We start from the raw sequence: 43,477 nt of genomic DNA on the forward strand, positions 1-43,477 counted from the left end.
GGCACCCGGCGTGGCCGGGTTCACCGGGCTTGCCGGATCGCGGGCCTCCGGCGCACCCGGCTGGGGTGCGGGACGCGGCGGCGCCGAGGCGGGGCGGCCGGGCTCTGGCGCCACGGAGCGCTCGGGCGTTGTCGGCCGATCGGGTGTCCGCTCACGTGCGGCCGGCGGTGCGACGGGCCGCTCGGCGGGCGTCTCCGCACCGGGTGCACGGCGGGCGGGACCCTGATCGCGATCGGGACGCTCCTGACGATCCGGGCGCTCTTGGCGATCCGGACGCTCCTGGCGCGGTTCGGGGCGCTCCGGCCGCGGGGCCTGACGCTCGGCCGGGGCCCGCTCGGGACGCTCCTGACGGGGCTCCGGACGTTCCTGTCTCGGCTCTGGACGCTCGGGTCGCGGGGCTGGGCGCTCCTGACGTGGCTCCGGGCGCTCCTGACGGGGCTCGGGACGTTCCTGGCGGGGCTCCGGACGCTCGGGCCGCGGCGCCGGGCGCTCCTGACGCGGCTCGGGTCGCTCCTGGCGGGGTTCCGGGCGCTCCTGCCGAGGCTCGGTGCGCTCTTGGCGCGGCTCGGGACGCTCGCGTCCGCCCGGGGGGCCGCCTCGACCTTCGCCGCCACCGCGTGGGCCGTCGCCGCGCGGGCCTTCTCCCGGCCCGCCCTGCGCCAACAGGATCGTACCGGCCACCCCGGATCCCTCGCGCGCCGGCGCGGGTCCCGACAGGATGAGGCCCGGCAGGATCGTACCGGTCAGGAGGAGAAGGCGGATGCTCCGCATCGAAGGTCACTCACGTGGTTGATGAGGCCTTCGGAACAGAATGCGGGCGAGATGGTTCCCGTTTTCCCGTCTTGCGTGTCGAAGCGTCCCGTCAGGGATTGCCCGGACGCGCCGCCGTCGAGAACAGGTTCGGGGCGATGATCCGCACCGGCTGGCGCTCGTCCCCGGTTGCCGGCAGGGCGGCAGCGACCGGCTCCGCGGTGGCGTCGGAGACCACCGCGCCACTGCGCGAGGCGGCGTCGGCGGCGAGGACGGCGGCGGTCTTGTCCGCCCGGCCCACCAGGGTGAGGCGCACCTTGGGCGGGCGCGACAGGGCCTCGGCCTGCATCGGCGTCACGAAGATGTCGCCCTTGTGCCGGACCAGCATGCTCTCGGCCTTGACCAGCGACTGCGCCCAGGTCTGGCCCTCGCGCTTGCAGGAGCAGTTCGGGGTAAAGCTCGTGCGGAACTTGAAGGCGTTGGGCAGGGCGGAATAGGCGCGGCTGCCCTTCAGGGTGGCGGCCTGCTTCAGGGCCTCGTCGCCGTGCGGCATCGAATAGGCGACGGCCTCGGCGCCGGGGCACAGGGCCTGGCAGAGCTCGTCGGCACCCTCGCGTCCATCGGGCAGGTTGGTCATCGGGAAGTAGGCGCCGTCGCAACTGCGCACGCAGATCACCTGCGACCCGCCGCGCGCCCGCGCCTCGCCGGGCGTTCCGTCGGCGGCCCTCAGGACGCTGCGGCTGGCCGGATCGGTGCAGGTGCTCGCGATGGCCTCCGTCAGCTGCCGGCGCCGGGCGGCGGTGACCGCGCCGTTCTCGGCCCCGTAGCCGGCGTTGAGCGCGCGGATGCGCTGCTCGACCGCACCGCATTGCGGAGGCCGCGAATCGAAGAACAGGAACCGGCCGCCCTCGCAATCCAAGGTGCGGTAGTAGGCGTTGAGACGCCCGATCTCGTTCTGCAGCGCCCGGGCCGTGCTGGCCCCGTCGCTGAGATTGGCCAGTTCGGAGCGGTAGCGCAGGCAGGCGGAGGTCTGCGCCTGGGCGCCGCCCACCAGGGCGGTGGCGGCCAGGACACCGGCGGCGAGCACGCCGGCCAGCACCCGGACGAGCATGCGGATCTGGACAGGGATCAACGACATGGCCTGATTGCAGCGGAGGGTGGGGCGCCGCGCGACGCGGAAGCCGACGGACTACACTTAAGTTTACTAACGACCCTCGCGCGACGGCGACACCCTTCCCACATGCGCCCCGACCAAACTGAGGGGAATGATACGATGATGTGGCTTCGGGGTCTCACAGGCGGCGCGCTGGCCGGTTGCGTGCTGGCATTCGGGCTGGGGCTCGCCGCACAGCCGGCGCGGGCGGACGATGCGGACCGCATCTTCGACAAGTCGACGGTCTGGCGCCCGCTCACACCCAACGACAAGCTGGTGGTCTATGGGATCGACGATCCGTCGGTGGCCGGCGTCGCCTGCTGGTACACCCAGCCGGAAAAGGGCGGCATCAAGGGCACCCTCGGCCTCGCGGAGGATGTCTCGGACATCTCGCTGGCCTGCCGCCAGGTCGGCCCGGTCCAGTTCAAGGAGAAGTTCAAGCAGGGTGCGGTGGTCTTCAGTGAGCGCCGTTCGCTGATCTTCAAGTCGATGCAGATCGTGCGCGGCTGTGACGCCCGGCGCAACACGCTGATCTACATGGTCTATTCGGACAAGGTCATCCAGGGTTCCCCAAAGAACTCCACCTCCGCCGTGCCGCTGATGCCCTGGGGCACCGAGCCGCCGCCGAAATGCGATGCGTTCATGGAGAAATAAGACGCAGCGCCGGGCCTGTTCGCCGGGCCTTTTCGCAGAGCGAGGAGGCTCGGCTCCGTCGATCCCGGCGATCGATCAATCCGGGCAGGTGATGCGGATCGGGCGCTCGGCGGCCTTGGCCACCGGAGCGGCCGGAATGGCGCCCGTGTACTCGTCCTGGGCGGCGACACCGAAGGAGCCCGCGGCGGCGAAGCCCTGCGCTTCGCACCAGGCATTGGCGACCACCTGTCCGCAGGCGCTCTCGCCGCTGGTGAGGCAGTCGCCGACGCCGTAACCCTCGCTCGATGGGATCAGGAACGTCTTCTCGACGGTGGCGGGCGCCTTGACCGGGGTCTCGCCGTCGTTGGCGGCCAGGGCGGTGTTGGCGGTCAGGGCGAGGGCGAGGAAAGCGCCGATTTCGGCAGCCGCGCGGCGCATGGGCAGAACCTTGCTGGTGGGGTGTGCGTATGGGGCGAAAATCTCGGGGCGTCGGGTTAACAAACCCTTTCCCCGAACGGTGGTTTTCGAGGAAAGCCGGTCCGGCGCCGGTCTCGAATTGCTCATGGTTTTGGGGTAGCCCAGGACGCGCCTCCGGGCCGTCGCCTTCGCGCAACAGGTGGCGGCGCGCAAGACGGCGAAGGCGTGGCGGGCGGTTCGGTGCGCTGCGGCAAAAGCCGCGGGAAACCAAGGCCGTGCGATGGTTCTGGGTGGGCGGGCGCGGTCGGGCGCCCGGATGGCAAGGGACGGTTTCATGGCCTCGATGTTGCGGCTCTACAACACGCTGACCCGCGAGAAGGCCATCTTCACGCCCATCGATCCCACCCATGTGCGGATGTATGCCTGTGGCCCGACGGTCTACGACGCCGCCCATATCGGCAACGCCCGGCCGATCATCGTCTTCGACCTGCTGTTCCGGCTGCTGCGCCACCTCTACGGCGCCGCGCACGTCACCTATGCCCGCAACGTCACGGACGTGGACGACAAGATCAACGCCCGCGCGGCCGAGCGCGGCATCACCATCCGTGAACTCACCGACGGCACTCTGAGGACCTTCCACGCCGACATCCGCGAACTCGGCGTGCTGATGCCGGAGGACGTGAACGTGGCGGGCGAGCGCCCGCGCTTCGTCGAGCCGCGCGCCACCGACCACATCGACGAGATGCACACCATCATCACGGGGCTGGTCCGGGCCGGCCACGCCTACGTGGCCGAGGGGCACGTGCTGTTCGATGTGCCGTCCATGCCCGAATACGGCGCGCTCTCGAAGCGGCCGCTCGACGAGATGGAGGCCGGCGCCCGCGTCGAGGTGGCGCCCTACAAGCGCTCGCCCCTCGATTTCGTGCTCTGGAAGCCCTCCAAGCCCGGCGAACCCTCCTGGCCCTCCCCCTGCGGCATCGCGGAGCCGGGGCGGCCGGGCTGGCACATCGAGTGCTCGGCGATGTCCTGGAAGCATCTCGGCGAGCGCTTCGACATCCATGCGGGCGGCATCGACCTGATCTTCCCCCACCACGAGAACGAGGTGGCGCAGTCGCGCTGCTGCTTCGGCACCGACGTGATGGCCGACGTCTGGCTGCACAACGGCTTCCTCCAGGTGGAGGGGGAGAAAATGTCGAAGTCGCTCGGCAACTTCATCACCATCCGGGACGTGCTGAAAGACTGGCCGGGCGAGGTCGCGCGCCTGGCGATGCTCAAGACCCATTACCGCCAGCCCATCGACTGGACCCTGCGCGGCCTGGAGGACGCGGCCCGGATGACCGAGCGCTGGTACGGTCTCGTCGGCGACGCGGCGACCGCGCCCACGATTCCCGAGACCGTGCTGGAGCCGCTCCTCGACGACCTCAACACCGCCGCGGCGCTCGCCGAACTGCACCGCCTCGACGATCCGGCGGCGCTGAAAGCCGGCGCGAGCCTCCTCGGACTGCTCACGCAGACCAAGTCGGCCCGCGACCAGGGCACGATTTCGGCGGCCGGCATCGACGTCGCCCGGGTCGAGGCGCTGATCGCGGCCCGCCGCGCGGCGCGGGCGGCCAAGGACTGGGCCGCCTCCGACCGGGTCCGCGACGAGTTGCTCGCCCTGGGCGTCACCGTGAAGGACGGCAAGGACGGCACGACCTGGAGCGTGGCGTCCTGATCGGTTTTCGTCGGGGCGGCCCCTGACACCCGGTCCCGGCCGGTCGAACCGAACCTTCGAAGCGCCGGATTGGAACCCACCTCCGCTCTCATCATCGTTGCCCACGCGCCCGCCATCGCGTCTTCCCGAGATGAAATCCCGCCCGCCAGGGATCAATCGGCGGTCTCGCTCGTCTGCACAGCGTAGCTGTTTCGCGACGAGGCGGATTTGTGAGCATCGGACTGATTGCCCTGCTGGACGATGTCGCGGCGCTCGCGAAGACCGCCGCGGCGTCCCTCGACGACGTCGCCGGGCAGGCCGCCAAGGCCGGCGCGAAGGCCGCGGGCGTGGTCATCGACGATGCCGCGGTCACACCGCGCTATGTCGTGGGCTTCGCGGCCGAGCGTGAATTGCCGATCGTCGGCCGGATCGCCCTCGGGTCGCTGCGCAACAAGCTCCTGTTCCTGCTGCCGGGGGCGCTCGCGCTCAGCGCCCTCGCCCCCTGGGCGATCACGCCGCTCCTCATGCTGGGTGGTGCCTACCTCTGTTACGAGGGCACCGAGAAGGTCTACGAGGCCCTTTTCCCGCACGAGGCGCACGCGCACGAGGACCAGGTCGGCGCGGCGGCGGGCACCGACCGGACGGTGGAGGACCGCCGCGTGGCGAGTGCCATCAAGACGGACTTCATCCTCTCCGCCGAGATCATGGCGATCACCCTCGCGGCCATTCCGGAGGGGAATTTCTGGACGCGCGCAGCCATCCTGGCCGTCGTCGCCCTGGGCATCACCGTGGCCGTCTACGGCGCCGTCGCCCTGATCGTGAAGGCAGACGATGCCGGCGTCGCCCTCGCCAACAACACGGCGGCCCCGCCGTTGGGAAGCCTCGGCCGAGGGGTGGGACGCGCCCTGGTGAGGGGCATGCCGGGTCTGCTCAAGCTTCTCGGGATCATCGGCACCGCGGCGATGATCTGGGTCGGCGGCGGCATCCTGATCCACGGGCTGGAGAGTTACGGCCTCTCGGCGCCGGCGCACGCGATCCACGATCTCGCGGGACGCATCGGCGCGATGCTTCCGGCCGCCCGGGGATTCATCGAATGGCTCGTCACGGCCACGGCTTCGGGCCTCGTCGGCCTCGTCGTGGGCGGAGCCCTGATCCCGCTGACGAGCTTCGTCCTGGCGCCGGCCTGGCAGAGCGTTTCGCGACTCCGGCCCGGGGCAGCCTGACAGGTCGCGCGTCTCCGGGTGCCGGCACGCCGTCCATGGACGTCTTTTTTGAGCCCGCTCGGCCTTCGGCCCCTCAGAGAACGGCCTTCAGCTTGTCCGCCATGGCCTGCTCCTTGTCGCGCCGTGACGAGAACGCCATCGTGAAGAAGACGCGCTGCACGCCGATCTCGGCGAGTTTCGCCTCGCAGGCCTCGATCAGCGCGCAGATCTCGCCGAGCTCGCCCTCGATGTTGGTGCCGTTGGCGTGCATCTCGGCGTTCAAGTGGCTCGCGTCGATGAGCGCCTTGATTTCCTTGACGTAGGGCGAGACCGACGGGCCGACGCCCATCGGGACGATGCAGAGATCCGCGACGACCTTCATCTTGCTGCTCCTCGTGTCAATGGGCCCGCCAGGGACGGCGCGCGCGACGGGGTGTCAACCGAACCGGCCATGATGACCGCCCGCAGGGCCGGGCCTCATCGCGTGTTTGCGCCTGTCCGAAGCGCGTCGTCGAGGACGCGTGCGACGTGGCGGGCCTCGATCCCGAGGCCGTCGTGGATCTGGTGGCGGCAGCTGGTGCCGTCGGCGACCACGAGGTCGTCGGGCCCGGCCTTACGCAGGGCCGGAAACAGCGACAGCTCGGCCATGGCGAGCGACACGTCGATGGTCTCGGCGCCGTAGCCGAAGGCGCCGGCCATGCCGCAGCAGCTCGACTCGATCACCCGCACGTCCAGCCCCGGCACCGCGCGCAGCACCGTCTCGACCGCCCCCATCGCCGCGAAGGCCTTCTGGTGGCAATGGCCGTGCAGGTGCGCCACCCGTCCGCGCTGGTCGGCGAGCGGCAGGGCGATCCGCCCGGCCGCGAGGTCGGCCGCCAGCAGTTCCTCGAACAGGAGGCTGGCTTTCCCGAGTTCGGCCGCCTCGGGGCCGGGCAGCAGGGAGGCGAACTCGTCCCGGAAGGTGAGAAGGCAGGAGGGTTCGAGGCCGACCACCCGGGCCCCCGCTCGCACATAGGGCAGGAGGGCCGCCAGCGTGCGGCGCGCCTCCGCGCGGGCCCGGTCGGTCTGGCCGGAGGCGAGGTAGGTCCGCCCGCAACAGAGCGGGCGCCGTCCGCGATGCGGGAAGACGCGGTGCAGGCGGTAGCCGGCGGCGACCAGCACCCGCTCGGCCGCTTCCAGGTTCTCGCGCTCGAAGGCGCGGTTGAAGGTATCGCCGAACAGGACGATGTCGCGAAAATCGCCGGTCACGTCCTGCGGGTGCGCCGGCTCGCCGGACTCGCGCCAGGGCCGGCGCCATCGCGGCAGGGTCCGGCGCGCCGACAGGCCGACGAGGCGCTCCGACAGCCTGGCCAGCACCGGCAGGCGATCGCGCAGGTTGAGGAGAGGCGCGAGCCGGGCGGCCGTACTCGCGTAGAGCGGCAGGGCCGCCACCAGCCGTTCCTTCAGGGGCAGGCCGTGGCGGGCATGGTAATGGTGCAGGAACTCGACCTTCATCTTGGCCATGTCGACGCCGGTCGGGCATTCCCGGCGGCAGGCCTTGCAGGAGACGCAGAGGTCCAGCGTGCGCTTCATCTCGGGGCTGGTGAAGGCGTCCGGCCCGAGTTGCCCCGAGATCGCCAGGCGCAGCGAGTTCGCCCGGCCCCGGGTAAGGTGCTGCTCCTCGCCGGTGACGCGGTAGGACGGGCACATGGCGCCGCCCGCGAGCTTCCGGCAGGTGCCGTTGTTGTTGCACATCTCCACCGCAGGCCCGAACCCGCCCCAATCCGACCAGTCGAGGGCGGTCACGCCGGGCTCCGTGACGGCATAGCCCGGCGGGAAGCGCAGGAGCGCGCGGTCGTCCATCCGCAGGGGCCGCACGATCTTGCCGGGATTCAATCGGTTGTCCGGGTCGAAGGCGTCCTTGACCGCCTCGAAGGCGCGGGTCAGGCGCGCGCCGAACATCGGTTCGATGTATTCCGAGCGCGAGATGCCGTCGCCGTGCTCGCCGGAATACGAGCCCTTGAAGCGGCGGACGGCGGCGCTCGCTTCCTCCGCGATGGCCCGCATCTTGGCGACGTCGCCACCCTGCTTCATGTCCAGGATCGGGCGGACATGCAGGCAGCCGACGGAGGCGTGGGCGTACCAGGTGCCCCGGGTGCCGTGCCGGGCGAACACCTCGGTGACTTCGTCGGTGTAGTCGGCCAGATGCTCGAGCGGCACCGCGCAATCCTCGATGAAGGAGACGGGCTTGGCGTCTCCCTTCATCGACATCATGATGTTGAGGCAGGCCTCGCGCACCTCCCAGACGGATTTCTGCCGGACCGGCTCCGGTACCTCGACGACGGCGTTGGCAAAGCCGCGGTCGCCCATGCAGGCGTCGAGGCGCTTCAAATCGCTCAGAAGCGCGGCGTGGTCGTCGCCCGCGAATTCCACCAGGAGGAGGCAGTTCGGCCGGCCCCGCGTGATGTCGGCGAGGGTGGTGCGGAACAGCGGGATGTCGGCGCCGAGCACCAGGACGTTGTTGTCCACGAGTTCGACCGCCACCGGCCCGAGGTCGACCAGCGCCTTCGTGGTCTCCATGGCGGAGCGGAAGGACGGGAAGTGGCAGACCCCCATGACCCGATGGGCCGGCAGGCGCGAGAGCTGCAACGTCACGCTGGTGGTGGCGGCCAGCGTCCCCTCCGAGCCGACGAGGAGGTGGGCGAGGTTCGGGCGCGGCGCGATCAGGGCGTCGAGGTTGTAGCCGCCGACCCGGCGCTGCACCTGCGGGAAGCGCGCCAGGATCTCGTCGCGCTCGGATTCCGCCAGCGCCCGCATGGCGGCGGCCAGCGCCCCGGCTCGGGCGCCGCCCGTCGCGCCCGTGCCGTCGTTGCCCCCGAGCCCGAAGCCGAAGGCGGAGCCGTCGTGGAGCAGCGCCTCCATGGCGAGGACGTTGTCGCTCATCTTGCCGAAGCGCAGCGAGCGAGCGCCGCAGGAATTGTTGCCCGCCATGCCGCCGATGGTGCAGCGGGTCGCGGTGGAGGGCTCCACCGGGAAGAACCAGCCGTCGGCCTTCACCCGGGTGTTGAGGCGTTCCAGCACCATGCCGGGCTCCACCGTGATGGTGCCCTCTTCGGAATCGTAAGCCAGGACGGCGTTGAAATGGCGCGAACAATCGACCACGAGGCCGCGCCCGATCGGCTGGCCGTTCTGCGAGGTGCCGCCGCCGCGCAGGATGACGGGCACCTCGTGCTCGGCCGCGATCTTCAGCGTCGCCGCGATATCGGCGGCACTGCGCGGCAGCACGATTCCGGCCGGCATGATCTGGTAGATCGAGGCATCGGTGGCGTAGCGGCCCCGGGTGAAGGCGTCGAAGCGGACCTCGCCCTGCAGGGCCTCCGCGAGGCGCCGTGCGAGGCCGGCGCTCTGTCGGTTCGCCGCGCGGGGTGTCGCGTTCGCCTCGCGGGGGGTTGCGTTCGCCTCGCGGGGCGGGGTCGATGGCTCAGCCGTGGCGGTCATGATGCATCGTCCTCGCGTGGGGCCGGGGGTGGCGCTCACGCCTGAAAGCGGGATGGCGGGGCAGGAACGGGATGGCGGCCGGGGCCTTCGGAGCTAAGATAACCGCTGAATTTTGTATACAAATAGGATGGCCCGATGATCGACCTGTTCAGCGACACCCAGACGCGGCCGACGCCGGGCATGCGCGCGGCCATGGCGGAGGCCGTGGTGGGGGACGAGCAGTCGGATTCGGACCCGACGACGCTGGCCCTGTGCGCGCGGGTGGCCGACCTTCTTGGAATGGAGGCGGGCGTGTTCATGCCGTCCGGCACGATGTGCAACCTCGTCTCGATCCTGGTGCAGACGCGGCCCGGGGACGAGATCGTCGTCGACGACCAGTCCCACATCTACAACACGGAGGCCGCAGGATCCGCCGCCATCGCGGGCGTGTCGGTGGCCGCCCTGAAGACGCCCGCGGGGGTCTACACCCCGGAGGCGTTCGAGGCCGCGATCCGGCCTCTCGCCCGCACGGCGCCCCGCTCGGCCCTGGTCTCCATCGAGCAGACCACGAGCTTTTCGGGTGGGTCGGTCTGGGCCTTGCCCGACATGCGCCGCATCCGCGACATCGCCCAGGCGAGCGGCCTGAAGGCGCATATCGACGGGGCCCGGCTCCTCAACGCGGTGGCCGCCACCGGCATCGCCGCGAGGGACTATGCGAACGGATTCGACAGCGCCTGGATCGACCTGAGCAAGGGCCTCGGCTGCCCGGTCGGGGCGGTCCTGTGCGGCAAAAGCGATTTCATCACGGAGGCTTGGCGCTGGAAGTACCGGCTCGGGGGCGCCATGCGCCAATCCGGCATCCTGGCGGCGGCGGGGCTCTACGCCCTCGACCACCACGTGGCGCAACTCGGCCGCGACAACGCCCATGCGGGCCTGCTGCGCGACCGGATCGCGGGGGCGCCGGGGCTCGCCATCGATGCGGGGGCGGCCCAGTCCAACATCCTGTGCTTCTCGGTGGAGCCGCTGGGGGTCACCGCCGCGGATTTCGCGAAAGCCTGCCTGGCGCACGGGGTCCGGGTCCGGGCGATCGGCGCCCATCAGATCCGCGCGACCACGCATCTGGAGGTCGACGAGGCCGGCATCGTCAGGGCGGCCGAGGTGATCCGCGCCGAGGCGGAGCGCCTGTTCGAAGAGCGCGGATGAGGTACGGGGAGGCGGGGCGATGGCCATGGCGCCCGGTCAGGCGCGGCTTGCGTCGACGGGGGCGGCGCCCTCCTGCACGGCCGCCGCCCGGCGCTTGTTGCGCAGGTGCCGGAACAGGATGTCGCTGAGTTCGGCGCCCGCCCGGCGGCGCAGGGCGTCGAGGATCTCCTCGTGCTCGCGCATGGCCTCGCCCCAGCGGTCCCGGTCCTTGTCGAGGTTGGCCGCGTAGCGCACCCGGCGCAGGCGCCCGGCGAAGTTGGCGTAGGTCGCCGCGAGGGGCTCGTTGCCAGCGGCCTGCACGATCCGGTCGTGGATGGCCTGGTTGCCCGCGAAGTAGCCGTGGAGGTCGCGGCGCAGGTAGGACGCGTACATGGCGTGGTGCAGGCGCTCGATCTCCGCATAGCCGGCCTCCGTGATCTTCTCGCAGGCGAGCCGGCCGGCCAGCGCCTCGAGGCCGCCCATGACGTCGAAGAGCGCGACCATCTCGTGCGCTTCGAGCTGGCGCACCCGGGCGCCCCGGTTCGGCAGGAGGTCGATCAACCCCTCCGAGGCCAGGACCTTGAGGGCCTCCCGCAGGGGGGTGCGCGAGATGCCGAAGCGCTCGCACAGGGTCCGCTCCGGCACACGGGCGCCGGGGGCGAGGTTGCCCTCGACGATGTAGTCCCGCAGTTGCGCCAGCAGCGTGTCGTGCAACGAGGCCGCCGATGTTGCAGCCGCCGGTGCCACAGGCTGCGCGCCGGCGGTGCCGTCGTCGATCACGGGTTGCACGGCGGAATCGAGCATCATGGTTCCATTTCTACCAGCGTGGCCGGGTCGGGTCGAGCATCATCGCGGGCAAAATAGTGCTTGCGACGATCTGGAATGAATGCAATTTTTTGGTCGACCAGTTTGGAAGCGGACGGGATCGCCGACGATCGCGACCATGTCGTCGGCCGGACACCCGCCACCAGACCCTTCTCCACCAGACCATGCCCACGAGGCCCCGATGACGACACGGACCGGACGCCACTTCCTGCACATCCCCGGCCCGAGTCCGGTGCCCGAGCGCGTCCTGCGCGCCATGGACATGCCGGTGATCGACCATCGGGGCCCGGATTTCGCCAAGCTCGGCCGGGCCGTGCTGGAGGGGGCGCAGGCGGTGTTCCAGACCCGCTCCCCGGTCATCCTCTACCCGGGCTCGGGGACGGGCGCCTGGGAGGCGGCCATCGTCAACACGCTCTCGCCGGGCGACCGGGTGCTGATGTTCGAGACCGGCCACTTCGCCACCCTGTGGCGGCAGATGGCCGCCCGCTGGGGCATCGAGGTCGAGTTCGTGCCCGGCGACTGGCGGCGCGGCGTCGATCCGGCCAAGGTCGAGGCGATCTTGGCCGAGGACCGGTCGAAGTCCATCAAGGCCGTGATGGTGGTCCACAACGAGACCTCCACGGGCGCCACCAGCCGGATCGCCGAGATCCGCAAGGCCATCGACCGGGCCCACCACCCCGCCCTCTTCCTGGTCGACACCATCTCGGGGCTGGCCTCGGCCGAGTACGCCCATGACGAATGGGGCGTCGACGTCTCGGTGAGCTGCTCGCAGAAGGGCCTGATGCTGCCGCCGGGGCTCGGCCTCGTCGCCCTCTCGGACCGGGCGCTCGCCGCCACGAAGACCGCCACCCTGCCGCGCTCCTACTGGGACTGGCAGGAGATGCTGAAGCCGAACGCCGCCGGCTACTTCCCCTACACGCCCGCCACCAACCTGCTCTACGGCCTGCGCGAGGCCATCGCCATGCTGCTGGAGGAGGGTCTGCCGCAGGTCTTCGCCCGCCACCAGCGGCTCGCCGCCGCCACCCGCGCCGCCGTCGAGGCCTGGGGCCTGGAAGTCCTGTGCCAGGAGCCGTCCGAGTATTCCCCGGTGCTCACCGCCGTGGTGCTGCCCGAGGGCCACGACGCCGACGCCCTGCGCACCCTCATCCTCGAGACGTTCGACCTCTCGCTGGGCACGGGTCTCGCCCGGCTTTCGGGCAAGGTCTTCCGCATCGGCCATCTCGGCGAGTGCAACGACCTCATGCTGATGGCGGCACTGTCGGGCGTCGAGATGGGCCTCAAGGCCGGCGGCGTGCCGCACAGGAGCGGCGGCGTGCTGGCGGCCATGGCGGCCCTGCGTGAAGGGCTGGACGATTGAGAGCGGCTTGCCCTCCCCTCGCGGGGAGGGCAACCGCGGCGGCTCCACCTCGAATCCCCGCGTGCCCCCACGAAAAGCCCGGCGCCAGACCGGGCGGGACAGCGCGCTTCAACCGGAGGAAACCCCGATGACGCCTGCCAAGAGACGCGTCTCCGCGTCGAACATGGTCCTGTTCCTGCTCTGCCTGATGTACTTCGTCACCTATCTCGACCGGGTGAACATCGCGACGGCGGGCGGCGAGATCATGAAGGATCTCGGCATGTCGAACACCCAGTTCGGCCTGATCCTGTCCGCCTTCGCGTACCCCTATGCCATCTTCCAGGTCATCGGCGGTTCGGTGGGCGACAAGTTCGGCGCCCGGCGCACCCTCCTCGTCTGCGGCCTGATCTGGGCCTCGGCGACGATCCTCACGGGGTTCGTCGGCGGGCTCGTCAGCCTGTTCCTCGCCCGCGTTCTGCTGGGCTTCGGCGAGGGCGCCACCTTCCCCACCGCCACCCGGGCCATGCAGAACTGGACAGCGCCGGGCAGGCGCGGCTTCGCGCAGGGCATCACCCACGCCTTCGCACGGCTGGGCAACGCGGTGGCCCCGCCCATCGTCGCCTTCCTGATCTATCAGGTCGGCTGGCGCTTCGGCTTCGTCATCCTGGGGTTCGCCAGCTTCGTCTGGGTCGTGGTCTGGTACCTGTACTTCCGCGACGATCCGAAGGATCACCCCGGCATCACGCCGGAGGAACTCGCGGTGCTGCCCACCCCGAGCAAGGTCGGCGCCAAGCAGACCATCCCGTGGGGCCGCCTGACCCTGCGGATGCTCCCTGTGACCCTGACCTATTTCTGCTACGGCTGGACCCTGTGGCTGTTCCTCGGCTGGCTGCCGAGCTTCTTCAAGCTCAACTACGGCCTCGACCTGAAGAACTCGGCCCTGTTCGCGTCCGGCGTGTTCTTCGCCGGTGTCGTGGGCGACACGCTGGGCGGCGTGTTCAGCGACCGCATCCTGAAGCGCACCGGAAACCTGAAGCTCGCCCGCCTCAGCGTCATCGTGGTCGGCTTCCTCGGCGCGGCCCTCAGCCTCGCCGGCGTGTTCTTCACCAGGGACCTGACCCTGGTGGCGCTGCTGCTCAGCTCCGGCTTCTTCTTCGCCGAACTGGTGATCGGCCCGATCTGGTCGGTGCCGATGGACATCGCCCCGAAATACTCCGGCACGGCGGCGGGTCTGATGAACACCGGTTCGGCGGTGGCGGCCATCATCTCCCCGATCGTGTTCGGGCTGATCGTCGACGCCACCGGCAGCTGGACGCTGCCCTTCGCGGGCTCCGTCGGCCTCTGCCTGCTCGGCGTGGGCCTCGCCTTCACCATGCACCCGGAGCGCCCCTTCGTGGAGGAGCCCACGCTTCCGCTGGGGCGGGCCGTTCCGGCGGAGTAGCGCCCGTCCCTCCCCCTTGCGGGGAGGGACCGAAGGTCGGGGTGGTGGAGTGACCCTCGGGCTGCGAAGGCCGGCGGAGCCACGCCTTCCTCAGCCCCTCCCTGCCTCCGACTTCTCCCCGCAAGGGGGAGGAGAATTCAGCGAGCGACACACAGGAACCGAGCACGATGGACGAACCCGTGCCTGCCGCCCGTCCCGTGCCCACCAGGGGCCTGCCCCTCGCGGGCCTGCGCGTCCTCGACGTGACGCAGGTGATGGCCGGACCCGTCTGCAGCATGCTGCTGGCCGATCTCGGGGCCGACGTGATCAAGGTCGAGCCGCCGGGCACGGGCGACCAGACCCGGGGCGCCATGGGGTTCAAGATGAAGGGGCCCGACAGCATGGGCTTCCTCAACATGAACCGGAACAAGCGCAGCCTCGCCCTGAACCTGAAGAGCCCGGCGGGGCGCGACCTCCTGCTCGACATGGCAACCGGGGCCGACATCGTGGTCGAGAACTATCGCCCCGGCGTCATGGCCCGGCTCGGCCTCGGCTACGAGGCCATGCGGGCGCGCAACCACGGCCTGATCTACGCCAGCATCTCGGGCTTCGGACAGACCGGACCCTGGGCCAAGCGCCCGGGCTACGACCTCATGGCTCAGGCGATGTCCGGCGTGATGAGCGTGACGGGCCATCCCGGCGGGCCACCGGTCAAGGCCGGGGTGCCGGTGGCCGATATCGGCTGCGCGCTGTTTGCGGTCTACGGCATCCTGAGCGCGTATATCGGCCGGCAGACGAGCGGCGAGGGCCAGTATATCGACGCCTCCCTGTTCGATTCGGCCCTGGCCTTCTCCATCTGGGACATCTCCGAATACTGGGGCACGGGCCAGGTTCCGGAGCCGCTCGGCACCGCCAACCGCATGAGCGCCCCCTACCAGGCCGTGCGGGCATCGGACGGCTACTTCGTGATGGGGGCGACGAACCAGAAGCTCTGGCGCCTGCTCTGCGAGGTGCTCGGACGGGAGGATCTCCTCGCGGATGCGCGCTTCCTCGACATTTCCGGCCGGTTGGCCAACCGCGAGGCGCTGATCGCCGAGCTGGAAAAAAGCTTCGCCGCCCAGGATGCGGAGACCTGGGTGACCGACCTGCTCGCCGCCGGCATCCCGGCCGGGCGCATGAACACCTACCCGGAGGCCTTCGAGAGCGCGCATGGCCGCCACCGGGAGATGCGCATCGAGGTGCCCCACCCCATCGAGGGGACCGTGCCGAATATCGGCTTCCCGGTGAAGCTTTCGGGGACCCCGGCGCAGGTGCGCCGGCACGCGCCGCTGCTCGGCGAGCATTCGACGGAGATCCTCACCGAATTCGGCCTCTCGGCGGAGGCCATCGAGCGCTTGAGCCGGGACGGGGCCTTCGCCGCATGAGCGCGCGCGACGAGGACGGCGCCGTCCGCTACCGGGTGGAGGGTGGGGTCGCCCATCTGACCTTCGACCGCCCGGGCGCGCGCAACGCGATGACGTTTGCCATGTACGACGCCCTCGCCGAGGGGCTGGCGCGGATCGAGGCCGATCCGTCCGTGCGTGTCGCCGTGCTGCGGGGGGCCGGCGGCAAGGCCTTCGTGGCCGGCACCGACATCGAGCAGTTCACCGGCTTCACCGGCGCCGACGGCGTCGCCTACGAGGCGCGCATCGACGCCTATGTCGAGGGGCTGGAGCGGGTGCGGGTGCCCACCGTCGCGGTCGTCGAGGGATGGGCGGTCGGCGGCGGCCTCGCCATCGCCAACGCGTGCGACATCCGGGTGGCGCAAAGTGGCGCCCGCTTCGGCGTGCCCATCGCCCGCACCCTCGGCAACTGCCTGTCGCCGGCCAACCTGCGCCGCCTCACCGCGACCCTGGGCCAGAGCCTCGTCACCCGCATGCTGCTTCTCGCCGAGATGCCCACCGCCGAGACCCTGGCGCCCCTCGGCTACCTCGCGGCGGTCGCCGAACCCGGCGCCCTCGAGGCCGAGGTCGCGGCGATCTGCGAACGGCTCCTCGGCCACGCCCCCGTGACCATGCGGGTGACCCGCGAGATGCTGCGCCGCCTCGCCCGCGACGGGCAGGCCGAGGCGACGGACCTGATCGCGGAATGCTATGGCAGCCGGGACTTCGCCGCCGGGGTGGAGGCCTTCCTCGCCAAGCGCCCCGCCGCCTGGACCGGCACCTGATCCGCAAGGACCGCGCAATGACCCTCTACGCCCTCGGCCCCCACCGGCCCCAGCTCGCCGACCCGGACCGCGTCTGGATCGCGCCGGGCGCGCACGTCGTCGGGCAGGTCCATCTCGGCCGCGACGTCTCGATCTGGTTCGGGGCGGTGCTGCGGGGCGACAACGACACCATCCGGATCGGCGACCGCTGCAACGTCCAGGACGGGGCGGTGCTGCACGCCGATCCCGGCTTTCCGCTGGAACTCGGCGACGACGTCACGGTGGGGCACCGCGCCATCGTGCATGGCTGCACCATCGGGGCCGGGACGCTGGTGGGCATGGGCGCCACCATCCTCAACGGCGCCCGCATCGGCCGCAACTGCCTCGTCGGCGCCAACGCCCTGGTGACGGAGGGCAAGGAATTTCCCGACAACAGCCTCATCGTGGGCGCGCCGGCCAAGGTGGCGCGCACCCTCGACCCGGAGGCGGCGGGCAAGCTGGCGCGCACGGCGGAGAACTACGTGGCCAACGGCCGGCGCTTCTCGGCGGATCTGCGGGCGTTGTGACATGTGATCCGGCCCGCGGCGCCGGGCGGACGCCTAATCCCTCCGGCGACGGCGATCGCCAATAGGGCCCGCTCACGCGATCATGCGCGTCGTCGCCCTATTCCGCCGCGCGGGCGCCCGGGGTCCGGGCACTGAGGAGGTCCGTGCGGAACTTGGCGTCGAGGCGCTGCATGAAGTGCTCGGCGCAGCACATGTGGGCGTGCATCTCGCCGCGCACGGCGTCCGCGTCCTCGGCGCGGAAGGCGCAGACCAGGGCGCGGTGGCTCGCGAGGTTGTGGGCGCCGAAGGCCTCGTGCTCGGTCAGGCTCTCGCTGCGGAACTCCACGAGGTCCCGCAGCAGGCTGTTGAGGAAGCGGCACATGAAGGCGAGCAGCGGGTTGTCGCTGGCGTCGCAGAGGATGTCGTGGAAATCGACCTCGACGATGCGCCCGATGCCGCGCCGGCCTTCCGCGTTGGCGGCCTCGCATTCGGCGATGTTGGCCTCCAGGCGGGCGAAATCCTGCGGGGTCAGGCGCCCGACCACGCCCAGGCCGAGCTGGACCTCCAGGCTGCGGCGCAGGGCATAGACCTGGGCGAAGTCGAGCTCCTGGAAGTGCAGGAAGCGGCGCAGCTGCCGGGCGGCGGCCTCCACCGAGATCGGGCGGATCTCCGGGCCCCCGTTGGGGCCGGACTGCATGGTAACCAGCCCCTGCACCTCGAGGGATTTCAGGGCCTCGCGGATGGTGCCCTTGGCGCAGCCGTAATGGCGCATCAGGGCGGCCTCGTTGGGCAGCCGGTCGCCGGGGCCCAGGCGCTCGCGGGCGATGCGGCGGCAGAGGTCCTCGGCGATCTGGTCCGAGAGCTTGATCCGCCGCATCGGGGCGGGGGCCTCGGTCATGGTGGCGTCCGAACTCATGGCGGCGTCCAGGCCGCGTCGGCATCGAGGGGGAAGATCGGGCGCGCGAGCTTTTCGAACGGGAACAGCCCGTAATCGGAGCTCGTGACGCCCCGGCTCGCGCATTCGACGACCGCGCGGGCGATGGGCTCGAAGACGGGGCGGCAATACATCCGCGATTTGAGGATCAGCACGCGGGCGCCGGCCGGATCGATGCCGGAGGCGGTGAACACCCCGAGATCCCAGGGCTCGTGCGGCTGCTCGGCGACGAGGATGCGGGCCGCGCCGGTGTCGAGCACCGCCGCCCGGCCCATGCCGCAAAGCTGGTCCGTATAGGTCGGCCCGGTGATGACGTAGCGGCCGTCGCCGAGCGCCGCGACGGTCCCCGTGACCGTGAGGGGCGCCTGGCGCGCAAGGCCCGGCAGGGGCACGCGGTTGCCGATCCCGAGTTCCACCGTCGCGCCGACCCCCGCCGCGTGCAGGGTCGCGACGGCGGCGGGATCGCAGATCGGGCCGGCGACGATGCCCTCGATCCCGGCTTCGAGCGCGGCGGCGAGCACGTCCATCACGTCGCAGGTGCCCCCCGACATGCAATTGTCGCCGTGGTCGAGGAGGAGCACGGGGCCGTGGCCCGGCCCGGCGAGGGCGGCTTTCGCCGCCGCGATGGACTCCGCCAGCGGCGCCTGCGTGTAGACGAAGTCCCGCCGCGCCGCCCAGAGCCCCCGGGCGAGGTCGCGGGCGGCGGCGTCGGCGGCCGCCTGCGTCTCGGCCGTGACGGTGACCGAGACGCCGGCCTCGCGCAGATCGGCGAGCGAGAAGCCGCCGAAGATCGTGGCGGCGAGCACGCCGGGCCGGGCCTCCGCCGCGCTCGCCGCCCGGACGGCGTCCCGCATCGGGCCGGGCACGCGGGTGTCCATGCGCAGGGTGTGGGCGAGCATCGGCGGGTGAACGAAGGCGCAAGCGGGGCGCAAGCCTTCGTCGAGCATGCGCCCGACGATGGCCGCGACGCGGTCCCCGGTCTCGGCCATGTCCACGTGCGGATAGGTCTTGAAGCCCGCCAGCGCGTCGCACTGGGCCACCATGCGCGGCGTGACGTTGCCGTGGAGGTCGAGGGCGACGCCCAGCGGCACGTTCGGCGCGAGGGCCCGGATGCGGGCGAGGAGCTCGCCCTCGCCGTCGTCGTGGCTCTCGGTCACCATCGCCCCGTGCAGGTCGAGGAGGATGGCGTCGCAGCCGGGGCGGATCGCCTCGAGGATCGCGGCGGCGAGCGCCTCGAAGGCGTCGTCCGCCACGGGGCCGCTCGGGTTGGCGTGCGCCGTCACGGGCACCGCGACGCGCGCGCCGCGCGCTTCCGCGAACCGGATGAAGGCGCCGAGCGCCGTGGTGGCGTCCCGCCCCGCCGCCAGGGCCTCGTCGCCCCAGAGCGGGCTGAAGGCGGACAGCGGAGTCGCCAGCGGCGAGAAGGTGTTGGTCTCGTGGTTCACCCGGGCGGTGACGATGCGCATGGCGGCAACTCGGCGTCGGTTGAGATCAGGCAGTCGGGCTGTGGCGGGAATCGTAGTCGAGCACCGCGTCGAGCAGCACCTGCGCGCCGGCCGCGCATTCGGCGGGCGCCGTGGCTTCCGCCGGGTTGTGGCTGAGGCCGCCGGCGCTCGGCACGAACACCATGGTGGTGGGCACCAGCCCCGCCACGTGCGCCGCGTCGTGGCCGGCGCCCGAGACCATGTCGCGGGTGGCGTGCCCGCCCTTCCGGGCCGCGCGCCGGACGCTGGCGATGCAGTCGGGATCGAAGGCGACGGGGGCGGTCCGCGCGATGGTCTGGAGGCTGCCCTCCAGGGACAGCCCGACCGTGACGCGGTCCAGCGCGTCGCGAAGGGCCGCCTCCATGGCGTCGAGCACGGCGTCATCGGGGTGGCGCAGGTCCACGGTGAGGAAGACGTGGCCGGGAATCACGTTGTTGGAATTGGGCGTCACCGTGAGGTGGCCCACCGTGCCGACGGCCGCAGGCGCGTGCGCCAGGGCGGCGGCATCCACCGCCTCCACCAGCCGCGCGGCGCCGACCAGCGCGTTGCGCCGCATCGGCATCGGCGTCGAGCCCGTATGGGCGGACTGGCCCGCGAGCGTGACCTCGTACCAGCGCATGCCCTGCACGCCCTGCACCACGCCGATGGCCGCCCCCTCCGCTTCCAGGATCGGACCCTGCTCGATGTGGAGTTCGAACATCGCCCCGAACGGCACCGAGCCCGGGACGGCCGGCCCACGATAGCCGATGGCATCGAGGGCCGCGCCGAAGCGGGTGCCGGCGGAATCCTCGCGGGCCTCCGCCCAAGGTGCCTCGTAGATGCCAGCATAGACGCCCGAGCCGAGCATGGCGGGGGCGAAGCGCGCGCCCTCCTCGTTGGTCCAGTTCACCAGCAGGAGCGGCGCCTCGGTGACGTAGCCGGCGCCATCCAGCGTTCGCAGGACTTCCAGGCCGGCGAGCACGCCCAGCACCCCGTCGAACTTGCCCCCCGTGGGCTGGGTGTCGAGGTGGCTGCCCATGGCGATGGGGTTCAGGTCCGGGTTCCGGCCGGGGCGCAGCGCGAACATGTTGCCCACCGCATCCACCGTGAGGGTGCAGCCCAGCGCCTCGACCTGGCTGCGCAGCCAGTCGCGCACCCGGCGGTCCTCGTCGCTCAAGGTGAGGCGCGCGATGCCGCCGTCCGGCGTGCCGCCGATGGCGGCGGTCTCGGTCAGGCTGTCCCAGAGGCGTTCGGCATCGATCGCGAGATTCGACATGCTGGCGAGATTCGACATGGTGTTCCCGTTGTTCACGCCGCCTTGACGCCGAGGTAGCGGTCGCGCGCCGCGTCGTCGGCGATGAAGTCGGCATTGGCGGCGGCATAGGCGACGCGGCCGAGTTCGAGGATGTAGTGGCGGTCGGCGAGCGAGGTGCAGACCGCCAGATTCTGTTCCACCAGCAAGATCGGCACCCCCGCCGCCCGGATGGCGCGGATCTGCGCCACGATCTCCTCGACGATGACGGGGGCCAGGCCCTCCACCGGCTCGTCGAGCATGAGGAGCTTCGGGCCGTTGAGCAGCGCGCGGGCGATCGACAGCATCTGCTGCTCGCCGCCCGAGAGCTGCGCCCCGCCGTTGCGGCGCCGCTCTTCGAGACGCGGGAACATCGCGTAGATGTCGCGCATGCCCCAGGGCGAGCCTTTGCGCGCGGCGACGCCCAAATTCTCCTCCACGCTGAGCAGGCTGAAGATGCCGCGATCCTCCGGCACGAGGTTGAGGCCGGTGCGGGCGATGCGGTGGGCGGGCCAGCCGGTCACGTCCGTGCCCTGGAAGCGCACGCATCCCCCGCGCGGGGTGAGCAGGCCGCTCGCGGCCTTGAGCGTCGAGGTCTTGCCGGCGCCGTTGCGGCCGAGCAGGCAAACGATCTCGCCGGCTCGCACCTCCAGGCTGACGCCCTGGAGGATGTGGCTCTTGCCGTAATAGCCGTGGACGTCGTCCAGCGTCAGGGCGACGGGGCCGCTCATGGCGCCAGATCCCCGGTGATCATGTTGCCGAGATAGGCCCGGCGCACTTCCGGGTCGTCGCGGACCCGCGCGGGCGGCCCCTCCACCAGCACGCGGCCCGCCCGCATCACCGTCACGGTGTCGGAGATGTTCATGACGATGCCCATGTTGTGCTCGATGAACAGCACGGTGTGATCCCGGCCGAGATCCCGGATCAGCGCCTTCATCGCCGCGATGTCGTCGATGCCCATGCCGGAGGTCGGCTCGTCGAGGAGGATGACCTTGGGAGCGGCGGCCATCGCCATGCCGACTTCGAGGCGGCGCTGCTGGCCGTGCGAGAGTTCGCCCGCCGCGCGCAAGGCCACGCGGGTCAGGTCGAGGCGCTGCAGCATCGCGTCGGCCATGGCGAGCGCCGGCCGGTTGGCCTCAACCCGGCGCCAGGGGGCGAGCGCCTGCCAGGGGGTCTTGCCCTGCGCCGCCAGCCGCAGGTTCTCGCGCACGCTCAAGGTGGGGAACAGGCTGGTGACCTGGAACGAGCGGGCGAGGCCGAGGCGCACGCGCTCGTGGTCGGAGGTCCGGGTGATGTCCCGGCCCATCAGGCCGATGCGGCCGGCGGAGGGTGCGATCCGGCCGGTGAGCGCGTGGAACAGGGTGGTCTTGCCGGCCCCGTTCGGGCCGATGATCGAGTGGACGCTGTTCTTCGCGATGCGCAGCGTCACGTCCTGGAGCGCGACGAAGCTGCCGTAGCGGACGCCCAAGTCGTCGGTGGAGAGGACGATCTCGCTCACCGGCCGGCCTCCGGGTCGGGGCTCGCCACGGGGCGATCCGGCGCCGGATCGTCCGGCGGGGGCGCCCGGGTGACGAGGGCGACGGCGCGCTCGATCAGGCCCCAGAGCCCGCGCTGCAGGAACAGCGTGATGACGATGAGGAGGAGGCCCAGCAACAGGAGCCAGCGCGGCCAGATCGCCGAGAGGGCGTCGGCGGCGAGGAGATAGGCACCGGCCCCGAGCAGCGAGGCGAACAGGTTCGCGCTGCCGCCGATGATCGTCATGATCAGCAGGGTCTCGCTGGTGTGGTAGTCGATGTTGGAGAGCGGGGCGACGCCGATCAGCATGGCGTGGAGCGCCCCCGCGAACGCCGTGACCGCGCCGGAGATCGCGAAGGCCGCGACCTTGAAGGCCCGCACGGGGAATCCGATCGCCCCGGCCCGGCCCTCGTTGTCGCGGATGGCGAGCAGGGTCCGCCCGAAGGTCGAGAGCGCCACCCGCTGCAGGGCGGCGAACAGCGCGAGGAAGAGCACCGCGACGTAGGCGTAGTAGGTCCAGGCCCCGGAGAGCGGCGTGCCGCCGAGGCTCGGGCGCGGGATGTCGAGGAGGCCGTTGTCCCCCCCCGTGAGGCCGCTGAAGGTGTAGGCCAGGAAGTAGAACATCTGCGAGAAGGCGAGCGTCAGCATCACGAAGTAGACGCCCTGGCGCCGGATCGAGACCCAGCCCACCGCCGCCGCCACGAGGGCGCCCGACACCGGCGCGAGGAGCAGCACGACGGGGGCCGGCAGGCCGGCGCGCACGAGGCCGAGGCCGGCGACATAGCTGCCGAGCCCGAAGAAGATGCCCTGGCCGAAGGAGAGCAGGCCGGTATAGCCCAGGAGCAGGTTGCAGGCGGCGACCGCGAGCCCGAAGATCAGGATCTCGCTGGCGAGCGTGCCCGAGCGCATGGCGAGCGGCAGGATCAGCACGGCGGCCAGCGCGAGGCCGAACTGCACCAGGGGCCTGTCGAGGAAGGGGATCACGCCGAAATCCTCCTCAGGCCCGGCCGAACAGGCCGCGCGGCATCGCCATGATGATGCCGGCCATGCCGAGATAGATCACGAGGCGCGCGCCCTCGGGCCAGAGCGTCGCCATCAGGCTCTGGGCGACGCCCACCAGAATGCCGGCGGCCAGCGCCCCCGCGTAGCTGCCCATGCCGCCGATCACCACGACCACGAAGGCGATGCCGAGCGCCTCGACGCCCATGAAGGGCTCGACACCCCGGATCGGGGCCGCGAGCGCTCCGGCGAGGCCCGCGAGCCCGGCGCCCAGCGCGAAGACGGCGGTGTTGATGCGGAGCGTATCGTAGCCGAGCAGCGCCATGTTCGACGGGGATTCGGAGCCCGCCCGCACGATGGCGCCGAGCCGCGTCCGGTCGAGGAGCCACCACAGGCAGGCGGCCAGGATCGCCGTGAAGCCGATCACGAAGAGGCGGTATTCGGGATAGACGAAGTCGCCGAGGATGAGGACGCCGCTGAGTTCCTCCGGCGGGGCGACGTTGCCGCCGATGGGCCCCCAGACGATGATCACGAGTTCCTGCACCACCAGGGCGAGGCCCACGGTGACGAGGATGTGGAAGGTGTGGGGCAGCTTGTAGACCCGGCGCAGGAGCAGCCGCTCGGTCAGGCCCGCCAGAGCGGCGACGACGAGGGCGGCGAGCGGCATCGCCACCCAGAAGCTCAGGCCCCGCTCGACGCCCTCGTAGGCGAGGTAGGCGCCAATCAGGTAGAACGCCCCGTGGGCGAAGTTCACGAACTGCAGCAGCCCGAAGATGATGCTCAGGCCCACCGCCAGCAGGAAGTAGAGCATCCCGAGGCCGAGACCGTTCAGGATCTGGAACAGGTAGGTCACGGGGTCTCCCGACCTGAGGGGTTGAGGGCGGTGGCCGGCATCGCCTGTAATCAGGCGCGCTCCCCTTCCCCCCTGCGCAGAGGGGTCAGAGGGTGGGGGTGGTTGGGTGACCCGCGAGGCCGCGGAGGCGAGCGGAACCACCCCCCCTCCAACGCCTCCCCGCAAGGGGAGGAGAGCCGCCCCGCCCTCACGCCATCTTGCAGCCGGCGGCCTCGGGCGAGAGGAAGGACTTGCCCGAATGGATCACGTCGGCGAAGTCGTCCTTGTCCTTCATGGCGGACTTCGCCTTGCCCTTGAGCAGGTAGTAATCCTTGATGACCTGATGGTCGGCGGCGCGGATCTCCTCGTCGCCCGTCAGGCCGGAATAGCGCAGGCCCTCCAGGGCCTTGATCACGGCGGGGCCGTCCGCGCTTCCCGCCTTCGTGGCCGCGTCCAGCAGCAGCCTGGTGATCTGGTAGGAGCCGGCGAAGGAGTAGTTCGGCGTCATCTTGGCGCTCTCGCGGACCTTGGCCACCAGGGCCTTGTTCAGGGGCGAGTCGATGCCGTGCCAGTACTGCGCCCCGAAATAGACGCCCTCGCAGAGGTCGGCCCCCAGCGCCTCGAACTGCTCCAGGCCCGAGGCCCAGGCGATCACGATCGCCATGCGCTTCTTGAGGCCGAAGCTCACGGCCTGGCGCAGGGCATCCGAGGATTGCGAGCCGAAATTGAGGAGCAGGAGCACGTCGGGTTTGGCCGCGATGGCGTTGGTCAGGTAGCCGCTGAACTCCTTCTCGGCGAGCGAGTGGTAGCTGTTGCCCACATGCTCGATGCCCTTCTCCTGGAACACCGCCTTGGCGGCGCCGAGCAGGCCCTCGCCGAACACGTATTGCGGGGTGATCGTGTACCAGCGCTTGGCCTGCGGCATCTGCTCGACGAGCGGCCGCACGGTCTGCGCGATGGCCCCGAAGGTCGGCACCGTCCAGCGGAAGGTGCCGCGATTGCAATCCGAGCCGGTGATCTCGTCGGCGCCCGCCGTGGTGATGAAGACGCCGTCGGACTTCGTGACCTCCTTGCCCATCACCAGGGCCTCGGAGGAGAGGATGCCGCCGGCAAACAGGCGCGTGCCCTGGCCCATCGCCTCCTGCACCTTGCGGGCGGCCGGCGCGGGCTTCCCCTCGGTGTCGATGTCGGCGATCGTGACCTTGCGGCCGAGGACCGAACCCGCCTCCTGCGCGGCGAAGGCGGCGCCCAGCGACGCGAACTTGCCGTTGGCGGCGAACGCCCCGGAGATCGGCAGCGGCGCGCCGACGACGAGCGGGCCCTCCGCCGCGCAGGCGCCCCGCAGCAGGCCCGGCAACGCGACGCCGGAGGCCGCGAGCCCGCCCGCCAGCAAGGTGTCCTTCAGAAACGCCCGACGATCCCGCATGCCACCGCTCCCGAACGCCGATCTCGGCGAACCATTCGATTGATACGCATAGAATGTCGCTCACTTCGGTCCGTCAAGCGGAGAAACCTATGCTGCACTGCACTTGCGCGCAGGGCCCGCGTTTCGGGCGAATGCTGCCCGGATGAAGGGCAGATCCGGTCTCGCAGCCCTCAGGTCTCGCGGCCCTCAGAACGTCGGCGGCGTGCAGGCGCTGACCACCTCGCAGGCCACGGGGCCGACGCAGCGGAAGCGGTGCGGGCGGCGGCTCTCGAAGGAATAGGCGTCGCCGGGGCCGAGGATGCGGCGCTCGTCGTCCACCGTCACCTCCAGCCGCCCGGAGAGGACGATGCCGCCCTCCTCGCCCTCGTGGACCAGGGGCACCCGGCCCGTGTCGGCGCCGGGCTCGTAGCGTTCCTTCAGGAGTTGCAGGCCGCGCCCGAAGAGGTTGTCGCCCACCTGCCGGTAGGAGATCGGGCCCTTGCCGATCTCGGTGAGTTCGTCGGCCCGGTAGAACGCCTTGCGGGGGCGCTCCGGCTCCACGGCGAAGAACTCGGACAGGCCGATGGGGATGCCGTCGAGGATGCGCTTGAGGGCGCCGACGGAGGGGTTCACCCCGTTCGACTCGATGAGCGAGATTGTCGAGTTCGGCACGCCGGCGCGCTTGGCGAGTTCGCGCTGCGAGAAGCCGTGCAGGGTTCGCACGTAGCGCAGGCGCGCACCGAGATCGACGCTCATCACAGACCCCGCCGGTGTTCGGGTTGTTCAGGATCCGCGAACACCTGTCACGCGGGCCCAAGCTTTTCAAGCAGATGGCGCCAGGAAGAAAAGGACTTGTTCGCGCTCCGCAATCGGCGCCTCTTTCCCGCCCATCGACATCTCCCACGGGTGAGAGTGCCATGGACCACCACGCCGCCGCGAACGCGCCCAGCCTCGACGCCTACTGGATGCCGTTCACGGCGAACCGGCAGTTCAAGGCCGCCCCCCGCATGATGGCCTCGGCCCAGGGCATGCACTACACGACCAGCGACGGGCGCAGCGTGCTCGACGGGACCGCCGGGCTCTGGTGCGTGAATGCCGGGCATGGGCGCCAGGGCATCGCCTCGGCGGTGGAGCGCCAGCTCACCATCCTCGATTTCGCCCCCTCCTTCCAGATGGGCCACCCGGCGGCCTTCGACTTCGCCGAGCGGCTCGCCGCCATCGCGCCGGGCGGTCCCAAGGCGGGGCTCGACCGTGTGTTCTTCACGGGCTCCGGCTCGGAATCCGTGGACACCGCCCTCAAGATCGCGCTCGCCTACCAGCGCGCCATCGGCCAGGGCACGCGCACCAAGCTGATCGGCCGCGAGCGCGGCTATCACGGCGTCGGCTTCGGCGGCATCTCGGTGGGCGGCCTCGTCAACAACCGGCGCGTCTTCCCGCTGCTGCCAGGGGTCGACCACCTGCGCCACACCCACGACTTGGAGCGCAACGCCTTCTCGAAGGGCCTGCCCGCGCACGGGGCGGAACTCGCCGACGACCTGGAACGCCTCGTGGGGCTCCACGGGGCCGAGACCATCGCGGCCTGCATCGTCGAGCCGGTCGCCGGCTCCACCGGCGTGCTGCTGCCGCCGGAGGGCTACCTGCAGCGCCTGCGCGAGACGTGCGACCGGCACGGCATCCTGCTGATCTTCGACGAGGTCATCACCGGGTTCGGCCGCCTCGGCACGCCCTTCGCCACGGATTATTTCGGCGTGGTGCCCGACCTCGTCACCACCGCCAAGGGCCTCACCAACGGCACGCTCCCGATGGGCGCGGTGTTCTGCAAGCGGGGCGTCCACGATGCCCTGATGCACGGCCCGGAGGCGGTGATCGAGCTGTTCCACGGCTACACCTATTCGGGGCACCCCGTCGCCTGCGCGGCCGGTCTCGCCACCCTCGACATCTACGCGGCCGAGGGCCTGCTCACCCGGGCCGCCGACCTCGCCGGGGACTGGACGAGCGCCATGCACGACCTGCGGGGCGCCGGACACGTCATCGACATCCGCACCATCGGCCTCGTGGCCGGCATCGAGCTGGCGCCCCGGCCGGGCGCACCCGGCGCGCGGGCCTACGACGTCTTCGTCGATTGCTTCGAGCGCGGCCTGCTCATCCGGGTGACCGGCGACATCATCGCCCTGTCGCCGCCGCTGATCGTGGAGCGCGGCCAGATCGACACCATGGCGTCGATCCTCGGCGACGCCATCGCCCGCGCCGCCTGATTCCCTTCACGACCTCACGTCCCTCGAGGATTCCTCCGATGCCGACCGCGATCCACCACTACATCGGCGGCGGCACCGCCGCCGGCACCAGCACGCGCACCGCCCCGGTCTACAATCCCGCCACCGGCGAGGAGACCGGCCGGGTCGCCCTGGCCAACGAGGCCGATGTGAACGCGGCGGTGGCCAGCGCCAAGGCGGCGGCCCACGATTGGGCGCACACCACGCCGCTGCGCCGCGCCCGCATCCTCAACGCCTTCCTGCGCATCGCGGAGGCGCGCATCGACGAACTCGCCGCCCTGATCACCGCCGAGCACGGCAAGGTGCTCTCGGATGCGCGCGGCGAGATCCAGCGCGGGCTCGAGGTGGTGGAGTTCGCCACCGCCGCGCCCCAGCTCCTCAAGGGCGAGGTCACGGAGAATGTCGGCACCCGCGTCGACAGCCATTCCCTGCGCCAGCCGCTGGGGGTGGTGGCCGGCATCACGCCGTTCAACTTCCCCGTCATGGTGCCGATGTGGATGTTTCCCGTGGCGCTCGCCTGCGGCAATTGCTTCGTCCTGAAGCCCTCCGAGCGCGACCCCTCGCCGTCGCTGCTGGTGGCGGCCTGGCTCAAGGAAGCCGGCCTGCCCGACGGGGTGTTCAACGTGGTGCACGGCGACAAGCAGGCCGTGGACGCGCTCCTCCACCACCCCGACATCGCGGCCGTGAGCTTCGTCGGCTCGACCCCGATCGCCCGCTACATCTACGCCACCGCCACCGCGAACGGGAAACGCGCCCAGGCGCTGGGCGGCGCCAAGAACCACATGATCGTCATGCCCGACGCCGACCTCGACCAGGCGGTGGACGCGCTGATGGGCGCGGCCTACGGCTCGGCGGGGGAGCGCTGCATGGCGATCTCCGTGGCGGTCCCCGTGGGCGAGGCCACCGCCGACGCCCTGGTGGCCAGGCTGATCCCGAAGGTGCGCGCCCTGAAGGTCGGCCCCGGCACCGACCCGGAGGCCGAGATGGGCCCCCTCGTGACGGGCACGCACCGCGACAAGGTCAGCGGCTACATCGATGCCGGCGTGGCCCAAGGCGCCGAACTCCTCGTCGACGGGCGCGGCCTGACGCTCCAGGGCTACGAGGGCGGCTACTTCCTCGGCGGCACCCTGTTCGACCGGGTCACCCCGGAGATGTCGATCTACCGGGAGGAGATCTTCGGCCCCGTCCTGGCGATCACCCGCGCGCCGGACTACGCGACGGCGGCCAAACTCATCAACGACCACGAATTCGGCAACGGCACCGCGATCTTCACCCGCGACGGCGACGCGGCGCGGGAATTCGCGCACCAGATCGAGGTCGGCATGGTGGGCATCAACGTGCCGATCCCGGTGCCGATGGCGTTCCACTCCTTCGGCGGCTGGAAGGCCTCGCTGTTCGGCGACCACCACATGCACGGCCCCGAGGGCGTGCGCTTCTACACGCGCCTCAAGACCATCACGACCCGCTGGCCCACCGGCATCCGCGCGGGCGCCGACTTCGTGATGCCGACGATGAAGTAGGGCTGCCGCACCCGCCGGCACCGGCCTTCGGGCTCGTGCCGGCCGGGCCTATGGCGTCGCCATCGCGGAGGCGTCCGTGCGGGCATAGGCGCTCATGATCGCGGACAGCAGGCCGGGATAGCGGGCCTCGACCTCGGCGCAGCGCGAATGATTGCGCATCTCCACGCCGTGGCGCTCGCAGCGGATCAGCCCGGCCTCGCGCAGCACCTTGAAGTGGCTGGAGAGCGACGATTTCGGGATGACCCGGTCCCCCACCGCCGAGACGGCGGTGCAGGCCTCGACGCAGCCCGCCCCCGAGATCCGGGCGAAGATCGCGGCGCGGGTCGGGTCTGACAGGGCGTGCAGGATCGCCTCCGGGCGGACATCTTCCAGGGCGGGGTGGAACAGGGACCTCATGTTTTATCCATGTGGGGGCTTGATCTGCGCTTTGATAGTTCCGAAGTCCCGAACTATGGGACTAAGGCCACCATCCCGGAGCCGCCCACGGACGAGGTTAGCACACATGTCAAAGCTCGAAGGCAAGGTCGCCGTCGTCACCGGCGCATCGAAGGGCATCGGCGCGGCGATCGCCAAGTCGCTGGCGAAGGCGGGTGCGGCGGTCGTCGTCAACTACGCCTCCAGCAAGGCGGGCGCGGACGCCGTCGTGGCGGCGATCACATCGGCGGGCGGGCGGGCCGTCGCGGTCCAGGCCGACGTCTCCAAGGGCGCGCAGGCGCAAGCACTGATCGAGGCGGCGGTGGCGCAGTTCGGCCGGCTCGACGTGCTGGTCAACAATTCCGGAGTCTACGAGTTCGCGCCGATCGAGGAGGTGGGCGAAGAGCACTACCGGCGCCTCTTCGACGTCAACGTGCTGGGTGTGCTGCTGGCGACCGGGGCGGCGGCGAAGCATCTCGGAGAGGGCGGCAGCGTGGTCAACATCTCGTCGGCGATCACCCACGTGAACACGCCGACCGCATCGGTCTACGCCGGAACCAAGGGCGCCGTGAATGCGATCTCGGGCGTCCTCGCCAACGAGCTGGCGCCGCGCAGGATCCGGGTCAACGTGGTCAGCCCCGGCTTCGTGGTGACCGAGGGCACCCACACCGCCGGAATCGTCGGCTCCGACATGGAGGCCGGCTTCGTCGCGCAGACGCCGCTGGGCCGTGCCGGCCAGCCGGACGACATCGCCGAAGTCGTGACGTTCCTCGCCTCCGACGAGGCCCGCTGGCTGACCGGCGAGGTGATCACCGCCAGCGGCGGCATTCGCTGAACGATGCCTGCGCCCGCAGCGGGCGCAGGCGTTCCCGCGCGATCAGATGTGGATCGCGCGCTTGCCCACCGCGAGTGCGGCTTCCTTGACGGCTTCCGTCAGGGTCGGGTGAGCGTGGCAGGTGCGGGCGACGTCCTCGGCGCTGGCACCGAATTCCATCGCCACCGCGACCTCCGCGATGAGGTTGCCCGCATCCGCCCCGACGATGTGGACGCCGAGCACCCGGTCGGTGGTGGCGTCGGCCAGGATCTTCACGAAGCCGTCGGTGGTGTGGTTGACCTTGGCGCGGCCGTTGGCGGTGAAGGGGAATTTTCCGGTGTTGTAGGCGATGCCGTCCTTCTTGAGCTCCTCCTCGGTCTTTCCGACCGAGGCGACCTCCGGGTAGGTGTAGACCACGTTGGGGATCACGCCGTAATTCACGTGGCCCGACTGGCCGGCGAGCAACTCGGCCACCGCCACGCCCTCGTCCTCGGCCTTGTGGGCCAGCATCGGCCCCGCGATGACGTCGCCGATGGCGTAGATGCCGGTGACGTTGGTGGCGTAGTGGCTGTCCGTCTGGATGCGGCCCTTGTTGTCGAGGCCGACGCCCACTGTCTCCAGCCCGAGACCCTCGGTGTAGGGGACCCGGCCGATGGCGACGAGCACCACGTCGGCGGTGAGCGTCTCGGCCTCGCCGCCCGCGGCCGGCTCCACCGTGACGGTGGCCGCCCCGTCCGCCACGTCGACGCCCGTGACCTTGGACGAGAGCTTGAACTGCACGCCCTGCTTGCCGAGGATGCGCTGGAACTGCTTGCCGACCTCGCCGTCCATGCCCGGCAGGATCCGGTCGAGATACTCGACCACGGTGACCTCGGAGCCCAGGCGCCGCCAGACCGAGCCGAGTTCGAGCCCGATGACCCCGGCGCCGATGATCAGGAGCTTGCCCGGCACCGTCTCGAGGGCCAGCGCGCCCGTGGAGGAGACCACGATGGTCTCGTCGATGGTGACCCCGGGGAGCCGGGTGACGTCCGAGCCCGTGGCGATGACGACGTTCTTCGTCTCCAGGAGTTGGTTGCCGCCATCCTCCGACAGCACCTCGACGCGGCCGGCGCCCGCGAGCCGCGCGGTGCCGCGATACGCGTCGATGCCGTTCTTCTTGAGCAGGTACTCGACGCCCTTGGTGTTGCCGTCGACGCCGTCCTGCTTGAACGTCATCATCTTCGCGAGGTCGAGCTCGGGGGCGTTCACGATCACGCCCATGTCGGCGAAGTGCTTGCCGGCCTCCTCGAAGGCTTCGGACGCGTGCAGCAGGGCCTTCGAGGGGATGCAGCCGACATTGAGGCAGGTGCCGCCATGGGTCGCCCGCTTCTCGACCACGGCGGTCTTGAGGCCGAGCTGGGCCGCCCGGATGGCGCAGACATAGCCGCCGGGGCCGGTGCCGATGACGACGAGATCGTAGGACATGGGTATCTGACTCGCTGAATTGGGCGGCGGGTCATGCCCCACCATCGAAGTACGAAGCGCGCGGAAGCGTCCGGCCGCGGGGATCGCGGCCGGCGGACGGCAGCTGCCGGGCCTTAGAGGTCGAGCACGAGTCGTGCCGGATCCTCCAGCGCCTCCTTGACGCGCACGAGGAAGGTCACGGCCTCCTTCCCGTCGACGATGCGGTGATCGTAGGACAGGGCGAGGTACATCATCGGCCGGGCCTCGATCTTGCCGTTCCGGACCACCGGGCGCTCCTCGATGCGGTGCATGCCGAGGATGCCCGATTGCGGCGCGTTGAGGATCGGGGTCGACATCAGCGAGCCGTAGATGCCGCCGTTGGTGATGGTGAAGGTGCCGCCCTGCATCTCGTCGATGGAGAGCTTGCCGTCGCGGGCCTTCTTGCCGAAGCCCGAGATCGTCTTCTCGATGCCCGCGATGGAGAGGTCGTCGGCGTTGCGCACCACCGGCACCACGAGGCCCTTATCCGTCCCGACCGCGATGCCGATGTGGTAATAGTTCTTGTAGACGAGGTCCTGCCCGTCGATCTCGGCATTGACCGCCGGCACGTCCTTCAGCGCCCCGATCACCGCCTTGGTGAAGAAGCCCATGAAGCCGAGCTTGGTGCCGTGCTTCTTCTCGAAGATGTCCTTGTACTGGCTGCGCATGGCCATCACGGCCGACATGTCGACGTCGTTGAACGTCGTCAGCATCGCGGCGGTGTCCTGCGCGTCCTTGAGACGGCGGGCGATGGTCTGGCGCAGCTTGGTCATGCGCACGCGCTCCTCGCGCGCCGCGTCGTCGGGCTTGGAGGGGGCGCGCGGGGCGGCGGGCTTGGCCTCCCTGGCGGGGGCGGGCGCCGGGGCCGAGGGACCGCCCTTGGCCGTGGCCTCCAGCATGTCGCCCTTGGTCACGCGGCCGTCCTTGCCGCTGCCGTTGAGGGTGGCGGGGTCGATGCCGGATTCACGCGCCATCTTGGCCACCGCCGGGCCGTGATCGCCGGATTCGCGGGCCTGCGGGGGCGCGCCGTCGCCGTGGTTGCCGTAGCCGGCCGACGAATCCTGCGCGGGCGCCGCCTCGGACGTCCTGGTCTCGGCGGGTGCGGCCTCTGCAGGTGTGGGCTCGGCCTTCTTCGGCGCGGGTGCCTTGGCGCCGCCGGCGCCGGCCGCGATGATCGAGCCCAGCAGCGCGCCCGGCTCCACGGTCTCGCCGTCCTTGGCCAGGATCTCGCCGAGTTCGCCCGCCGCCGGGGCGTTCACCTCCAGGGTGACCTTGTCGGTCTCGAGTTCCACCAGCGGCTCGTCCGCCGCCACGGTGTCGCCCGGCTTCTTGAACCAGCGGCCGATCGTGGCCTCGCTGACGGATTCGCCTAAGGTCGGGACGACGATATCGGTTGCCATGGTGGGTGTCCGTCCGGAGAGTTTGGGGCGCCGTCGCGCGGCGCCCTCGGATCGCGAAGTGTCGGGGGCGCCGGCGGCTCAGACCGCCAGCGCCTCGTTGAGGAAGGCCTGGAGCTGGGCCTGGTGCTTCGAGAGCAGGCCCACCGCCGTGGAGGCGGAGGCCGGGCGGCCGACGTAGCGCGCGCGCTTGACCGGCGACTGGGCCTGGCCGAGTACCCATTCGAGGTAGGGCTCGACGAAGGCCCAGGAGCCCATGTTCTTCGGCTCCTCCTGGCACCACACCACCTCGGCGTTGCGGAACCGGCCCATCTCGCCCGCGAGCGCCTTGAGGGGGAACGGGTAGAGCTGCTCGACGCGCATCAGGTAGACGTCGTTGACGCCGCGCTTCTCGCGCTCGTCGTAGAGGTCGTAATAGACCTTGCCCGAGCACAGCACGACGCGCCGGACCTTGTCGTCCTTGACGAGCTTGATGCCGTCCTCGTCGCGCTCGGCATCGTCCCAGAGCACGCGGTGGAAGCTCGAGCCCTCCGCCATCGCCTCGATGGGCGAGACCGCCTTCTTGTGGCGCAGCAGGGACTTGGGCGTCATCAGGATCAGCGGCTTGCGGAACTCGCGGTGCAGCTGGCGGCGCAGGATGTGGAAGTAGTTCGAGGGCGTGGTGCAGTTGGCCACCTGCATGTTGTCCTCGGCGCACATCTGCAGGAAGCGTTCCAGGCGGGCGGAGGAATGCTCCGGCCCCTGGCCCTCGTAGCCGTGCGGCAGCAGCAGGGTCAGGCCCGACATGCGCAGCCACTTGCGCTCGCCCGACGAGATGAACTGGTCGATGACCACCTGGGCGCCGTTGGCGAAGTCGCCGAACTGCGCCTCCCAGAGCACGAGGGCGTTGGGCTCGGCGGCCGAGTAGCCGTACTCGAAGCCGAGGACCGCCTCCTCGGAGAGCATCGAGTTGATGACCTCCAGGCTGGCCTGGCCCTCGCGGATCGAGTTCAGCGAGGTGTAGCGCTGCTCGTTCTCTTGGTCGATCACCACGGCGTGGCGCTGCGAGAAGGTGCCGCGCTCGACGTCCTGGCCCGAGAGCCGGACGCGGTTGCCCTCGATGAGGAGCGAGCCGAAGGCCAGGGCCTCGGCGGTCGCCCAGTCGATGCCCTTGCCCGTCTCCACCGCCTTGGCGCGGTTGTCGAAGAAGCGCTGGATCGTCCGGTGCAGGTGGAAGCCGGGGGGCGGCGTCGTGATGCGCTGCGCGATCTCGCGCAGGGTCTCGGCGGGCACGCCGGTCTTGCCGCGACGGGGGTCGTCCACGTCCTCGCGCACGGCCTTGAAGCCGGCCCAGCGGCCGTCGAGCCAGTCGGCCTTGTTGGCCTTGTAGGTGTTGGCGACCTCGAGCTCGGCGTCCAGGATCGCGCGGAACTCGGCCTTGCGGGTGTCGAGCTGCTCCTGGCTCAGCACGCCCTCGGCGACGAGCTTCTTGCCGTAGGTCTCCAGCGCGGTCGGGTGCTTGCGGATGCGCTGGTACATCTTCGGCTGGGTGAAGGCCGGCTCGTCGCCCTCGTTGTGGCCGAAGCGGCGGTAGCAGAGCATGTCGATGACGACGGGCTTGCCGAACTTCTGGCGGTACTCGATCGCGATCTTGGCCGCGAACGTCACGACCTCCGGGTCGTCGCCGTTGCAGTGGAAGATCGGCGCCTCCACCATCTTGGCGACATCGGACGGGTAAGGAGAGGACCGCGAAAAGCGCGGATCGGTGGTGAAGCCGATCTGGTTGTTGATGATGAAGTGGATCGAGCCGCCGGTGCGGTGGCCCTTCAGGCCGGACAGGCCCAGGCACTCGGCCACCACGCCCTGCCCCGCGAAGGCGGCGTCGCCGTGGATGAGCAGCGGCACCACGCGGGTGCGCTCCACCGTGGGCTTGGCCCGCTGGTCCTGCTTGGCGCGCACCTTGCCGAGCACCACCGGATCGACGATCTCGAGGTGCGACGGGTTGGCGGTGAGCGAGAGGTGGACGTTGTTGCCGTCGAAGCTGCGGTCCGACGAGGCACCGAGATGGTACTTCACGTCGCCCGAGCCCTCGACCTCGGCCGGGCTCGCCGAGCCGCCCTTGAACTCGTTGAACACCGCCCGGAAGGGCTTGGCCATCACGTTGGTGAGCACGTTGAGGCGGCCGCGATGGGCCATGCCCACCACGATCTCCTCGGCGCCCAGCGCGCCGCCGCGCTTGATGATCTGTTCGAGCGCCGGGATCATGGCTTCCGAGCCGTCGAGGCCGAAGCGCTTGGTGCCGGTGTACTTGAGGTCGAGGAACTTCTCGAAGCCCTCCGCCTCGATCAGCTTGTTGAGGATCGCGCGACGGCCCTCGGGCGTGAAGGTGATCTCCTTGCCCTTGCCCTCGATGCGCTCCTGGATCCACGCCTTCTCCTCCGGATTGGAGATGTGCATGAACTCGACGCCGAGGGTGTTGCAGTAGGTGCGCTCCAGGATCTCGACGATCTCGCGGATGGTCGAGAATTCGAGGCCGAGCACGTTGTCGAGGAAGATCGGGCGGTCCCAATCCTTCTCCTCGAAGCCGTAATGCTGCGGGTGCAGTTCCTCGTGGTCGCCGCGCGGGGCGAGGCCGAGGGGGTCGAGCTTGGCGTGCAGGTGGCCGCGCATGCGGTAGGCGCGGATCAACATGATCGCGCGGACCGAATCCTTCGTCGCCTGCTCCACCGAGATGCCCGGCGCGGAGGCGATGACGACGCCCTTGGCGGGTGCCGTCGCGGTGTCGGACTTGGCGCGGATCTTCTCGCCGATCGCCTTCTCGACGGTGGCCCAGTTGCCGTCGAGCGCCGAGACGATCTCGCCGTTGGCGTGGATCGGCCAGTTCGGCTTTTGCCACGAGGCACCGGCGGCGTTCTTCTCGGCCGCCCCCTTGTCCTCGTTGAGGGACCGGAAGAACGTCTGCCACTCGGGGTCGACCGCGTTCGGATCACGGGCGTAGGCCGCCTGCAGCTCCTCGATGTAGGCGGCGTTTCCGCCGTAGAGGAACGAGGTTTCGAGCGCGTCCTGGCGTGCCATCGTCTGGGTCATCCTGCCGCTTCGCGGAGCCCGCCCTGGGGCGTGGCCCTGCCCGATGCCTCTCGCGTGGGAGCGCGCTCGAGGACCGGAGGTGTGGGGAAAGACGCGGGAGGCTCTCCCGCGTCGCTCGTTCCTAGATGGGGTCGCGGACCTGAACGTTGGGGCAACGCAGGCCTGCAATCCCCGCGTGTCAGCCGCGCAGGACCTCGACGAGGGTGCTGCCGAGGCGGGCCGGCGAGGGCGAGACCCGGATGCCGGCCGCTTCCATCGCGGCGATCTTGTCCTCGGCGCCGCCCTTGCCGCCCGAGATGATGGCGCCCGCATGGCCCATGCGGCGGCCCGGAGGCGCCGTGCGGCCGGCGATGAAGCCCACCATGGGCTTCTTGCGGCCGCGCTTGGCCTCGTCGGCGATGAACTGCGCCGCCTCCTCCTCGGCCGAACCGCCGATCTCGCCGATCATCACGATCGACTCGGTCTTGGGGTCGGCGAGGAAGAGTTCGAGCATGGCGATGAACTCCGTGCCCTTCACGGGATCGCCGCCGATGCCCACCGCCGTGGTCTGGCCGAGGCCGGCATTGGTGGTCTGGAAGACCGCCTCGTAGGTCAGGGTACCGGAGCGCGAGACGATGCCCACCGAGCCCGGCTTGAAGATGTTGGCCGGCATGATGCCGATCTTGCACTGGCCCGCCGTGACGATGCCGGGGCAGTTCGGGCCGACGAGGCGGGACTTCGAGCCCTCCAGGGCGCGCTTGACCCGCACCATGTCGAGCACGGGAATCCCTTCCGTGATGCAGACGATGAGCGGGATCTCGGCTTGGATCGCCTCGCAGATCGCGTCCGCCGCGCCCGGCGGCGGCACGTAGACCACGGAGGCGTCGGCGCCGGTGGCATGCCGAGCCTCCGCCACCGTGTCGAAGACCGGCAGGCCGAGATGCGTGGCGCCGCCCTTCCCCGGGGAGGTGCCGCCGACCATCTTCGTGCCGTAGGCCATGGCCTGTTCGGAGTGGAAGGTCCCGTTCTTGCCGGTGAAGCCCTGGCAGATGACCTTGGTGTTCGCGTCGATCAGGATGGACATGGGTACTCTCAGCCCTTCTTCACGGCGGCGACGATCTTCTGCGCGGCGTCGTCGAGGTCGTCGGCGGGGATCACGTTCAGGCCGGAATTCCGGATGATCTCCTTGCCCTTCTCGACGTTGGTGCCTTCCAACCGCACCACCAGCGGCACCTGCAGGCCCACCGCCTTCACCGCCGCGATCACGCCGTTGGCGATCACGTCGCACTTCATGATCCCGCCGAAGATGTTGACGAGGATGCCCTTCACCTGCGGGTCGGCGGTGATGATCTTGAAGGCCGCCGTGACTTTCTCTTCCGATGCGCCACCACCCACATCCAGGAAATTCGCCGGCTCCTCGCCGTAGAGCTTGATGATGTCGAGGGTCGCCATGGCGAGGCCGGCGCCGTTGACCATGCAGCCGATGGTGCCGTCGAGGGCGATGTAGGCGAGATCGTACTTTGAGGCCTCGATCTCCTTGGCGTCCTCCTCCGTCTCGTCGCGCAGGGCGACGATGTCGGGGTGGCGGTAGAGGGCGTTCGAATCGAACGAGATCTTGGCGTCGAGGCACTTGAGGTGGCCGTCGCCGGTGAGCACCAGGGGGTTGATCTCCAGCATGCTCATGTCCTTGGCGGTGAACGCCTCGTAGAGCCTGTTGGTGAGGTCACCCGCTTCCTTGGCCTGCGGGCCGGTGAGGCCGAGCGCCTTGGCGACCGCGCGGCCGTGGTGGGGCATCACGCCGGTGGCCGGGTCGACCGAGAAGGTGATGATCTTCTCGGGGGTGTCGTGGGCCACCGTCTCGATGTCCATGCCGCCCTCGGTGGAGACGACGAAGGCGACCTTGCCGGTCTCGCGGTCCACCAGCATCGAGAGGTAGAACTCCGCCTCGATCTGCGCGCCCTCCTCGATGTAGAGGCGGTTGACCTGCTTGCCGGCCTCGCCGGTCTGGATCGTGACCAGGGTCTGGCCCAGCATCTCGGCGGCGAATTGCTTGACCTCGTCGAGGGACTTGGTGACGCGCACGCCGCCCTTGGCCCCGGCCGGCGCGCCCTTGAAGGTACCCTTGCCGCGGCCGCCCGCGTGGATCTGCGACTTGACCACCCAGACCGGGCCGCCGAGCTGCCTGGCGGCGGCCTCGGCCTCCTCGGGCTTGAAGATCGCGACCCCCTTGGAGACGGGCAGGCCGAATTCCTTCAGCACCGCCTTGGCCTGGTACTCGTGAATGTTCATGGACGTTTCTCCGCCTCATCCCGGCGCAGGGCGCGGGCCTTCAGGTCATCACACCGGCACCGTCGCGCCGGCCACCGGAACGGCCGATGCGCGGTGCTTCTCACTGTGTTCAGGCGAGCGCCGGATTCACGCTCTTGCAGGCCTCGATCAGGGTCTTCACGGCGCCGACCGACTTGTCGAACATCGCCTTCTCGTCGGCGTTGAATTCCACTTCCAGCACGCGCTCGACGCCGGAAGCACCAATCACGATCGGCACGCCCACATACATGTCGGAGATGCCGTACTCACCGTTGAGGTAGGCGGCGCAGGGGAGCACGCGGCGCTTGTCGCGCAGGTAACTCTCCGCCATGGCGATGGCCGAGGCGGCGGGCGCGTAGAAGGCCGAGCCGGTCTTCAGGAGGTTGACGATCTCGCCGCCGCCCTTCCGGGTGCGCTCGACCATGGCGTCGAGCTTCTCCTGGGTGGTCCAGCCGAGCTTGACCAGGTCGGGAAGCGGCACGCCGGCCACCGTGGAGTAGCGCACCAGCGGGACCATGTCGTCGCCGTGGCCGCCCAGTACGAAGGCCGTCACATCCTCCACCGAGACCTTGAACTCGTCCGCCAGGAAGTGGCGGAAGCGGGCGGAATCGAGGACGCCGGCCATGCCCACGACCTTGTGGGTCGGCAGGCCTGAGAACTTCTGCAGGGCCCAGACCATGGCGTCGAGGGGATTGGTGATGCAGATGACGAAGGCGTCCGGCGCGTGCTCCTTGATGCCGGTGCCGACGGCCTCCATCACCTTGAGGTTGATGCCGATCAGGTCGTCGCGGCTCATGCCGGGCTTGCGCGGCACGCCGGCGGTGACGATCACCACGTCGGCACCCGCGATGGCCGCGTAATCGCTGGCGCCCGTGTACTGGGCGTCGAAGCCGTCGACGGGGGCGGATTCGGCGATGTCGAGGCCCTTGCCCTGCGGAACGCCGTCGGCGATGTCGAACAGCACGACGTCGCCGAGTTCCTTCAGGCCCGCCAGATGCGCGAGGGTTCCACCGATCTGTCCGGCGCCGATGAGCGCGATCTTGCTGCGTGCCATGGGATTGAGAAACTCCGCTCTCGAACGTGACGGGTCGCTGCTCTCGGAGGCCCTTCAGCCACCGGCGCGTCGCTGCGGCGGTGTGTGGCGGAAAAGGCCCAGGGCTTCAACCGAGGCCTGCGGAGCAAAGCAGGGTTCGGGCCAAGCGCGAGATGGACCAGGGACGGGGACCGTCCGAAAAAGCGAAGCGCGGGGAGAGGCTTAGGCGACGGGCGCGTGATCCGGTTCGGCGGCAAACCTCAAGTGACAGGAACAAAAGTCTGTCACATCGCCTACAGGGTGCCGGTCCGCAGCACCTTCTGGATCGCCAGAATCACGGCGCCGAGGCGGGCGTCCACGAGGTCGCGCGGCAGGTCCGCGTCGTGCTGAATCGCCAGCGGATGGGTGAAGCGGTAGCTCGCGTCGAAGATGTGGGCGATGGCCCGCTCGCGGTCGCGGGCCACGAAGGCGCCCGCCCCGATCCCCTCCTCCACCACGCGCTCCACGAGGCTGCGCAGGCGCACCCGGTGGCGCCGGGCGATGGGCCGCGCCGCCACGGTGGCGTCGAGATGGACCGCGAACAGGTTCGGCTCGTGGACCAGGGTCTCGCGCTGGACGCTGGCGAGCGCGGTGAGCAGGCGCTCGATCTTGTCGTCGGCGGGATCCGGCGCGTCGGCGATCCGGGCGAGTTCGGCCTCGACGTCGCGCAGCCAGCGCCCGGCGACCGCGTCGAGAAGCGCGTCCTTCGAGGGGAAGTAGCGGTAGACGTTGGCGTGGGTCATGCCGGCCTCGGCCGCCACCGCCACCACCGTCACCCGCTTGGGGCCGAGCCGGCGCAGGTGCTCGGTGGCCACCGCGAGCAGGCGGGCATCCACCGCCAGGGGGGCGGCGGCCCGGGGCGCCGGGCGCCCGACGCGCGGAACCGTGATGCGCAGGGCGACGTCCGGGTTCTCGCTACCCGTATCCTGGGCAGCGGTGTCTCGGGCAGCATCGCCGGAGGGTTCGGACCCCTGGCTCTGGCTGAGGTCGATCTCGTGCCCGAAGGCGAAGGGCGGGCCGGGCGGCTGCATCGAAGGGGACACCGGGGCTCGTGGGAAGGAACGACGGGGCCTCCCGGTCGGGTCCGCCTTGCCGGAACGGAGTTCACCTGCCGAGTCGTCCAGAAAACAGATGCCAATGACAGCACCCGCCCCGCTGTAACGCTCCCTTTAGCGGGTCAGAACCGGTTCTTCCAGGCCCTGAGCGCGGTAAAGACAACCGAGGAGGGGCTTCCCGGTGGAAGATTCACCGCCTGAGCGAGATCCGGCTCGCCGGCGCGCAGGAACGGGTTGGTCGCCCGCTCGGCGCCCATCGTGCTCGGGATCAGGAAGTGACCCTCCGCCTTGGCGCGCTCGGCCTCCGCCGCGCGGGCCGCGAGCGCGCCGTTGCCGGGCTCAGCGGCGCGAGCGAAGCGGGCGTTGGCGAGCACGTAATCGTGCCCGCTATAGACCGCCGCGGCATCGGGCAGGGCCCGGAACCGCTCAAGCGAGCGCCACAGGGTGGCGGGCTCGTCCTCCATCACCCGGCCGCAGCCGAGGGTGAACAGGGTGTCGCCGGCAAACACCACGCCCGCCGCCTCGAACCAGTAGGTGACGTGGTCGGCGCAGTGCCCCGGCGTCTCCCAGACCTGCGCGGCGAGGTCGCCGACCCGGACCACGTCGCCCTCGGACACCGTGACGTCGACCTCCGGCACCGCGGCCCCCGCCTTCAGGGGCGCCGTCACCCGTGCCCCCGTGCGGCGCTTCACCTCCGGGATACCCTCCACGTGGTCGCCGTGCCGGTGGGTGACGAGGATGTCGGTCAGCGTCCAGCCCGTCTCGTCGAGGGCCTTCAGGACCGGGCCGGCCTCCGGCACGTCGATGGCCGCGCAGGCGCCGGTGGCGGAATCGCGGATGAGCACGCCGATGTTGTCGCTGCGGCAGAGGAAGGTGCGGATCTCGCAACGTGGGCCGGTGGCGGAATTGGCTGACGTCATGGGCGTTCCTCGCGTGCGGTGATCGGCGCTCGGTCGGGAGATGGGGCGCGGGCACGCGGGTTCCAGGCGGCGGCCACCGGAGCGCCTCGCCCCCGATGCCCTGTTCCCCCCGCAATCCCTTGTCCCCCGCTCCTTCCCGGCGCCGCGCTGGTCCGGGCTTGTCGCGCGGGTTCCCTGCCCCCATTGATGCGTTCGGACCCCTGCCGCGCCGCGCGCGCAACGGGCCGCGTGAAACGTTCACCCCATGCGCCTCGACGTCACCGATCTGCGCGCCTTCTACGCGAGCCCCCTCGGGGGCGTGACGCACCGCATCGTCGCGCGCGCGATCCACGGCTTCCTCGGCTCGGTCTCGGGCCTGCGCGTGCTCGGGCTCGGCTACGCCACGCCCTATCTCGGCCCCGTCCACGTCATCGCCGAGCGGACCCTGGCCTTCATGCCGGCCACCCAGGGCGTGGTGAACTGGCCCGGCAGCGGGCGCTCCTGTTCGGCGCTCGCCGATCCCACCATGATGCCCCTGCCCGAGGCGGCGGTGGACCGGGTGATCCTGGTCCATGCGCTGGAATCGGTCGAGAGCCCCACCGAGCTGCTGCAGGACGTCTGGCGGGTGCTGACCCCGGGGGGCCGCATGATCCTGGTGGTGCCGAACCGGCGCGGTGTCTGGTCCCGGCGGGACGCGACGCCCTTCGGACACGGCCAGCCCTACAGCCGCTCGCAGCTCGGCCGGCTGATGCGCACCACCCAGTTCTCGCCCGAGGGCTGGGCCGAGACCCTCTACATGCCCCCCGTGGAGAACCGCCTGCTGCTGCGCACCTCCGGCGCCTGGGAGCGGATGGGCACCAGCCTGTCGCTGCCGTTCGCCGGCCTGCACGTGGTCGACGCGACCAAGCAGCTCTACCGCCCCGTCGCCGTCCGCCGGGTGCGCCGGGCGACCCGCCTCGCCCCGGCCCGCGTGCTGGTGCCCGCCCCCTCCCCGGGCTGAGAAGCGGATGCTGAACCTCATCGCGCCGGAGGCGGCGCTCCAGAGCTTCGTGCTGGCCTTCTCGTCGCTGTTCTCCATCGTGAACCCGGTGGGCTCGTCGCTCATCTTCGCGCAGGTGGCGGCGATGCATTCCCACGCCGAGCGCCTGGAACTGGCGCGTCGCATCGGCTTCTACGCGGCGCTGATCATGCTCGCCGCCCTCTGGGCCGGGGCGCCGATCCTCAACTTCTTCGGCGTCTCCCTGGCCGCGCTCCGCATCGCGGGCGGCCTCGTGGTGGCGGCCTCGGCCTGGACGCTGCTGACGGCGCCCGAGGCGCGCGAGGCCCGCAAGCAGGCGGAGGCGACGCGCGAGCCCGCCGGAAACCTCGCCGAGATCGCGTTCTTCCCCCTCACGCTGCCCTTCACCACCGGCCCCGGCACCATCGCGGTGGCGATCGCGCTCGGCTCCAACCGGCCGGCCCCCGGCCCGGACCGCATCGGCTTCTACGTGGGCATGTCGCTGGCCGCGCTCGCCATCGCCGTGCTGGTGCGCTTCACCTACGGCTCGGCCGACCGGGTGGTGACCTGGATCGGTCCCGTCGGCGCCCGGGTGCTGGGGCGCCTCTTCGCCTTCCTGCTGCTGTGCGTCGGCACCCAGATCACCGTCAACGGCATCACCGACGTGCTCGGGCCGCTCCTGGCCGTGACCCGGCGCTGATCCGTGTCGGCGCCCGATCCTTGTCCCCCGGGGCCGGAGGCTGTACCGCAACCTCCGGATTCGGCACGCAAAGTGAGGCCAAGCATGCGGCTCGTGGTGGTCGGCGCCGACGGGCGCATGGGGCGGATGCTGATCCGCGCGGTGGCGGAGACCGAGGGCTGCACCCTGTCGGGCGCCATCGAGCGCGAGGGCTCGCCCGCGCTCGGCCAGGATGCCGGCGCGCTCGCGGGTGTCGGGGCCCTGGGCGTCACCGTCACGGACGATCC

The 43,477-nt window shown here is 70.6% G+C and carries 37 protein-coding genes and 1 pseudogene; 15 read left to right on the top strand and 23 right to left on the bottom strand.

From position 1 onward, the window contains the following. Nucleotides 1–862 precede the first annotated feature (862 nt). Nucleotides 863–1,888 carry a DUF2865 domain-containing protein gene (locus JWQ05_RS12220; RefSeq protein ID WP_299658716.1) on the bottom strand — a complete coding sequence of 342 codons (1,026 nt, stop codon included), beginning with the start codon at nt 1,886–1,888 and terminating at the stop codon, nt 863–865. A gap of 135 nt (nt 1,889–2,023) precedes the next feature. Between JWQ05_RS12220 and JWQ05_RS12225 the strand changes: the two genes are divergently transcribed. Next, entirely contained in the window at nt 2,024–2,557 is a 534-nt protein-coding gene (locus tag JWQ05_RS12225; protein WP_299658717.1) for a CreA family protein, read from the top strand. 75 nt (nt 2,558–2,632) lie between these two features. Here JWQ05_RS12225 and JWQ05_RS12230 read toward each other — a convergent pair whose 3' ends face one another. Next, nucleotides 2,633–2,974: a hypothetical protein gene (locus tag JWQ05_RS12230; RefSeq protein ID WP_299658718.1), complete on the bottom strand. Its 342-nt coding sequence runs from the start codon at nt 2,972–2,974 to the stop codon at nt 2,633–2,635. Nucleotides 2,975–3,287: 313 nt separating this feature from the next. Here JWQ05_RS12230 and cysS point away from each other — a divergent pair, with 313 nt between their 5' ends. Both cysS and JWQ05_RS12240 read left to right on the top strand, forming a co-directional pair. After that, on the top strand, nt 3,288–4,667 hold the full coding sequence (cysS, locus tag JWQ05_RS12235; protein ID WP_299658719.1) for a cysteine--tRNA ligase: 1,380 nt from the start codon (nt 3,288–3,290) through the stop codon (nt 4,665–4,667). Nucleotides 4,668–4,876: 209 nt separating this feature from the next. Next, complete coding sequence (locus JWQ05_RS12240; protein WP_299658720.1) at nt 4,877–5,869, top strand: DUF808 domain-containing protein; 993 nt, start codon at nt 4,877–4,879, stop codon at nt 5,867–5,869. 73 nt (nt 5,870–5,942) lie between these two features. Here JWQ05_RS12240 and JWQ05_RS12245 read toward each other — a convergent pair whose 3' ends face one another. Together JWQ05_RS12245 and JWQ05_RS12250 are read right to left on the bottom strand one after the other, a co-directional pair. Next, nucleotides 5,943–6,230: an MTH1187 family thiamine-binding protein gene (locus JWQ05_RS12245; RefSeq protein ID WP_299658721.1), complete on the bottom strand. Its 288-nt coding sequence runs from the start codon at nt 6,228–6,230 to the stop codon at nt 5,943–5,945. 95 nt (nt 6,231–6,325) lie between these two features. Beyond that, entirely contained in the window at nt 6,326–9,325 is a 3,000-nt protein-coding gene (locus JWQ05_RS12250) for an FAD-binding and (Fe-S)-binding domain-containing protein (RefSeq protein ID WP_299658722.1), read from the bottom strand. 135 nt (nt 9,326–9,460) lie between these two features. Here JWQ05_RS12250 and JWQ05_RS12255 point away from each other — a divergent pair, with 135 nt between their 5' ends. Next, nucleotides 9,461–10,507 (top strand): threonine aldolase family protein, encoded by a 1,047-nt coding sequence (locus tag JWQ05_RS12255; RefSeq protein WP_299658723.1) that lies wholly within the window; start codon nt 9,461–9,463, stop codon nt 10,505–10,507. 36 nt (nt 10,508–10,543) lie between these two features. On the opposite strand, the gene JWQ05_RS12260 is transcribed toward JWQ05_RS12255, so the two are convergent. Beyond that, the gene (locus JWQ05_RS12260; RefSeq protein WP_299658724.1) at nt 10,544–11,293 is read right to left on the bottom strand and encodes a GntR family transcriptional regulator; all 750 of its coding nucleotides are present in this window, start codon (nt 11,291–11,293) and stop codon (nt 10,544–10,546) included. A gap of 199 nt (nt 11,294–11,492) precedes the next feature. Between JWQ05_RS12260 and JWQ05_RS12265 the strand changes: the two genes are divergently transcribed. The 5 genes from JWQ05_RS12265 to JWQ05_RS12285 all read left to right on the top strand — a co-directional run bounded on the left by JWQ05_RS12265 (nt 11,493) and on the right by JWQ05_RS12285 (nt 16,818). Then, nucleotides 11,493–12,668, top strand: a complete 1,176-nt coding sequence (locus tag JWQ05_RS12265) for an aminotransferase class V-fold PLP-dependent enzyme (RefSeq protein ID WP_299658725.1) — start codon at nt 11,493–11,495, stop codon at nt 12,666–12,668. 127 nt (nt 12,669–12,795) lie between these two features. Beyond that, the gene (locus JWQ05_RS12270; protein WP_299658726.1) at nt 12,796–14,088 is read left to right on the top strand and encodes an MFS transporter; all 1,293 of its coding nucleotides are present in this window, start codon (nt 12,796–12,798) and stop codon (nt 14,086–14,088) included. A 167-nt stretch (nt 14,089–14,255) separates the two neighbouring features. After that, the gene (locus tag JWQ05_RS12275; protein WP_299658727.1) at nt 14,256–15,491 is read left to right on the top strand and encodes a CoA transferase; all 1,236 of its coding nucleotides are present in this window, start codon (nt 14,256–14,258) and stop codon (nt 15,489–15,491) included. Further along, complete coding sequence (locus tag JWQ05_RS12280; protein ID WP_299658728.1) at nt 15,488–16,273, top strand: enoyl-CoA hydratase; 786 nt, start codon at nt 15,488–15,490, stop codon at nt 16,271–16,273. Before JWQ05_RS12275 ends, JWQ05_RS12280 begins: the two co-directional genes overlap by 4 nt. A 17-nt stretch (nt 16,274–16,290) precedes the next feature. Further along, complete coding sequence (locus JWQ05_RS12285; RefSeq protein WP_299658729.1) at nt 16,291–16,818, top strand: gamma carbonic anhydrase family protein; 528 nt, start codon at nt 16,291–16,293, stop codon at nt 16,816–16,818. A 97-nt stretch (nt 16,819–16,915) separates the two neighbouring features. Here JWQ05_RS12285 and JWQ05_RS12290 read toward each other — a convergent pair whose 3' ends face one another. The 9 genes from JWQ05_RS12290 to JWQ05_RS12330 all read right to left on the bottom strand — a co-directional run bounded on the left by JWQ05_RS12290 (nt 16,916) and on the right by JWQ05_RS12330 (nt 25,992). After that, nucleotides 16,916–17,695, bottom strand: coding sequence for an FCD domain-containing protein (locus tag JWQ05_RS12290; RefSeq protein ID WP_299658730.1), 780 nt, complete (start codon nt 17,693–17,695; stop codon nt 16,916–16,918). 14 nt (nt 17,696–17,709) lie between these two features. Beyond that, nucleotides 17,710–19,197 carry a M81 family metallopeptidase gene (locus JWQ05_RS12295; protein WP_299658731.1) on the bottom strand — a complete coding sequence of 496 codons (1,488 nt, stop codon included), beginning with the start codon at nt 19,195–19,197 and terminating at the stop codon, nt 17,710–17,712. Nucleotides 19,198–19,222: 25 nt separating this feature from the next. After that, complete coding sequence (locus JWQ05_RS12300) at nt 19,223–20,488, bottom strand: Zn-dependent hydrolase (RefSeq protein ID WP_299658732.1); 1,266 nt, start codon at nt 20,486–20,488, stop codon at nt 19,223–19,225. Nucleotides 20,489–20,502: 14 nt separating this feature from the next. Then, complete coding sequence (locus tag JWQ05_RS12305; protein WP_299658733.1) at nt 20,503–21,216, bottom strand: ABC transporter ATP-binding protein; 714 nt, start codon at nt 21,214–21,216, stop codon at nt 20,503–20,505. Continuing rightward, nucleotides 21,213–21,983 carry an ABC transporter ATP-binding protein gene (locus tag JWQ05_RS12310; protein WP_299658734.1) on the bottom strand — a complete coding sequence of 257 codons (771 nt, stop codon included), beginning with the start codon at nt 21,981–21,983 and terminating at the stop codon, nt 21,213–21,215. The genes JWQ05_RS12305 and JWQ05_RS12310 overlap by 4 nt, the downstream gene beginning before the upstream one ends. After that, complete coding sequence (locus JWQ05_RS12315; RefSeq protein ID WP_299658735.1) at nt 21,980–22,984, bottom strand: branched-chain amino acid ABC transporter permease; 1,005 nt, start codon at nt 22,982–22,984, stop codon at nt 21,980–21,982. The genes JWQ05_RS12310 and JWQ05_RS12315 overlap by 4 nt, the downstream gene beginning before the upstream one ends. Nucleotides 22,985–22,997: 13 nt before the next feature. Then, nucleotides 22,998–23,852 (bottom strand): branched-chain amino acid ABC transporter permease, encoded by an 855-nt coding sequence (locus JWQ05_RS12320; protein WP_299658736.1) that lies wholly within the window; start codon nt 23,850–23,852, stop codon nt 22,998–23,000. 187 nt (nt 23,853–24,039) lie between these two features. After that, complete coding sequence (locus JWQ05_RS12325) at nt 24,040–25,257, bottom strand: ABC transporter substrate-binding protein (RefSeq protein ID WP_299658737.1); 1,218 nt, start codon at nt 25,255–25,257, stop codon at nt 24,040–24,042. 186 nt (nt 25,258–25,443) lie between these two features. Then, on the bottom strand, nt 25,444–25,992 hold the full coding sequence (locus JWQ05_RS12330) for a cupin domain-containing protein (protein WP_299658738.1): 549 nt from the start codon (nt 25,990–25,992) through the stop codon (nt 25,444–25,446). A 161-nt stretch (nt 25,993–26,153) separates the two neighbouring features. On the opposite strand from JWQ05_RS12330, the gene JWQ05_RS12335 reads away from it, so the two are divergent. Next, nucleotides 26,154–27,491 (top strand): aspartate aminotransferase family protein, encoded by a 1,338-nt coding sequence (locus JWQ05_RS12335; RefSeq protein ID WP_299658739.1) that lies wholly within the window; start codon nt 26,154–26,156, stop codon nt 27,489–27,491. A gap of 38 nt (nt 27,492–27,529) precedes the next feature. Beyond that, nucleotides 27,530–29,029 carry a CoA-acylating methylmalonate-semialdehyde dehydrogenase gene (locus JWQ05_RS12340; protein ID WP_299658740.1) on the top strand — a complete coding sequence of 500 codons (1,500 nt, stop codon included), beginning with the start codon at nt 27,530–27,532 and terminating at the stop codon, nt 29,027–29,029. Nucleotides 29,030–29,077: 48 nt separating this feature from the next. On the opposite strand, the gene JWQ05_RS12345 is transcribed toward JWQ05_RS12340, so the two are convergent. Further along, nucleotides 29,078–29,425, bottom strand: a complete 348-nt coding sequence (locus tag JWQ05_RS12345; RefSeq protein WP_299658741.1) for a helix-turn-helix domain-containing protein — start codon at nt 29,423–29,425, stop codon at nt 29,078–29,080. Between the two features lie 106 nt (nt 29,426–29,531). On the opposite strand from JWQ05_RS12345, the gene JWQ05_RS12350 reads away from it, so the two are divergent. After that, on the top strand, nt 29,532–30,278 hold the full coding sequence (locus tag JWQ05_RS12350; protein ID WP_299658742.1) for a glucose 1-dehydrogenase: 747 nt from the start codon (nt 29,532–29,534) through the stop codon (nt 30,276–30,278). Nucleotides 30,279–30,320: 42 nt separating this feature from the next. Here the strand turns inward: JWQ05_RS12350 and lpdA are convergent, their stop codons facing one another. The 8 genes from lpdA to gloB form a co-directional block, all read right to left on the bottom strand. Beyond that, entirely contained in the window at nt 30,321–31,721 is a 1,401-nt protein-coding gene (gene lpdA / locus JWQ05_RS12355; RefSeq protein ID WP_299658743.1) for a dihydrolipoyl dehydrogenase, read from the bottom strand. A 113-nt stretch (nt 31,722–31,834) separates the two neighbouring features. After that, nucleotides 31,835–33,139, bottom strand: coding sequence for a 2-oxoglutarate dehydrogenase complex dihydrolipoyllysine-residue succinyltransferase (gene odhB / locus JWQ05_RS12360; protein ID WP_299658744.1), 1,305 nt, complete (start codon nt 33,137–33,139; stop codon nt 31,835–31,837). A 78-nt stretch (nt 33,140–33,217) separates the two neighbouring features. Then, on the bottom strand, nt 33,218–36,190 hold the full coding sequence (locus tag JWQ05_RS12365) for a 2-oxoglutarate dehydrogenase E1 component (protein ID WP_299658752.1): 2,973 nt from the start codon (nt 36,188–36,190) through the stop codon (nt 33,218–33,220). Nucleotides 36,191–36,380: 190 nt separating this feature from the next. Further along, the gene (gene sucD, locus JWQ05_RS12370; protein WP_299658745.1) at nt 36,381–37,265 is read right to left on the bottom strand and encodes a succinate--CoA ligase subunit alpha; all 885 of its coding nucleotides are present in this window, start codon (nt 37,263–37,265) and stop codon (nt 36,381–36,383) included. A gap of 8 nt (nt 37,266–37,273) precedes the next feature. Then, entirely contained in the window at nt 37,274–38,470 is a 1,197-nt protein-coding gene (sucC, locus tag JWQ05_RS12375; RefSeq protein ID WP_299658746.1) for an ADP-forming succinate--CoA ligase subunit beta, read from the bottom strand. Between the two features lie 109 nt (nt 38,471–38,579). Further along, nucleotides 38,580–39,542 carry a malate dehydrogenase gene (mdh, locus tag JWQ05_RS12380; RefSeq protein ID WP_299658747.1) on the bottom strand — a complete coding sequence of 321 codons (963 nt, stop codon included), beginning with the start codon at nt 39,540–39,542 and terminating at the stop codon, nt 38,580–38,582. Between the two features lie 272 nt (nt 39,543–39,814). After that, nucleotides 39,815–40,402, bottom strand: a complete 588-nt coding sequence (locus JWQ05_RS12385) for a TetR family transcriptional regulator (RefSeq protein WP_366944589.1) — start codon at nt 40,400–40,402, stop codon at nt 39,815–39,817. 335 nt (nt 40,403–40,737) lie between these two features. Next, entirely contained in the window at nt 40,738–41,535 is a 798-nt protein-coding gene (gene gloB, locus JWQ05_RS12390; protein WP_299658749.1) for a hydroxyacylglutathione hydrolase, read from the bottom strand. Nucleotides 41,536–41,779: 244 nt separating this feature from the next. On the opposite strand from gloB, the gene JWQ05_RS12395 reads away from it, so the two are divergent. The 3 genes and pseudogenes from JWQ05_RS12395 to JWQ05_RS12405 all read left to right on the top strand — a co-directional run. Next, on the top strand, nt 41,780–42,514 hold the full coding sequence (locus JWQ05_RS12395; protein ID WP_299658750.1) for a class I SAM-dependent methyltransferase: 735 nt from the start codon (nt 41,780–41,782) through the stop codon (nt 42,512–42,514). 7 nt (nt 42,515–42,521) lie between these two features. Next, complete coding sequence (locus tag JWQ05_RS12400; protein ID WP_299658751.1) at nt 42,522–43,211, top strand: MarC family protein; 690 nt, start codon at nt 42,522–42,524, stop codon at nt 43,209–43,211. 84 nt (nt 43,212–43,295) lie between these two features. Next, nucleotides 43,296–43,477, top strand: a pseudogene (locus tag JWQ05_RS12405) (4-hydroxy-tetrahydrodipicolinate reductase); the annotation flags it as partial.

Origin of the sequence: Methylobacterium sp. (genome assembly GCF_028290105.1) — a bacterium.
In the GTDB taxonomy this organism is placed as follows: Bacteria; Pseudomonadota; Alphaproteobacteria; order Rhizobiales; family Beijerinckiaceae; genus Methylobacterium.

What these genes read in the sequence shown, in the direction of transcription:
- JWQ05_RS12230 (WP_299658718.1), bottom strand. Translation starts at nt 2,974, where the DNA reads ATGCGCCGCGCGGCTGCCGAAATCGGCGCTTTCCTCGCCCTCGCCCTG.
- JWQ05_RS12350 (WP_299658742.1), top strand. Translation starts at nt 29,532, where the DNA reads ATGTCAAAGCTCGAAGGCAAGGTCGCCGTCGTCACCGGCGCATCGAAG.
- JWQ05_RS12280 (WP_299658728.1), top strand. Translation starts at nt 15,488, where the DNA reads ATGAGCGCGCGCGACGAGGACGGCGCCGTCCGCTACCGGGTGGAGGGT.
- JWQ05_RS12260 (WP_299658724.1), bottom strand. Translation starts at nt 11,293, where the DNA reads ATGATGCTCGATTCCGCCGTGCAACCCGTGATCGACGACGGCACCGCC.
- JWQ05_RS12250 (WP_299658722.1), bottom strand. Translation starts at nt 9,325, where the DNA reads ATGACCGCCACGGCTGAGCCATCGACCCCGCCCCGCGAGGCGAACGCA.
- JWQ05_RS12285 (WP_299658729.1), top strand. Translation starts at nt 16,291, where the DNA reads ATGACCCTCTACGCCCTCGGCCCCCACCGGCCCCAGCTCGCCGACCCG.
- JWQ05_RS12255 (WP_299658723.1), top strand. Translation starts at nt 9,461, where the DNA reads ATGATCGACCTGTTCAGCGACACCCAGACGCGGCCGACGCCGGGCATG.
- JWQ05_RS12300 (WP_299658732.1), bottom strand. Translation starts at nt 20,488, where the DNA reads ATGTCGAATCTCGCCAGCATGTCGAATCTCGCGATCGATGCCGAACGC.
- JWQ05_RS12335 (WP_299658739.1), top strand. Translation starts at nt 26,154, where the DNA reads ATGGACCACCACGCCGCCGCGAACGCGCCCAGCCTCGACGCCTACTGG.
- JWQ05_RS12330 (WP_299658738.1), bottom strand. Translation starts at nt 25,992, where the DNA reads ATGAGCGTCGATCTCGGTGCGCGCCTGCGCTACGTGCGAACCCTGCAC.
- JWQ05_RS12395 (WP_299658750.1), top strand. Translation starts at nt 41,780, where the DNA reads ATGCGCCTCGACGTCACCGATCTGCGCGCCTTCTACGCGAGCCCCCTC.
- JWQ05_RS12290 (WP_299658730.1), bottom strand. Translation starts at nt 17,695, where the DNA reads ATGACCGAGGCCCCCGCCCCGATGCGGCGGATCAAGCTCTCGGACCAG.
- JWQ05_RS12365 (WP_299658752.1), bottom strand. Translation starts at nt 36,190, where the DNA reads ATGGCACGCCAGGACGCGCTCGAAACCTCGTTCCTCTACGGCGGAAAC.
- JWQ05_RS12245 (WP_299658721.1), bottom strand. Translation starts at nt 6,230, where the DNA reads ATGAAGGTCGTCGCGGATCTCTGCATCGTCCCGATGGGCGTCGGCCCG.
- JWQ05_RS12225 (WP_299658717.1), top strand. Translation starts at nt 2,024, where the DNA reads ATGATGTGGCTTCGGGGTCTCACAGGCGGCGCGCTGGCCGGTTGCGTG.
- cysS (WP_299658719.1), top strand. Translation starts at nt 3,288, where the DNA reads ATGGCCTCGATGTTGCGGCTCTACAACACGCTGACCCGCGAGAAGGCC.
- mdh (WP_299658747.1), bottom strand. Translation starts at nt 39,542, where the DNA reads ATGGCACGCAGCAAGATCGCGCTCATCGGCGCCGGACAGATCGGTGGA.
- JWQ05_RS12345 (WP_299658741.1), bottom strand. Translation starts at nt 29,425, where the DNA reads ATGAGGTCCCTGTTCCACCCCGCCCTGGAAGATGTCCGCCCGGAGGCG.
- JWQ05_RS12295 (WP_299658731.1), bottom strand. Translation starts at nt 19,197, where the DNA reads ATGCGCATCGTCACCGCCCGGGTGAACCACGAGACCAACACCTTCTCG.
- JWQ05_RS12340 (WP_299658740.1), top strand. Translation starts at nt 27,530, where the DNA reads ATGCCGACCGCGATCCACCACTACATCGGCGGCGGCACCGCCGCCGGC.
- JWQ05_RS12270 (WP_299658726.1), top strand. Translation starts at nt 12,796, where the DNA reads ATGACGCCTGCCAAGAGACGCGTCTCCGCGTCGAACATGGTCCTGTTC.
- JWQ05_RS12275 (WP_299658727.1), top strand. Translation starts at nt 14,256, where the DNA reads ATGGACGAACCCGTGCCTGCCGCCCGTCCCGTGCCCACCAGGGGCCTG.
- JWQ05_RS12400 (WP_299658751.1), top strand. Translation starts at nt 42,522, where the DNA reads ATGCTGAACCTCATCGCGCCGGAGGCGGCGCTCCAGAGCTTCGTGCTG.
- JWQ05_RS12305 (WP_299658733.1), bottom strand. Translation starts at nt 21,216, where the DNA reads ATGAGCGGCCCCGTCGCCCTGACGCTGGACGACGTCCACGGCTATTAC.
- gloB (WP_299658749.1), bottom strand. Translation starts at nt 41,535, where the DNA reads ATGACGTCAGCCAATTCCGCCACCGGCCCACGTTGCGAGATCCGCACC.
- sucD (WP_299658745.1), bottom strand. Translation starts at nt 37,265, where the DNA reads ATGTCCATCCTGATCGACGCGAACACCAAGGTCATCTGCCAGGGCTTC.
- JWQ05_RS12325 (WP_299658737.1), bottom strand. Translation starts at nt 25,257, where the DNA reads ATGCGGGATCGTCGGGCGTTTCTGAAGGACACCTTGCTGGCGGGCGGG.
- JWQ05_RS12265 (WP_299658725.1), top strand. Translation starts at nt 11,493, where the DNA reads ATGACGACACGGACCGGACGCCACTTCCTGCACATCCCCGGCCCGAGT.
- JWQ05_RS12220 (WP_299658716.1), bottom strand. Translation starts at nt 1,888, where the DNA reads ATGTCGTTGATCCCTGTCCAGATCCGCATGCTCGTCCGGGTGCTGGCC.
- lpdA (WP_299658743.1), bottom strand. Translation starts at nt 31,721, where the DNA reads ATGTCCTACGATCTCGTCGTCATCGGCACCGGCCCCGGCGGCTATGTC.
- sucC (WP_299658746.1), bottom strand. Translation starts at nt 38,470, where the DNA reads ATGAACATTCACGAGTACCAGGCCAAGGCGGTGCTGAAGGAATTCGGC.
- odhB (WP_299658744.1), bottom strand. Translation starts at nt 33,139, where the DNA reads ATGGCAACCGATATCGTCGTCCCGACCTTAGGCGAATCCGTCAGCGAG.